48 protein-coding genes and 1 tRNA gene (2 of these 49 running past the window's edge) are annotated in these 57671 nt (G+C 71.7%); 20 read left to right on the top strand and 29 right to left on the bottom strand.

Features of this window, described 5'->3' with window-relative positions:
- Both OG381_RS19480 and OG381_RS19485 read left to right on the top strand, forming a co-directional pair.
- Positions 1-248, top strand: partial view of a PTS transporter subunit EIIC gene (locus OG381_RS19480; RefSeq protein ID WP_327717356.1) — the 3' portion only. 1048 nt of this gene lie to the left of the window's left edge; only the last 248 of its 1296 coding nucleotides appear in the window; the start codon falls outside the window, past its left edge; the stop codon is at positions 246-248.
- Positions 249-359: 111 nt separating this feature from the next.
- Positions 360-1607 carry a PTS transporter subunit EIIC gene (locus tag OG381_RS19485; protein ID WP_327717357.1) on the top strand — a complete coding sequence of 416 codons (1248 nt, stop codon included), beginning with the start codon at positions 360-362 and terminating at the stop codon, positions 1605-1607.
- A gap of 75 nt (positions 1608-1682) precedes the next feature.
- On the opposite strand, the gene OG381_RS19490 is transcribed toward OG381_RS19485, so the two are convergent.
- Positions 1683-2435 (bottom strand): MBL fold metallo-hydrolase, encoded by a 753-nt coding sequence (locus OG381_RS19490; protein WP_327717358.1) that lies wholly within the window; start codon positions 2433-2435, stop codon positions 1683-1685.
- A gap of 247 nt (positions 2436-2682) precedes the next feature.
- Between OG381_RS19490 and OG381_RS19495 the strand changes: the two genes are divergently transcribed.
- Complete coding sequence (locus OG381_RS19495) at positions 2683-3138, top strand: type II toxin-antitoxin system PemK/MazF family toxin (RefSeq protein ID WP_327717359.1); 456 nt, start codon at positions 2683-2685, stop codon at positions 3136-3138.
- A 24-nt stretch (positions 3139-3162) separates the two neighbouring features.
- Here the strand turns inward: OG381_RS19495 and OG381_RS19500 are convergent, their stop codons facing one another.
- The 8 genes from OG381_RS19500 to clpS all read right to left on the bottom strand — a co-directional run bounded on the left by OG381_RS19500 (position 3163) and on the right by clpS (position 9111).
- Positions 3163-4113, bottom strand: coding sequence for a PLP-dependent cysteine synthase family protein (locus OG381_RS19500; RefSeq protein WP_307030096.1), 951 nt, complete (start codon positions 4111-4113; stop codon positions 3163-3165).
- A 5-nt stretch (positions 4114-4118) separates the two neighbouring features.
- Complete coding sequence (locus OG381_RS19505) at positions 4119-4397, bottom strand: MoaD/ThiS family protein (protein ID WP_327717360.1); 279 nt, start codon at positions 4395-4397, stop codon at positions 4119-4121.
- A gap of 113 nt (positions 4398-4510) precedes the next feature.
- The gene (locus OG381_RS19510; protein WP_310736469.1) at positions 4511-4606 is read right to left on the bottom strand and encodes a putative leader peptide; all 96 of its coding nucleotides are present in this window, start codon (positions 4604-4606) and stop codon (positions 4511-4513) included.
- Between the two features lie 102 nt (positions 4607-4708).
- A complete protein-coding gene (locus tag OG381_RS19515) occupies positions 4709-5731 on the bottom strand; it encodes a LacI family DNA-binding transcriptional regulator (protein ID WP_327717361.1) in 1023 nt (340 codons plus the stop codon).
- A 40-nt stretch (positions 5732-5771) separates the two neighbouring features.
- Positions 5772-6194 carry a M67 family metallopeptidase gene (locus OG381_RS19520; protein ID WP_327717362.1) on the bottom strand — a complete coding sequence of 141 codons (423 nt, stop codon included), beginning with the start codon at positions 6192-6194 and terminating at the stop codon, positions 5772-5774.
- 217 nt (positions 6195-6411) lie between these two features.
- Positions 6412-7842 carry an amino acid permease gene (locus OG381_RS19525; protein WP_327717363.1) on the bottom strand — a complete coding sequence of 477 codons (1431 nt, stop codon included), beginning with the start codon at positions 7840-7842 and terminating at the stop codon, positions 6412-6414.
- Positions 7843-8176: 334 nt separating this feature from the next.
- Complete coding sequence (locus tag OG381_RS19530) at positions 8177-8779, bottom strand: DUF2017 domain-containing protein (protein WP_327717364.1); 603 nt, start codon at positions 8777-8779, stop codon at positions 8177-8179.
- 14 nt (positions 8780-8793) lie between these two features.
- Positions 8794-9111 carry an ATP-dependent Clp protease adapter ClpS gene (gene clpS, locus OG381_RS19535; protein ID WP_142152253.1) on the bottom strand — a complete coding sequence of 106 codons (318 nt, stop codon included), beginning with the start codon at positions 9109-9111 and terminating at the stop codon, positions 8794-8796.
- Between the two features lie 57 nt (positions 9112-9168).
- Between clpS and OG381_RS19540 the strand changes: the two genes are divergently transcribed.
- Both OG381_RS19540 and OG381_RS19545 read left to right on the top strand, forming a co-directional pair.
- Positions 9169-10515 carry a nicotinate phosphoribosyltransferase gene (locus OG381_RS19540; protein WP_327717365.1) on the top strand — a complete coding sequence of 449 codons (1347 nt, stop codon included), beginning with the start codon at positions 9169-9171 and terminating at the stop codon, positions 10513-10515.
- Positions 10516-10590: 75 nt separating this feature from the next.
- The gene (locus OG381_RS19545) at positions 10591-11184 is read left to right on the top strand and encodes an isochorismatase family protein (protein ID WP_307030084.1); all 594 of its coding nucleotides are present in this window, start codon (positions 10591-10593) and stop codon (positions 11182-11184) included.
- 18 nt (positions 11185-11202) lie between these two features.
- On the opposite strand, the gene OG381_RS19550 is transcribed toward OG381_RS19545, so the two are convergent.
- Both OG381_RS19550 and OG381_RS19555 read right to left on the bottom strand, forming a co-directional pair.
- The gene (locus OG381_RS19550; RefSeq protein ID WP_327717366.1) at positions 11203-11553 is read right to left on the bottom strand and encodes a hypothetical protein; all 351 of its coding nucleotides are present in this window, start codon (positions 11551-11553) and stop codon (positions 11203-11205) included.
- A 121-nt stretch (positions 11554-11674) separates the two neighbouring features.
- Positions 11675-14011 (bottom strand): immune inhibitor A domain-containing protein, encoded by a 2337-nt coding sequence (locus OG381_RS19555; protein ID WP_327717367.1) that lies wholly within the window; start codon positions 14009-14011, stop codon positions 11675-11677.
- Between the two features lie 345 nt (positions 14012-14356).
- Here OG381_RS19555 and OG381_RS19560 point away from each other — a divergent pair, with 345 nt between their 5' ends.
- On the top strand, positions 14357-14647 hold the full coding sequence (locus OG381_RS19560) for a hypothetical protein (RefSeq protein ID WP_307030078.1): 291 nt from the start codon (positions 14357-14359) through the stop codon (positions 14645-14647).
- Between the two features lie 21 nt (positions 14648-14668).
- On the opposite strand, the gene OG381_RS19565 is transcribed toward OG381_RS19560, so the two are convergent.
- Together OG381_RS19565 and OG381_RS19570 are read right to left on the bottom strand one after the other, a co-directional pair.
- Positions 14669-15349, bottom strand: a complete 681-nt coding sequence (locus OG381_RS19565; RefSeq protein WP_327717368.1) for an RDD family protein — start codon at positions 15347-15349, stop codon at positions 14669-14671.
- A gap of 89 nt (positions 15350-15438) precedes the next feature.
- Positions 15439-17136, bottom strand: a complete 1698-nt coding sequence (locus OG381_RS19570; RefSeq protein ID WP_327717369.1) for an RDD family protein — start codon at positions 17134-17136, stop codon at positions 15439-15441.
- A gap of 212 nt (positions 17137-17348) precedes the next feature.
- On the opposite strand from OG381_RS19570, the gene OG381_RS19575 reads away from it, so the two are divergent.
- A complete protein-coding gene (locus OG381_RS19575) occupies positions 17349-17822 on the top strand; it encodes an SsgA family sporulation/cell division regulator (protein WP_327717370.1) in 474 nt (157 codons plus the stop codon).
- Positions 17823-17835: 13 nt separating this feature from the next.
- Here OG381_RS19575 and OG381_RS19580 read toward each other — a convergent pair whose 3' ends face one another.
- Positions 17836-19242 (bottom strand): FAD-binding oxidoreductase, encoded by a 1407-nt coding sequence (locus OG381_RS19580; RefSeq protein ID WP_327717371.1) that lies wholly within the window; start codon positions 19240-19242, stop codon positions 17836-17838.
- Between the two features lie 92 nt (positions 19243-19334).
- Between OG381_RS19580 and OG381_RS19585 the strand changes: the two genes are divergently transcribed.
- Positions 19335-20780 (top strand): tetratricopeptide repeat protein, encoded by a 1446-nt coding sequence (locus tag OG381_RS19585; RefSeq protein ID WP_327717372.1) that lies wholly within the window; start codon positions 19335-19337, stop codon positions 20778-20780.
- On the opposite strand, the gene nthA is transcribed toward OG381_RS19585, so the two are convergent.
- From nthA to hppD, 5 genes are all read right to left on the bottom strand, one after another.
- Positions 20777-21361, bottom strand: coding sequence for a nitrile hydratase subunit alpha (nthA, locus tag OG381_RS19590; RefSeq protein ID WP_327717373.1), 585 nt, complete (start codon positions 21359-21361; stop codon positions 20777-20779). The genes OG381_RS19585 and nthA overlap by 4 nt on opposite strands.
- Complete coding sequence (locus OG381_RS19595; protein WP_327717374.1) at positions 21351-21638, bottom strand: SH3-like domain-containing protein; 288 nt, start codon at positions 21636-21638, stop codon at positions 21351-21353. The genes nthA and OG381_RS19595 overlap by 11 nt, the downstream gene beginning before the upstream one ends.
- Positions 21631-21912, bottom strand: a complete 282-nt coding sequence (locus OG381_RS19600; RefSeq protein ID WP_327717375.1) for a hypothetical protein — start codon at positions 21910-21912, stop codon at positions 21631-21633. Before OG381_RS19600 ends, OG381_RS19595 begins: the two co-directional genes overlap by 8 nt.
- A 20-nt stretch (positions 21913-21932) precedes the next feature.
- Entirely contained in the window at positions 21933-22790 is an 858-nt protein-coding gene (locus tag OG381_RS19605) for a phage baseplate protein (RefSeq protein ID WP_327717376.1), read from the bottom strand.
- A 117-nt stretch (positions 22791-22907) separates the two neighbouring features.
- Entirely contained in the window at positions 22908-24053 is a 1146-nt protein-coding gene (gene hppD / locus OG381_RS19610; RefSeq protein ID WP_327717377.1) for a 4-hydroxyphenylpyruvate dioxygenase, read from the bottom strand.
- 127 nt (positions 24054-24180) lie between these two features.
- Between hppD and OG381_RS19615 the strand changes: the two genes are divergently transcribed.
- From OG381_RS19615 to OG381_RS19635, 5 genes are all read left to right on the top strand, one after another.
- Positions 24181-24660 carry an Lrp/AsnC family transcriptional regulator gene (locus OG381_RS19615; protein ID WP_327717378.1) on the top strand — a complete coding sequence of 160 codons (480 nt, stop codon included), beginning with the start codon at positions 24181-24183 and terminating at the stop codon, positions 24658-24660.
- An 18-nt stretch (positions 24661-24678) separates the two neighbouring features.
- Positions 24679-25326 (top strand): ABC transporter permease, encoded by a 648-nt coding sequence (locus OG381_RS19620; RefSeq protein ID WP_327717379.1) that lies wholly within the window; start codon positions 24679-24681, stop codon positions 25324-25326.
- Positions 25319-26551 carry a betaine/proline/choline family ABC transporter ATP-binding protein gene (locus OG381_RS19625; RefSeq protein WP_327717380.1) on the top strand — a complete coding sequence of 411 codons (1233 nt, stop codon included), beginning with the start codon at positions 25319-25321 and terminating at the stop codon, positions 26549-26551. The genes OG381_RS19620 and OG381_RS19625 overlap by 8 nt, the downstream gene beginning before the upstream one ends.
- Positions 26548-27357 carry an ABC transporter permease gene (locus OG381_RS19630; RefSeq protein ID WP_443061914.1) on the top strand — a complete coding sequence of 270 codons (810 nt, stop codon included), beginning with the start codon at positions 26548-26550 and terminating at the stop codon, positions 27355-27357. The genes OG381_RS19625 and OG381_RS19630 overlap by 4 nt, the downstream gene beginning before the upstream one ends.
- Positions 27358-27431: 74 nt before the next feature.
- The gene (locus OG381_RS19635; protein WP_327722508.1) at positions 27432-28319 is read left to right on the top strand and encodes a glycine betaine ABC transporter substrate-binding protein; all 888 of its coding nucleotides are present in this window, start codon (positions 27432-27434) and stop codon (positions 28317-28319) included.
- Positions 28320-28335: 16 nt separating this feature from the next.
- On the opposite strand, the gene OG381_RS19640 is transcribed toward OG381_RS19635, so the two are convergent.
- From OG381_RS19640 to OG381_RS19655, 4 genes are all read right to left on the bottom strand, one after another.
- Positions 28336-29127, bottom strand: coding sequence for a YlbL family protein (locus OG381_RS19640; protein WP_327717381.1), 792 nt, complete (start codon positions 29125-29127; stop codon positions 28336-28338).
- Between the two features lie 794 nt (positions 29128-29921).
- Positions 29922-30563 (bottom strand): IclR family transcriptional regulator, encoded by a 642-nt coding sequence (locus OG381_RS19645; protein ID WP_046259016.1) that lies wholly within the window; start codon positions 30561-30563, stop codon positions 29922-29924.
- 352 nt (positions 30564-30915) lie between these two features.
- Positions 30916-32706: a DEAD/DEAH box helicase gene (locus OG381_RS19650; RefSeq protein ID WP_307030046.1), complete on the bottom strand. Its 1791-nt coding sequence runs from the start codon at positions 32704-32706 to the stop codon at positions 30916-30918.
- Between the two features lie 161 nt (positions 32707-32867).
- Entirely contained in the window at positions 32868-33788 is a 921-nt protein-coding gene (locus OG381_RS19655) for a LuxR C-terminal-related transcriptional regulator (protein WP_327717382.1), read from the bottom strand.
- Positions 33789-34020: 232 nt separating this feature from the next.
- Between OG381_RS19655 and OG381_RS19660 the strand changes: the two genes are divergently transcribed.
- From OG381_RS19660 to OG381_RS19685, 6 genes are all read left to right on the top strand, one after another.
- Positions 34021-35340: an MFS transporter gene (locus tag OG381_RS19660; protein WP_327717383.1), complete on the top strand. Its 1320-nt coding sequence runs from the start codon at positions 34021-34023 to the stop codon at positions 35338-35340.
- Between the two features lie 96 nt (positions 35341-35436).
- Positions 35437-39264 (top strand): beta-ketoacyl synthase N-terminal-like domain-containing protein, encoded by a 3828-nt coding sequence (locus OG381_RS19665; protein ID WP_327722509.1) that lies wholly within the window; start codon positions 35437-35439, stop codon positions 39262-39264.
- On the top strand, positions 39261-46145 hold the full coding sequence (locus tag OG381_RS19670; RefSeq protein ID WP_327717384.1) for a MupA/Atu3671 family FMN-dependent luciferase-like monooxygenase: 6885 nt from the start codon (positions 39261-39263) through the stop codon (positions 46143-46145). The genes OG381_RS19665 and OG381_RS19670 overlap by 4 nt, the downstream gene beginning before the upstream one ends.
- A 4-nt stretch (positions 46146-46149) precedes the next feature.
- The gene (locus OG381_RS19675) at positions 46150-47442 is read left to right on the top strand and encodes a M18 family aminopeptidase (RefSeq protein ID WP_327717385.1); all 1293 of its coding nucleotides are present in this window, start codon (positions 46150-46152) and stop codon (positions 47440-47442) included.
- Positions 47443-47483: 41 nt separating this feature from the next.
- Positions 47484-48224 (top strand): thioesterase II family protein, encoded by a 741-nt coding sequence (locus OG381_RS19680; protein WP_327717386.1) that lies wholly within the window; start codon positions 47484-47486, stop codon positions 48222-48224.
- Between the two features lie 23 nt (positions 48225-48247).
- Complete coding sequence (locus tag OG381_RS19685; protein ID WP_327717387.1) at positions 48248-50575, top strand: non-ribosomal peptide synthetase; 2328 nt, start codon at positions 48248-48250, stop codon at positions 50573-50575.
- A 9-nt stretch (positions 50576-50584) separates the two neighbouring features.
- On the opposite strand, the gene OG381_RS19690 is transcribed toward OG381_RS19685, so the two are convergent.
- Positions 50585-52042, bottom strand: a complete 1458-nt coding sequence (locus tag OG381_RS19690) for an MFS transporter (protein WP_327717388.1) — start codon at positions 52040-52042, stop codon at positions 50585-50587.
- Between the two features lie 215 nt (positions 52043-52257).
- On the opposite strand from OG381_RS19690, the gene OG381_RS19695 reads away from it, so the two are divergent.
- A tRNA-Cys gene (locus tag OG381_RS19695) sits at positions 52258-52332 on the top strand.
- Between the two features lie 81 nt (positions 52333-52413).
- On the opposite strand, the gene OG381_RS19700 is transcribed toward OG381_RS19695, so the two are convergent.
- The 5 genes from OG381_RS19700 to OG381_RS19720 all read right to left on the bottom strand — a co-directional run.
- Entirely contained in the window at positions 52414-53577 is a 1164-nt protein-coding gene (locus OG381_RS19700; protein ID WP_327717389.1) for an SUKH-4 family immunity protein, read from the bottom strand.
- Positions 53578-53755: 178 nt separating this feature from the next.
- The gene (locus tag OG381_RS19705) at positions 53756-54286 is read right to left on the bottom strand and encodes an AAA family ATPase (protein ID WP_327717390.1); all 531 of its coding nucleotides are present in this window, start codon (positions 54284-54286) and stop codon (positions 53756-53758) included.
- Positions 54286-54408 carry a hypothetical protein gene (locus OG381_RS19710; protein ID WP_327717391.1) on the bottom strand — a complete coding sequence of 41 codons (123 nt, stop codon included), beginning with the start codon at positions 54406-54408 and terminating at the stop codon, positions 54286-54288. Before OG381_RS19710 ends, OG381_RS19705 begins: the two co-directional genes overlap by 1 nt.
- Complete coding sequence (locus tag OG381_RS19715; protein WP_327717392.1) at positions 54405-56714, bottom strand: xanthine dehydrogenase family protein molybdopterin-binding subunit; 2310 nt, start codon at positions 56712-56714, stop codon at positions 54405-54407. Before OG381_RS19715 ends, OG381_RS19710 begins: the two co-directional genes overlap by 4 nt.
- Positions 56711-57671 carry the 3' portion of a 2Fe-2S iron-sulfur cluster-binding protein gene (locus tag OG381_RS19720; protein WP_327717393.1) on the bottom strand. 620 nt of this gene lie beyond the right edge of the window, so only the last 961 of its 1581 coding nucleotides appear in the window; the start codon falls outside the window, past its right edge — the gene reads right to left on this strand; the stop codon is at positions 56711-56713. The genes OG381_RS19715 and OG381_RS19720 overlap by 4 nt, the downstream gene beginning before the upstream one ends.

Raw genomic sequence — 57671 nt, forward strand, 5'->3', positions numbered from 1 at the left:
TGCTGACGGGTGTGTCGATGGCGGTGACGTGGGGGCTCGGGGTGCACGACGGGTTCAGTTTCTCGGCCGGGTTGATCGACTACATCATCAACTGGAATCTGGCGACGAAACCGTGGGCGATCATTCCGATCGGTCTGTGCTTCGCCGTCGTCTATTACGTGATCTTCCGTTTCGCGATCACGAAGTTCGATCTGAAAACTCCGGGCAGGGAGCCGGAGGACGAGGTCGAGGACGTCACGAAGGTCTGACCGTACGTAGCCCTCCGGTTGCGGAATTGACGGGTTCCTTATATCGGCCTCCATCGTGTACAACAGGTCTACACCACTGAGTGGTGTAGACCACCACCCGATGGAGGACGTATGAGCACCGCCACCGACACGGCGGCCCCCGCGAAGAAGCGGGGATCCGGTCTTTTCCAGGGCCTGCAGAAGGTCGGCCGCAGCCTGCAGCTTCCGATCGCCGTGTTGCCGGCGGCGGGCATCCTGCTGCGTCTGGGCCAGGCGGACGTGCAGGACAAGCTGAACCTGCCCGACAAGGTCACGGCGGTCTTCGCCACGGCCGGTGGCGCGATCTTCGACAACCTGCCGATGCTGTTCTGTATCGGTGTCGCGATCGGCTTCGCCAAGAAGTCGGACGGCTCCACCGCGCTGGCCGCGCTGGTCGGGTTCCTGGTCTACAGCAATGTCCTGAAGGCCTTCCCGGTGACGGAGGCCAAGGTGCAGGCGGGCGCGGACATAGCCGCGACCTACAACAACCCGGGTGTCCTCGGCGGCATCCTCATGGGTCTGCTGTCCGCGGTGCTGTGGCAGCGCTACCACCGCAAGCAACTGGTGGACTGGCTCGGCTTCTTCAACGGCCGCCGGCTCGTCCCGATCATCATGGCCTTCGTCGGTACCGCGATGGGCGTCTTCTTCGGTCTGGTCTGGGAGCCGATCGGTGAGGTCATCTCCGACGCGGGTGAGTGGATCACCGGCCTGGGCTCGGTGGGTGCCGGTCTGTTCGGCCTGATCAACCGTGCGCTGATCCCGATCGGCATGCACCAGTTCGTCAACACCGTCTCCTGGTTCCAGATCGGTGACTTCACCGACTCCGCGGGTGCCGTGGTGCACGGTGACCTGAACCGCTTCTTCGCGGGTGACCCGACCGCCGGTCAGTTCATGTCGGGCTTCTTCCCGATCATGATGTTCGGTCTGCCGGCCGCCGCGATCGCGATCGCGCACTCCGCTCGTCCCGAGCGCCGCAAGGCCGTGATGGGCATGATGGTCTCGCTCGCCCTGACCTCCTTCGTGACCGGTGTGACCGAGCCGATCGAGTTCTCGTTCATGTTCATCGCCCCGGTGCTGTACGTGATCCACGCGGTGCTCACGGCCATCTCCATGGCGATCACCTGGGCGCTCGGTGTCCACGCGGGCTTCACGTTCTCCGCGGGCGCCATCGACTACGGCCTCAACTGGAACCTGGCTACCAAGCCCTGGCTGATCATCCCGATCGGCCTGGTCTTCGCCGCGGTCTACTACACCGTCTTCCGCTTCGCCATCACCAAGTGGAATCTCCCCACCCCGGGCCGCGAGCCCGAGGAGGAGGTCGAGGACCTCACCAAGGCGTGAGTTCCGACCGCCGTACGGCATGACGAAGGCCCCGGGACCGGGAAGGTTCCGGGGCCTTCGTGCGTGTACGGGGGCTCAGATGTCGTACGACACCCTCGGCGTCGCCAGCTCCACCGGACCGTCGTAGACCGCGCGGGCGTCGGTGAGGTTGACCTGCGGGTCGGTCCACGGGGGGATGTGGGTGAGGACCAGGCGGCGGGCGCCTGCCCGGGCCGCCGTCTCACCCGCCTCGCGGCCGTTGAGATGCAGGTCGGGGATGTCCTCCTTGCCGTGGGTGAACGCGGCCTCGCACAGGAACAGGTCGGTGTCCCGGGCGAGTTCGTCCAGCACGGGGGTGATACCGGTGTCGCCGGAGTACGTGAGCGACTTGCCGCCGTGCTCGACGCGGATGCCGTACGCCTCCACGGGATGCGCCACGCGCTCGGTGTGCACGGTGAAGGGGCCGACCTCGAAGGTGGACGGCTTGACCGTGTGGAAGTCGAAGACCTCGCTCATGGAGGAGGCGGTCGGGGTGTCCGCGTAGGCGGTGGTCAGCCGGTGTTCCGTGCCCTCGGGTCCGTAGACCGGGATCGGATCGCAGCGGCCGCCGTCGTGGCGGTAGTAGCGTGCGACGAAGTACGCGCACATGTCGATGCAGTGGTCGGCGTGCAGATGGCTGAGGAAGATCGCGTCGAGGTCGTAGAGACCGCAGTGGCGCTGCAGCTCGCCAAGGGCACCGTTGCCCATGTCGAGAAGCAGCCGGAAGCCGTCGGCCTCTACGAGGTAGCTCGAGCAGGCCGATTCCGCGGACGGGAACGACCCCGAGCAGCCGACGACGGTGAGCTTCATAAAGCAGAAACCTCCGCTGGCGGTAATCCAGGAGATCCAGGAATCCAGGAATCCAGAAGATCGGGAAAGAGGGACTCGGGGGGCGTGCGGTCCGTCGAGCGTAAGGCGCAAAACCCCTTGTCGCTCCTCCGCCAAGGGCTGTTGTGGGCGAACTCACCTGTGCTGTCACCGGTTCGGCTGGACCAGGGGCGCGTAAGGCTCAGCAGAAGGCGCGCAATGCGGATCGCGCGCCGGTAACGTCGTCCGTATGGACACGTCCTGGTGGCTGGCGCTCGCGGCGGTGGTACTGCTGGCGCTGGTCGCCACGCTCGTGGACGGGTGGGGACGGGGGCGCAGACCGCAGGGTCGCAGGGCGCGGCCGCCGGGGCGACCCGGGCCGCGGACCGGCAGCGCGCGGCCGCGGCCCGCGGAGATCTGGTGGGCGAACGTGCCCTTCGAGGACGGGCCGGGGGCGAAGGACCGGCCGTGTCTGGTGCTCGCGGTGCGCGGGAGGCGGGCGGTCGTCGCGAAGATCACCAGCAAGTACCACGACGAGCGGGCCGGGGTGATCCCGTTGCCCCCGGGTTCGGTGGGCGATGCGCACGGGCGCGCCAGCTTCCTGGAGACGGACGAGCTGCGCGAGGTGGCGGTGTGGGACTTCCGGCGGCGGGTGGGTGTGGTGGACCCGGTCCTGTGGGACCAGGTCCGTCACCTGGCGACGTAAAGCAGAGAGGGCCGTGACGAGGGGTTACGCCCAGAGCTGGCCCTGCAGCGTCTCGATCGCTTCCTCCGTCGTCGCCGCCGTGTAGACCCCCGTCGACAGGTACTTCCAGCCGCCGTCCGCGACGACGAACACGATGTCCGCGCTCTCCCCCGCCTTCAGCGCCTTGTGGCCGACGCCGATCGCGGCGTGCAGGGCGGCGCCCGTGGAGACGCCCGCGAAGATGCCCTCCTGCTGGAGGAGTTCACGGGTGCGGGTGACCGCGTCCGCGGAGCCGACCGAGAAACGGGTCGTCAGGACCGAGGCGTCGTAGAGCTCGGGCACGAAGCCCTCGTCGAGGTTGCGCAGGCCGTACACGAGGTCGTCGTAGCGCGGCTCGGCGGCGACGATCTTGACGTCCGGCTTGTGCTCGCGCAGGTAGCGGCCGACGCCCATCAGGGTGCCGGTGGTGCCGAGGCCCGCCACGAAGTGGGTGATGGAGGGGAGGTCGGTGAGGATCTCCGGGCCGGTCGTGGCGTAGTGGGCGCCCGCGTTGTCCGGGTTGCCGTACTGATAGAGCATCACCCAGTCGGGATGCTCGGCGGACAGTTCCTTGGCGACGCGTACGGCCGTGTTGGAGCCGCCCGCGGCGGGCGACGGGATGATCTCCGCGCCCCACATGCCGAGCAGCTCCCGACGCTCCTGCGAGGTGTTCTCGGGCATGACGCAGACCATGCGGTAGCCCTTGAGCTTGGCGGCCATGGCCAGGGAGATGCCGGTGTTGCCGCTGGTGGGCTCCAGGATGGTGCAGCCCGGGGTGAGGCGGCCGTCCTTCTCCGCCTGCTCGATCATGTGCAGGGCCGGGCGGTCCTTGACCGAGCCGGTGGGGTTGCGGTCCTCCAGCTTGGCCCAGACACGGACGTCGTCGGACGGCGACAGCCGCGGCAGGCGCACCAGAGGGGTGTTGCCCACCGCGGCCAGCGGGGAGTCGTAGCGCATCGGGATCAGGCCATGCCGCCGGCGACGGCCGGCAGGATCGTGACGTTGTCGCCGTCCGACAGCTTCGTGGTGATGCCGTCGAGGAAGCGGACGTCCTCGTCGTTGAGGTAGACGTTGACGAAGCGGCGCAGCTCGCCGCCGTCCACGATGCGGGCCTGGACGCCCGGGTGCCGGGTCTCGAGGTCGGCGAAGAGCTCGGCGAGGGTGTCCCCGTTGCCCTCCACCGACTTCTGGCCGTCGGTGTAGGTGCGGAGGATGGTGGGGATGCGGACCTCGATGGCCATGGTTGCGGGCTCCTGTCGGAAGTGTCTGGTCGGTGGGCGCGCGGCAGCGCATTTCAGCAGGTGGTGCGGGTGAGGCGCCGCGGCTCACGGCCGTTCGGCGGCAGGGGGCAGCGTCAACAGATGGCGCTGGCGAGCCTGCACAGGTCGACGTGCAGCCGCGCCACGAGCAGCATGCCCGGCGTCTTTTCGCTCACGTCGTCAAAAACCATGGGCTCATCGTATCGATTCCCGTCCCGGGTCCCGGAATGTGATCCCACATTGCGGACGGATTGCGGCCGGGGAGTGAGATGGAGCTGTTCGGGCCGTCCTGCTCAGGCGGACGCGCGCAGGACGAGCCGGGTGGGTACGACGACCGAGGGCAGGTCCGAGGGACGGTCGAACAGCAGCCGGGCCATCAGGCGCCCCATCTCCCCCACGTCCTGGTGGACCGTGGTCAGCGGCGGGTCGGTCGCCTCGGCGATCTCGGCGAGGTCGTCGAACCCTACGACGGCCACGTCCTCGGGGACGCGGCGCCCCCGGGCGCGCAGGGCCTCCAGGGCTCCCAGGGCCATCAGGTCCGAGGCGACGAAGACGGCGTCCAGGTCAGGGCGGCGGTCGAGCAGCGCGGCCATGGCGTCGGTGCCGCCCTGGCGGGTGTAGTCGGCGCGTTCGACCAGCTCCGGCGGGGCGTCGGGGAGGACGTCGCGGTAGCCGGCGAGGCGTTCGGCGGCGGAGTGCTCCTGGTCGTGGGGGCCGGTGACGGTCGCGATGTGACGGCGGCCCAGGGAGACGAGGTGCCGGACGGCCTGCCGGGCTCCGCCCCGGTTGTCGCCGTCGACATAGGCGTGGGCGCGCACGGTGTCACCGTCGAGCAGGAGGGGGCGGCCGCCGAAGACGGCGGGGATGTCGAGGCGGCCGATCATCTCGTGCAGCCGGCCGCCGGGGTGCAGGGAGAACAGGACGGCCGCGTCGACGTGGCCGCCGCCGAGGTAGTCGGCCACGCGCGCGTGGTCGTCCGGCTCGTCCAGGAAGAGCAGGACGGCCTGGGCGCCGTGCAGGGCGAGTTCCTTACGGATGCCGCGCAGGAGGCGGTCGAAGTAGGGGTCGAGGAAGAGCCGGCCGTCCGGCTGGTCCGCGACCACGGCGACGGCGTTCGTGCGGTGGGTGACCAGTTGCCGGGCGGCCTGGTTGGGGACGTAGCCCAGCTCGGCGATGACCTGCCGGACCTGTTCGACGACCTCGGCGCGCACCTTGGGCTCACCGTTGATCACCCGCGAGACGGTGGATCTCGACACCCCCGACCGACGTGCGACGTCTTTGATCGTGGGGCGCTGTCCGTGGATCCGTCGCGTCAACACCGTCTCCGATAGGGCGAGTTGGTCGGGCGTACAGTGATCAGTATGCCTCGACGACCGTGACCTCTTCCTCCGTGATCTCGCCGTCCACGATCCGGTACGAGCGGAACTGGAAGTCGCCGAGGCCGTCGGTGTCCGCGGTGGAGACCAGGACGTAGTGCGCGCCGGGCTCGTTGGCGTAGCTCACGTCGGTGCGGGACGGGTAGGCCTCGGTGGCGGTGTGGGAGTGGTAGATGACCACCGGCTCCTCGTCGCGGTCGTCCATCTCGCGGTAGAGCTTGAGGAGGTCGCCGGAGTCGAACTCGTAGAACGTGGGCGACATGGCCGCGTTCAGCATCGGGATGAAGCGCTCGGGACGGTCCGAGCCGGCCGGCCCCGCGACGACGCCGCACGCCTCGTCGGGGTGGTCCTTGCGCGCGTGCGCGACGATCTGGTCGACGAGGGCCTGGGTGATGGTCAGCATGCTGGCCAGGATAAGCAGACGGGCCGCCCCGTACCGACGGGTGGTACGGGACGGCCCATATACCGGACGCCTGGGCGGCGGGCGCGGGGAGCACCACGAGAGCTCCCGACACCGGTGCGTCCTGGACAAGCGGTTCAGCAACCTACCCAGGGGCGCGGGGAACTGCGCGACCAGCCACAACGGCGCAGCAGTCAACCCACAACCCTTGGCCCAGCGCCTATCCGACGTTCTCGAACTCCGGCTCGCGCCGCTCGGCGATCTCCGGGTTACGCGCCTTGAGTACGGCCCAGCCGATCCCGAGCGCGACGGCCCAGCCCGCCATCACGTACAGACACACCCGGGACTCGGAGTCGTACGCGATCAGCCCGGTCACGAAGAGCAGGAACACGATGGCGACGTACGAGCCCTTGGAGCCGCCCGGCGCCGGGAAGGACGACGCCGGCAGGCGCCCCGCCTCGACCGCACGGCGGTACCGCACATGGCTGATCAGGATCATCAGCCACGTCCAGATGCCCGCGGCGGTGGCGACGGAGACGACGTAGCTGAAGGCCTTCTCCGGAACGATGTAGTTCAGGACCACGCCGATGCCCATGAAGAGCACCGACACCGTGATGGCCAGCGCCGGCGTCTTCGTGACGGACAGCTTGTTGAAGGCCTTGGGGGCCTCGCCGCTGTCCGCGAGGGTGCGCAGCATGCGGCCCGTGGAGTACATGCCGGAGTTGCAGGAGGACAGGGCCGCGGTCAGCACGACGAAGTTGACGATGCCCGCGCCCGCCGGGATGCCGATCATGGCGAAGGCCTTCACGAAGGGGCTGACGCCGGGCGCGAACTCGGTCCACTTGACCACGCAGAGGATGACGGTGAGGGCGCCGACGTAGAAGAGCCCGATGCGCCAGGGCAGGGTGTTGATCGCCTTGGGGAGGGTCTTCTCGGGGTTCTCCGACTCACCGGCGGTGACGCCGACCAGCTCGACGGCGAGGTAGGCGAACATGACGCCCTGGAGGGTCATCAGGGAGGAGCCGATGCCCTTGGGGAAGAAGCCGTCGAAGGCCCAGAGGTTGGAGACGGCGGCCGTGTCGCCGGCGGCGCTGAAGCCGAAGGTGAGGACGCCGAGGCCGATCACGATCATGCCGATGAGAGCGGTGACCTTGATCATCGAGAACCAGAACTCGATCTCGCCGAACAGCTTCACCGAGATCAGGTTGGCCACGAACAGCACGACCAGGAAGCCGAGCGCCGAGGCCCACTGCGGGACGTCCGGGAACCAGTAGTGGATGTAGATCGCGGCGGCGGTCAGTTCCGCCATGCCGGTGACGACCCACAGCAGCCAGTACGTCCAGCCGGTGAAGTAGCCGAAGAACGGGCCGAGGAATTCCCGGGAGTACTCCGCGAACGAGCCCGAGACGGGGCGGTAGAGCAGGAGTTCACCGAGCGCGCGCATGATGAAGAAGATGATGACGCCGGCGACGGCGTACATCAGGATGAGACTGGGGCCCGCCTTGGCGATGTTCGCCCCGGCGTTGAGGAAGAGACCGACGCCGATGGCGCCGCCGATCGCGATCATCTGGACCTGGCGACTGCCGAGGCCACGCTCGTAACCCTCTTCGGAGGTGTGCTCCGAGCCTTTGTCGACCTGAGCGGAGGTCATGTGTGGTGCGCCTTTCTCCATACCGAACCGGGCCTCTCGTCGGCCTCGGATCGGTTCTCGATCCCCCCGGATACTGGAGTTTTCTGCCTGGCCGGTGGTTACCGGCTCGGTGGCGCACCCGAGCGAACATACGGGTGGTGTTCGTCGGGCGGTCGTGAAGATTTATCACGGCCGCAATATTGATCACCTGTGCGAGATGTGGCGCAGAGCACAGGAAGAAGCGGACAAACAAATACCGGAGCGGGCATACGTCATCAGCACGGTGACGTGATCGTTATCCGGATTTGAGCGTCCGCTGAGCGAACACAAAAAGGTCACAAACTACGTCAGAAGGTCACGGAAGCAGTGTCGTGACGAGGGTTTCCTGGAGCCCGCCCAGCCACAGGTACGCCATCACCATCGGCTTACGGGGGTCCTCGTCCGGCAGCCGGTAGAGGAGGTCGGTGTCCTCCTCGTCGGTGATCTCCAGCCGGGAGCCGATCGCGAGGCGCAGGTCGTTGAGGGCGCCGAGCCACTGGCGCGACTCCTCCGGCGCCAGCTTGAGCACCGCCCCGCCGTCGCCCACCGGGCTCAGCGCGTCCAGGGAGCGGATCACCGCGAGGGCGCTGTCCCGCTTGCCGGCCCGCAGGTCGTTCTCGGTGTAGCGGCGAAACTCCGAGGAGTACGCCTTCTGCTCCTCGGCCTGCTCAGGCCCGGGTGTGCCCTCGGGGTCGCTGTAGGCGTCCGGGAACAGGCGTCTGAGCACCGGGTCGGAGGGCGGCTCGCTGGGGCCGTCGTTGAAGAGTTCGGCGAGCGGGTCGTCGGGGGCGTCCTCGGCGGGCCCCGGCCCGATGAGCTCCAGGAGCTGGACGGCCAGCGAGCGGATGATGGAGATCTCGACGTCGTCGAGCGCGACGGCCGCGCCGCCGCCGGGGAGCGGTTCGAAGTGTCCAGGCATGAAGGTGAGTTCAGCTACTTCCGGTCCTGCTGGAGGGTGGCCCACAGACCGTAGCCGTGCATTGCCTGCACGTCGCGCTCCATCTCCTCGCGGGATCCGCTGGAGACGACCGCCCGGCCCTTGTGGTGAACATCGAGCATGAGCTTGGTGGCCTTGTCCTTCGAGTACCCGAAGTACGTCTGGAACACATACGTCACGTAGCTCATGAGGTTGACCGGGTCGTTGTGGACGATGGTGACCCAGGGGACGTCCGGCTCGGGTACGGCGAAGACCTCTTCCGCCGACTCGGTGCGTTCGATCTCTACGGGAGCGGGTGACGTCACATGGCCCATGCTGCCACGCATCACCGAAATCGTCACACCGACGAGAAGGGAGTACCATCTCATCGCATGAACACAGCGGACCTTGGGCTGCCGGTGGACGTTCCCTCGACGGCGCTCTTCACGGATCAGTACGAGCTCACGATGGTGCAGGCCGCGCTGAAGGCCGGTACCGCCGAGCGGCACAGCGTCTTCGAGGTCTTCACCCGGCGGCTGCCGGACGGGCGCCGGTACGGCGTCGTCGCGGGCACCGGGCGGGTCCTGGACGCCGTCGAGAACTTCCGTTTCGACGCGGACGTGCTGCGCTTCCTGGGTGAACGGGACATCGTCGACGCGCAGACCCTGGACTGGCTCGGCTCGTACCGGTTCTCCGGTGACATCTGGGGCTATCCGGAGGGCGAGGTGTACTTCCCGGGCTCGCCGATCATGCGGGTCGAGGGCTCCTTCGCCGAGTGCGTGCTCCTGGAGACCGTGATCCTCTCGATCCTCAACCACGACTCCGCGATCGCCGCGGCCGCCTCCCGGATGGCCTCGGCCGCCGGGGGCCGCCCGCTGATCGAGATGGGCGCCCGCCGCACCCACGAGCTCGCCGCCGTCGCCGCCTCCCGCGCCGCCTACCTCGGCGGCTTCGCCTCCACCTCCGACCTCGCCGCCGGCTTCCGCTACAACATCCCGACCGTCGGCACCTCCGCCCACGCCTTCACCCTCCTGCACGACCACGAGCGCGACGCCTTCCGGGCCCAGGTGAACTCGCTGGGCCGGGGCACCACACTGCTCGTGGACACCTACGACGTGGCGGAAGCCGTCCGTACGGCCGTGGAGGTGGCCGGACCGGAGCTGGGCGCGGTCCGTATCGACTCGGGCGACCTGCTCCTCGTGGCCCACCGGGTGCGGCAGCAGCTCGACGAGCTGGGCGCCCGGGACACGAAGATCATCGTGACCTCGGACCTCGACGAGTACGCCATCGCCTCGCTCGCGGCGGCTCCCGTGGACGCGTACGGCGTCGGCACGCAGCTGGTGACCGGCTCCGGACACCCGACCGCCTCGATGGTCTACAAGCTGGTCGCCCGCGCCGAGTCCGCCGACCCGAAGGCGCCGCTGGTGCCGGTCGCGAAGAAGTCCTCCGGCGGCAAGACCTCCGTCGGCGGCCGCAAGTGGGCGGCCCGGCGACTGGACGCGGACGGGATCGCGGAGACCGAGGTGGTCGGCACCGGGGCCGTCCCGGCCGACCTCGTGGACCGCCAGCTCCTCGTCGAGCTGGTCAAGAGCGGCGACGTCGTGGCGCGCGAGTCGCTGGACGTCGTACGGGACCGGCACACGGCCGCGCGGGACGGGCTGCCGCTGTCGGCGACCCAGCTGTCGCGCGGGGAACCGGTCATTCCGACGGAGTACGTGCACGGGCGCTCGGGTAGCTAAAGCTGGTGCGCCCTCCCGCAGCGCCGTCGAAGTCTCTAGGCTCGTAAGTTCACTCTTAGTCGAAGGACACCCACCATGCGCCGCGCCTTGATCGTCGTCGACGTACAGAACGACTTCTGCGAGGGGGGCAGTCTCGCGGTGGCCGGGGGTGCCGATGTGGCCGCCGCCGTCACCGAGCTGATCGGACAGGCCGCCGGCGGCTCCGGCTACCAGCACGTGGTGGCCACCCGCGACCACCACATCGCGCCCGGCGGACACTTCGCCGACAACCCCGACTACGCCCACTCCTGGCCCGCGCACTGCGTCGCCGGCACCGAGGGCGTCGGCTTCCACCCGAACTTCGCCCCCGCCGTCGCCTCCGGCGCGATCGACGCCGTCTTCGACAAGGGGGCGTACTCGGCGGCCTACAGCGGCTTCGAGGGCGCCGACGAGAACGGCGTCACGCTGGCCGACTGGCTGCGGGCGCGGGAGGTCGTCGAGGTGGACGTGGTCGGCATCGCCACGGACCACTGCGTACGGGCCACCGCGCTGGACGCGGTGCGGGAGGGTTTCCGCACGCAGGTGCTCCTCGACCTCACCGCGGGAGTGGCCGAGGAGACCACCGACCGGGCGCTGGAGGAGCTGCGCCGGGCCGGGGTGGAACTCTCGGGGAAGCCGGTCGTCGCGTAGGCGTCCGGCGTCCGGTGGCTAGGCCGGCGCCGTCGGCCTCCTGATCAGCGCCCTGATCGGGTGCCACAGCTCCTGGGGCAGCTCCGGTCCCGGCACCGCCGCGACAGCGTTGTCAGGGGCCGTACGCCATATCAGGCCGTCCGGATGGTGCAGGACGGCCGTCACCTCGTCCGGGGTCGGCGGGGCCGCGTTGCCCCGCAGGTAGACCGCCCGCAGGCCCAGATTGCGCAGCCTGGTCAGGGCTCGTGCGCGGTTGCGGGCGTGGACGAGGACACGGACGCAGCCCGTGCCGTCGGTGGCGGGTCTGGGCAGGTTCAGCGCCACCACCACGCTGCCTGTCGGCAGCTTGCAGAAACCTCCTGCGGCCATGCAGTCACACCCCCGTGTGCACCGGTGTCAATAAGAAAGCCATCAGGACGCACCTAAACACGATCGGCGGCGACCCGCCAGGGGTCACCGCCGATTCGCTTCTGACCTGCGCAAATGCCGACTACTTCACCGCGCGACCCACTTCGAGCGAGATCGTCGAGCCGTTCTTGGCCTCCTTGACAATCTTGATCTTGGTGTTGGTGTCAGTGAGCTTCACGCCCGCGAACGGGGTCGTCGCGTCGTAGTACGTGCTGGTGTGATCGTTGAAGACCGACACCCCCTTCGACGACGGGATCCTCTTCGCGACGTCCGCGTTGTGCAGCGTGATGCCGTCCGTGCGGAACAGGCTGAAGGGCGAGTCGTACGCCTGGATGCGGCTGCGCATCGCGGTGCCGTCGGACCACTTCAGCGCCGTCGGGTGCGAGTCGACCGGCAGCAGCAGACCGACGCCGGGGTGCTCGCTGGTGTTGTTGTCCACCTGGGAGGTGTCCCACTTCCAGATCAACAGACCGTTCTGGTACGGGAAGTGCTCCACCCAGCTCGGACGGGTCGTGGAGAAGCCGAAGTTGTACGGGCCGACCTTCAACGTCCGGTCGTACGACACGTACTGGCGGTTCTCGGCGATGTAGTACTGCGCGAAGTCGTCCGTGACGGTCGCGCCGACACGGGTGAAGCCGCTCGCCGTCCAGGCCGCGTCCGCGGTCTCGGCGTCGTCGGCGAACAGGGCGGCACCGTCGGCCGTCACGGTGATCCGGTCCGCCGCGAAGCCCTTGCCGGCCACGCCGCCGTCGGTCGAGTAGCGGAAGCGCAGGCCGATCTTCTGGCCCGCGTAGGCGTCGAGCGGGAAGGACAGCTTCTTGTACGTCTCCGAGAAGCCGGTGAGCGTCGGCTGGCCGCTGGCGTCGCGCGGGAGGGCCGCGCCGTCCGCGGTGCCGTCGATCGCCTTCCAGGTGGTGCCGCCGTCGGTGGAGACCTCGGTGTAGACGAAGTCGAAGCTCGCCTCGGTGGCCCACCAGCCGTCCAGGCTCAGTGTCGCCGCGGACTTGCCGGTGAGGTCGACGGAACGGGTCAGCGTGTTCCGCAGGCTGTTGCCGCTGCCGCTCCACCACTGGGTGGCGCCCTGGGCGGGGGCCACGATCTCGGTGGTGACCGCCTTCTCGGGCAGCTCGACGACGAGCGCCTGCTTGTTCTTGGTGTTGTACTCGGCGACACCGAGCTTGTGCTTGGACTTGGTCGCGGCCTTCGCCACGTCGTAGTCCAGCCAGCCCAGTTGCAGCTTGTCCCAGGCGGTCATGTCACCGGGCATGTCCCCGATGGTGTCCTTGCCGGTGCCGAGCCAGGAACCGGAGGACATCAGGGTCCAGAAACCGGTGGAGTTCTCGCCGCCGGAGGTGTCGTAGTGGTCCGGCAGACCGAGGTCGTGGCCGTACTCGTGGGCGAAGACGCCGAGTCCGCCGTTCTCCGGCTGGATGGTGTAGTCGCCGACCCAGATGCCGGTGTCGCCGATCTGGGTGCCGCCGAGCAGGTTGCCCGAAGGGCCGGTGGCGCCGGAGTCGGTACCGAACGCGTACCAGCGGTGGGCCCAGATGGCGTCCTCGCCCTGGGCGCCGCCGCCCGCGGACTCGTCCTCGCCGGCGTGCACGATCTGGAAGTGGTCGATGTAGCCGTCGGACTCGTTGAAGTCGCCGTCGCCGTCGAAGTCGTAGCGGTCCCACTGGTCGAACTCGGCGATGTCCGCCTTGATCTCGGCCTCGGTGCGCCCCGCCGCCTTCTGCTGGGCGACCCATGCCGTGACGCCGTCCTGGACCGCGTTCCACGCGCAGGTGTCACAGGAGTTGGAGCCGTAACGGGCCTCGTTGTAGGGGACCTTGACCCAGTCGGTGACCTCGCCCTCGACCGAGTAGCGGCCCGAGGACTGCTTCTCGTAGTAGGTCTTCATCGACGCGGTGCCGTCGCCGAAGTAGAGGTCCTCGAAGTGGGCCTTGTTGTAATCCGGCTGCCAGGCCGTGCTGTTGTCCTGGGCACGGTCCGGCTGGGCTATCTCGTTGTGCGCGGGGCCGGGCGTGCCGCCGTAGCGGGGGTCCGTCCGATCGCCGAACTCGACGAGGATCGTGAAGATCTTGTCGGTCTGCTCGCGGCCCAGTTCGACGTACTTGCTGTCGCCCTTGCGGCTCTTGAGCTCGACGACCTGGGAGCCGTCACGGTTCTTGACCGTGGCGGCGCCGGATATGACCTGCTTCAGCGCCTCTTCGCGCTGCGCCTCCTGGGTCCGGGAGAGCGGGCCGTCGAAGTCGTGCTCCTGTGTGGTCTTCGCCGGCTGCGGATCGGTGCGGTGCGCCGCGGCCGGTGTCGCGGTGGTGTCGGCCTGCGCGACGGCGAAGGTCGAGATGGTCGCCGTCGCGGCGGCCAGTGCGACGGTGGTCGCGGCTGCTCTGAACGTCCAGGGTCTGCTGGGCACCTGAGTCTTCCTCCCCTAGTCAAGTGACGGCATTTGACTAGAGGTTCAGAAGAAAAGACAGACCTTGACTTGAACAGGACAACTGCACTATGCGGACCTGACGTCCGCTTTACGAACACCTCGAGAACATCCCGAGCCGCCCTCGACCGGCGCTCGCGCGTGTCCACTTCGTGGACGCCATGACTCCGTGCGCCCCCCATGCACCGGTACTGTTGGTTAGGTCACGCTTACCGTTCGTTCCGCTCGGGCATGCACGCGATTAGAGTCATTCGGCGGAACGCCCCAAAACGGCGGAAAGCCAGGCCGACACCCCCGTGGACCCCCACTTCCGAGGACACGATTGCCATGCCTCGTCCGACTGCCGCACAGCTCGCCTACGGTTCGTTCACCGTGATCTTCTCGACGCTCGCCATGCTGCTGCTGTCACAGACGAGTTCGGGTCTGGGGATCGCGGTCATCACCGTCGCGGCGCTCGCCCTCGGGCTGCTCGTCGCCATGACGGTTCCCATCCCCAAGGCCCGCGTGGTCGCGGTGCGCAAGCCCGCCACCGAGACAGCGGAGACGGCACAGACGCCCGTACCGGCGTCGGTCACCGTCCTGGCGACCGAGCCGGTGCACGAGCGCGCCGCCTCCTGATGAACCGACGGTCCCCGGTGGTCAGTTGGTGCTGACCACCACCGTCTTCGCCGCCTTGTCGTGCAGGCCCTGCTTGTAGGGCTTGTCGAAGAAGCTCCAGCCGCCCGCGATGGCGGTCCAGACACAGGCGCAGCAGAACGCGAACGGGATCCACAGCACCGCCGAACGCGTCAGCGTGGTCTGCACGGAGGGCGTGGAGCCGTTCTCGAGGTTCGCCACCCGCATCCCGAGCCACCTCTTACCGAGCGTCTGGCCGGAGCGGCTGATCATGACGGTGTCGTACGCGATGTAGAGCACGGCCGTGATGAGCGACTGCGTGAAGGACTTGCCGTACTCGACCTTGTCGGGGTCCACGTCGTACTCGTTGACGTTGAAGCCCCAGGTGAGCAGCCAGACGACGATCGCGACGAGGATCATGTCGATGATCCGGGCGAGCGTGCGCTTGCCGCTGTCGGCGAGCGGGGGCATGCCGGCGAGCGGGTCGTTCGGGTACGAGCCGCCGCCGTACGGGTCACCGCCGCCGTAGGGGCTGCCGCCTCCGTACGGCGGGGGCTGACTGCCGTACGGCGGGCCCGCGTCCCCTGACGGTGGGGGCTGACTGCCGTACGGGGAACCCTCGTCGCCCGACGACGGGGGCTGCTTCCTGAACGGGTCGTCTTCCGGCGGCTGCTGGCCGGAGCCGGGGGGCGGTTCGCTGCTCATGGCCCGAGTCGACCGCGATCCCCACGGCTCCGCATCCGGCGAGCGGCCGTCCGGGGTACGGAATCCGGTGGCCCTGGTGCCGTACGGGACTATCCCGCTACGAACGTATGTGCGGCCTTGTCGTGCCAGCACTGGCGCCACGGCTTGTCGAACAGGCCCCAGACGACGCCCACGACACCGATCGCGAGCAGACCGGGGACGCTGTAGACGAGCCAGCGGCGCAGGGCCGCGCCGAACGTCGGGGGCTCGCCGCCCTCGATGTCCCGCACCTCCAGTCCGAGCAGCTTCTTGCCGAGGGTGCGGCCCCACTTGGCGGTGGGCAGCGCCTCGTAGAGGACGCCGAAGACGAGGAGGACGGCGAGGACGATGCCGAGGTAGGCGGAGGTCGTGCCGTCCAGGAGCCAGACGGTGACGGTCTCGCCGGAGAGCTTGGCCGCGTCGATCTTCTCGTTGACGTGGTCCAGCGCCCGGGTGCCGAGCGGGACGGCGGCCGCGCCGGTGACGCCGACGAGGACGACCGTGTCCAGCAGCCGGGCGGTCAGCCGCTTGCCGAGGCCCGCGGGGCGGGCGGAGGCCTGTCGCCGGGCGGCGGCCTGGAAGACGTCCTCCACGGGCGGCTTCCAGGGCGCGACGGGCTGGTCCTCGCCGGTAGGAGCGGCGAGACGGTGCACCTGCTGGGCCCAGGAGGCCTGGCCGCCGCCGACGCCGCCGGCCATGGGGGTGGACTGCTGGGGGACGGCGGCGGCCGGGGCCTGCGGAGCCGCCTGCTGCGGGCCGGAGGGACCGGCGGAGGCCGCCTGTCCGACGGCGCCCTGGACACCGGCCTGCGCGGGGGCGACGCGGTCGGCGGCTGCCTTGCCCGCGCCGAAGCCGGGGCCGGCCGCGGGCTGGGCACCGAAGCCGCCCGCCGCACCGTCGGACCGTGCGCCGCCCGTGCCTCCGCCCTGCGCCCCACCCTGCTGAGGCGTGCGCGGGGCGAGCGCCCGGAAGGTCATGGTCCCCTCGTCGGCGACGGGGCCACCGGGAGCGGGAACACCGGGAGTTGCGCCACCGGAGGAGCCCGCACCACCGAAGGCGGGGCCTCCGGAAGCACCGGGCCCGGAGGCGGAGGGGCCCTGGGCGCTTGGCGCACCCGGGCCGCCCGAGCCGGGACCGCTGAAGGCGGGGCCGCCGGGAGCACCGGGGCCGGAGGCGGAGGGACCGTGAGGGCTTGGCGCACCCGGGCCACCCGAGCCCGGGGCGCTGAAGGCCGGGCCACCGGAGGCGCCCGGCGCGGGGCCGCCCTGCGGTGCCGTGCCCGGGGCGGACGGGGCCGCTCCCCCGGGGGTCGGCCTGCGGAAGACGAACGTGTTGCCCGAGGCCGGCCGGTCGGACTCGGCGGGCGGGATCGTCGCCGTGCCGTCGCCGCTCGTCGTGTCCGACGGGACGCGGGGGTCGGTGCCCGCCTCTGCGCCCCAGGAGACCCGGCGGTCCTGGTCGCCGCCGAAGCCGGACTGACGGGAGCGGTCGGCGCCCCAGGCGGACGCGGGTTCGGGACGGCTGCCGTGCTGGGCGTCGGACGGGTGGGACGCGGGCGGCGGGTCCTCGTCGAAGAAGTGCGGGCCCGTCTCCTCCACCGGCGCGGCGGCCGGGGACGCCGGGGCCTCGCCGTCCGACGGGGCCGGCCGGCTCGTGCCCGGCACCCAGGCGGCACCGTTCCAGAACCGGACATATCCAGGAATGGACGGGTCCGGGTAATACCCTTCGCGGGGCCTGTCGTCACCGGGGGCCGGGGTTGGGGCGCTCATGTCCGTCGTCCCGTATCTGCTCGGGGGTGAATATGGGGGGCTCCACATCTATCAGACCGGCTGCGCCCCCACCGCCAGTCCCACCGGACCCACCCCTTTTGGGCAACGTCCTGAACCCCCGGGAAAAAAGTTTTCCGAACCCGCGTAATGGTTCCGGCCGCACCGCCTCTCTCCACTCGTACGAGACAGAGAACGAGAGGGGAACACGCGACATGCACACCGTGGTAGAGCGCGAGCTGGAGCTCAAGCTCATTCTGTCGCCCGAGCGCAGCATCCCGGTCCCGGCCCGGCTCAGCTATCGCTCCGACGACCCGTACGCCGTCCACGTCGCCTTCCACATCGGCTCCGACCACCCGGTGCACTGGACGTTCGCCCGCGAGCTCCTGGTGGAGGGGGTGTTCCGGCCGTGCGGGCACGGGGACGTGCGGGTGTGGCCGACGAAGGTGGACGGCCGCAGTGTCGTCCTGATGGCGCTGAGCTCGCCCGACGGGGACGCCCTCCTGGAGGCGCCCGCGGCCCAGGTGTCGGCCTGGCTGGAGCGGACGCTGCGGGTGGTGCCCCCGGGGTCTGAGGGCGAGCAGCTCGGTCTCGACGAGGCCCTGGCGGACCTGCTCGCCCCGACGCCCGCCGACGACCTGTGGCTGCGCGACCCGTGGCCGAGCGACGAGTCGAAGGACGGGGAGTGATCGCGTACGGACGTCAGAAGAGCTTGCCGGGGTTCAGGATCCCCAGCGGATCGAAGACCTGCTTGATCTGCCGCTGCATCTCCACGCCCACCGGGCCGATCTCGCGCGCCAGCCACTCCTTCTTCAGGACGCCCACGCCGTGTTCGCCGGTGATCGTGCCGCCGAGTTCCAGGCCGAGGGCCATGATCTCGTCGAAGGACTCGCGGGCGCGCCGGGACTCGTCGGGGTCGGACGCGTCGAAGCAGACGGTGGGGTGGGTGTTGCCGTCGCCGGCGTGCGCGACGACGCCGATGGTGAGCTGGTACTTCTCGGCGATCCGCTCGGTCCCTTCGAGCATCGCGCCGAGCCGGGAGCGGGGCACGCACACGTCGTCGATCATCGTGGTGCCCTTGACGGCTTCGAGGGCGGTGAGCGACAGGCGGCGGGCTTGGAGGAGGAGTTCGGACTCGGCGGCGTCGTCTGCGGGTACGACCTGTGTGGCGCCGGCCGCCTCGCACAGCGCGCCGAGGGCGGCGAGGTCGGCGGCCGGGTCGGTGGTGTCGAAGGCGGCGAGCAGCAGGGCCTCGGTGCTCTCCGGGAGTCCCATGTGGGCGAGGTCGTTGACGGCCTTGACCGTCGTACGGTCCATCAGTTCGAGGAGGGACGGCACATGCCCGCCCTCCATGATCCGGCACACCGCGTCGCAGGCGGCCGCGCCGGACGCGAACTCGGCGGCCAGCACCAGCTGCTCGGGCGGCTGCGGGCGCAGGGCCAGGGTCGCCCCGACGACGATGCCGAGGGAGCCTTCCGAGCCGACGAACAGGCGGGTCAGGTCGTATCCGGCGACGCCCTTGGCGGTCCGGCGGCCGGTGGACATCAGGCGGCCGTCCGCCAGGACCACGTCCAGACCGAGGACGTACTCCGCCGTCACCCCGTACTTCACACAGCACAGTCCGCCGGAGGCGGTGCCGATGTTGCCGCCGATGGTGCACATCTCCCAGCTGGAGGGGTCCGGCGGGTAGTAGAGGCCGTGCTCGTTGACCGCGCGGGAGAGGGTGGCGTTGATGACGCCGGGCTCGACCACCGCGATGCGGTCGACGGGGTTGATCTCGAGGATGCGGTCCATCTTCGTCAGGGACAGCACGATGCAGCCGTCGGTGGCGTTGGCGCCGCCGGACAGGCCCGTGCGGGCGCCCTGCGGGACGACGGGGACGCGCAGCTCGGTGGCGGTGCGCATGACGTGCCGCACCTGCTCGACCGTGCGGGGCAGGACGACCACGGCGGGGGCGCCGGCCGGGCAGAAGCTGGCCATGTCGTTGGCGTAGGAGGCCGTGACGTCCGGGTCGGTCAGGACGGCCTCGGCGGGCAGACCGCTCAGGAGACGGTCGGCCAGGTTCCCTGTCTGTTCGTCGCGAGGCGCTTCGATACGGCTCATGATCACAGCGTCGCACCTGGGTCCATCGGTGTGAACCCCGTCTGCGGCAACCGTCGCCTGACCGGGTGTGGTCGTCGTATTGACGCACAGTGATCGCCATGGAGAACCATGAGGAGGCGGCCCCCCGGCGTTCGCGTGTCGCGGGGCGGGTGGTGATCGCGGCCGTCGCCGGGTGTCTGGTGCTGGGCGGGACGCTGATGGTGCTGCCCTTGCGGCCGCCGGGCCCGAAGGCGCCCGCGCCGCCCGCTCCGGGGGCGCAGGCACGGGCGGCGGTCAGCACGGGGGTGGCGGCCGCGCTGCCGGACCTCGCGGCTCTGATCGGTGAGCGGGAGACGCATCTGCGGCGGCATCCGCGGGACGCCGAGTCGTGGGCGGTGCTCGGGGCGGCTTATGTCGAGCAGGGGCGGCGGACGGCGGAACCGGCGTACTACCCGAAGGCGGACAACGCGCTGCGTACGTCGCTGAGGGTGCGGGCCGAGGGGAACGCCGAGGCGCTCGGCGGGCTAGCCGCGCTGGCGAACGCACGGCGGGACTTCCGGGCCGCGAAGAAGTGGGGCGAGGCCGCGCTGAAGCTGGATCCGAAGCGCTGGACGACGTATCCGCCGCTGCTCGACGCCTACACCGGGCTCGGCGACTGGAAGGCGACGGAGCGGACTCTGGAGCGGCTCCAGGGGCTGCGCGGCGGACCGGCCGTGATGGCGCGGGCCGGGGCCGTGTACCGGGACCGGGGCTGGCGCGAGGACGCGATGGCGCAGCTCTCCGACGCGGCGGCGGGCGCCGAGGCCCCCGCGGAACGGGCCGCGTATCTGGAGCGGGTGGGGCAGCTGGCCTGGGAGCGCGGTGACCGTGAGCCGGCGCTGCGGCACTTCCAGGAGGCGGTGCGCATCGACCCCGACCAGCGGGCCGCGCAGGCCGGGCAGGGGCGGGTGCTGGCGGCGCTGGGGCGGACCTCGGAGGCGCTGAGCGCGTACCGGATGGCGCTGGCCAAGCAGCCGCATCCGCAGTACGCCCTGGAACTGGGCGAGTTGCACGAGTCGCTGGGGCTGCGGCAGGCGGCCCAGGTCCAGTACGACCTGTTGCGGGCGCGGGTGCGCGGTGCCGCGGCGGGCGGGGCCGACGAGGAGCTGGTGCTGGGGGTGTTCGAGGCGGACCACGGGGATCCACAGGCGGCCGTACAGCGGTTGCGGGCGGAGTGGCGGCGCCAGCCCGGGATCGCGGTGGCCGACGCGCTGGGGTGGGCGCTGCACCGGGCCGGTCAGGACGAGGAGGCGCTGCGGTACGCGGTGCGGGCGACGGACACGGTGCACGGGGGCGGGGTGCGCAGTGCGCTGCACGCGTATCACCGGGGCATGATCGAGCGGGACTTGGAGAAGTACGGGCCGGCCCGGCGGCACCTCCAGGAGGCGCTGCGGATCAACCCGTACTTCTCGCCGCTGCTGGTGCGGACGGCCCGGGAGGCGTTGACGGCGTTGGGTGAGCCGTCGGTCGAGGAGCTGCCGGTGATGGACGCGAAGGCGGAGACGGACACGGAGTCGGAGTCCTAGACCGCGGCGGTGCCGATCAAGGCGTTGCGCGTGACCAGCGCCGCCAGTTCGTCCTCCCCGAGCCCGTCGGTCGCCTCGGGTCTGCGGGGCAGCACCATGTAGCGGGACTCGGCGCTGGAGTCCCACACCGTGATGTCCGTGGAGTCGGGCAGTTCGAGTCCGAACTCCCGCAGCACCTGGCGGGGTTCACGGACCACGCGGGAGCGGTAGGCCTCGGACTTGTACCAGCTCGGGGACGGGCCGAGGAGGCGCAGCGGGTAGCAGGAGCAGAGGGTGCAGACGATCACGTTGTGGGTGCTCGCCGTGTTCTCGACGACGCGCAGCCGCTGGTAGGAGCCGTCCATGTAGCCCAACTCCCGTACGGCGGCGGTCCCGTCGGCCAGCAGTCGCGCCTTGTACGCCTCGTCGGTCCAGGCGCGGGCGACGACCTTCGCCCCGTTCGCCGGTGAGGACGCGGCGAGGAAGGCGTCGATCGCCTCGTCCACCTTCTCGCCGGTGATCACGCCCTTCTCCTCCAGCAGGGTCTCCAGCCGGCGGACCCGGCGGGCGATCGTCGCGTCGGCGTGGTGGTCACCGCTCATCGGCGCGGTCCTCCTCCAGATAGCTTTCCCACAGATCCAGTACGACGTGATGGTCGCCCTCGCCCCACAGGTCACGGGCCTGGAAGCGGACGGCGTAGATCTGCTCGACCGGCGCGTCGCCGCGCCCCTGTGCGCTGATGTCGGGGAGTTCGTCGGGGCCCTCCGGCTCGACGATCACGCCCCGCTTGCCGCGCGCGTACCGGGGCAGCCGGGTGTGGTGCGGCGGGTCGTGCGGGAAGGTGCGCACCCGGGTGCCGGGCGGGAAGCGGTCAGTCATCCAGCTCACCCGGCCCGAGCACACCCTTGCGTTCCAGGAGCGCGCAGATCGCGGTGAACCAGCGTTCGTAGTACGACGCCGCCAGGTACTCCGCGGGCGGCATCGACTCGATCGCGTCGCGGAACTCGTTGGTGTTGAAGAGCCCTTGACCGCGCAGGGTGTTGAAGAGGCCGACGACCCGCGCCTCCCAGTCCGCGTGGAAGGGCTCGGTGTCGTCGGTGGTGTCGAGGGGGCCGAAGCCCTGGGTGCCGCCGACGTCGTTGATCCTGGCCATGCGGCCAGCGTACGTGCGCCCTACTGCTTCGGCTTCTTGTAGTACAGGGAGAACCTGCGTTCCCCGACCGTCCCGGAGGCGAGGCCCAGATACAGCCGCGTGCCGCCCTTGCGGCGGACGGCGACGCCCTCGGGCTCGCGGTAGGTGAGGGAGCGGCCGGCCTCGGTGCGCAGCCGCTGGACCAGCTCGCCGGTGGTGATGTCGACGCTGGAGAGGTAGGCGTTGCCGTGCTCGGCGGGCGGGTTGGTCTCGGCGTCGTAGGCCGTCCCGGCGAGCTGGTAGATGTGGTCGCGGTGCAGGGCGTAGCCCTGGAAGGGGATCGTCCTGTCGGGGTGCGCGGCGGGCTGGGCGATGTCGGCGACGGGGTGGTCGTACTCGCGGGCGACGAAGGCGTCGAGGTCCCAGATCCGGTAGCGCGGCTTGCCCTTGACGCGGTAGCGGACGGCGATGCGCTGCGAGGCCATGCAGACCGAGGGCTGGTTGTTGGTGGACCCGGGTATCGGCTTGCGTATCTTGACGTCCTCGCCAGTGCGGGTGGCGCCGTTCTTGAACTGGAAGCGGGTGACGCCCTGGCCGTAGCCGCCCTTGGCGTCGGCCTCGGTCCAGATCCAGACCTTGCCGTCGGCGGCGTTCTGCACACCCATGCTGACGCCGTGCCCGAAGCCCTGGAGGTTCATGCTGCCGAGCAGTTTGCCGTCGTGGTCGAGCTTGTTGAGGCACAGATTGCCCGCGCCGATGCCGCCGCGGCGCACCTGGAGGACGTACAGGTGCTGGTGCACCTCGTCGAAGGCGAAGGACTGCAGGACCGTGCCCTCCTTGAGGGCCTTCTCCTTCAGCCAGCGGGTCGCCGGTACGTCGAGGTCGATGCGGTCGGTCACGATCGGTGTCCCCAGGGTCCTGCGGACGCCCCGATGGCGTCCACAGGACCAGAGAGTGTCAACTCCCGTTCACTGGTTTCAAGGTTCTGCGAAAGCGCTTGTGGATTTACCTGAGATTCACAGGTTTCCGCGTCGCTCCTGCTCCCGCTCGATCGCCTCGAAGAGGGCCTTGAAGTTGCCCTTGCCGAAGCCCATCGAGCCGTGCCGCTCGATGAGTTCGAAGAACACGGTCGGCTTGTCCTGGACCGGCTTGGTGAAGATCTGGAGCAGGTAGCCGTCCTCGTCGCGGTCGGCGAGGATCTTCAGTTCGCGCAGGGTGTCGACGGGCACGCGGGTGTCGCCGACCCATTCGCCGAGGGTGTCGTAGTAGGAGTCCGGGGTGTCGAGGAACTGGACTCCGGCCGCCCGCATGGTCCGTACGGTCTCGACGATGTCGTTGGTGTTGAGCGCGATGTGCTGGACGCCCGCACCGCCGTAGAACTCCAGGTACTCGTCGATCTGGGACTTCTTCTTGGCGATGGCGGGCTCGTTGATCGGGAACTTGACCTTGAGGGTGCCGTCCGCGACGACCTTCGACATCAGCGCGCTGTACTCGGTGGCGATGTCGTCGCCCACGAACTCCTTCATGTTCGTGAAGCCCATGACCTTGTTGTAGAAGCCGACCCACTCGTTCATCCGGCCGAGCTCGACGTTGCCGACGCAGTGGTCGATGGCCTGGAAGGTGCGGTGGGCGGGCGGCTGGACGAGCGGGGCCGCCGCGGTGTAGCCGGGGAGGTAGGGGCCGTCGTAGCCGGAGCGCTCGACGAGGGTGTGGCGGGTCTCGCCGTACGTGGCGATCGCGGCCAGTACGACGGTGCCGTGCTCGTCCTTCAGCTCGTACGGCTCGGCGACCGAGCGGGCGCCGTGCTCCAGCGCGTAGGCGTACGCGGCGCGGGCGTCCGGGACCTCGATGGCGAGGTCGATCACGCCGTCGCCGTGCTCGGCGACGTGCTGGGCGAGGAAGTGGCCCCAGGTGGTGGCGGGCTTGATCACCGAGGTGAGCACGAAGCGGGCGGAGCCGTTCTCCAGGACGTAGCTCGCGGTCTCGCGGCTGCCGTTCTCCGGTCCGGAGTAGGCGACCAGCTTCATGCCGAAGGCGGTGGAGTAGTAGTGCGCCGCCTGCTTGGCGTTGCCCACGGCGAAGACGACCGCGTCCATTCCCTTGACCGGGAAGGGATCGGCCTGCCGGGCGGTGTCGGGAGTGTGGTGAGTGGTCTGCGTCATAGCGGCAGCCTTCTCCGTGGCGGCAAGGTGCGCAATAGTTTGCGTTTCTGGTGTGCAATATGACCAGTGCCGGGCCGGTTCCGGCGGGCTCTCTGTACAGGATGACCACCGGGAAGGGGCGGCACTCGTGGGGATCGACGGACTGGACGGGCGGATCATCGTGCTGCTGGCGCGGGAGCCGCGGATCGGGGTGCTGGAGATGTCCCGGCGGCTGGGGGTGGCGCGCGGGACCGTGCAGGCGCGGCTGGACCGGCTTCAGTCGAATGGCGTCATCCGGGGATTCGGGCCGCAGGTGGATCCGGCCGCGCTCGGCTATCCGGTGACCGCGTTCGCCACGCTGGAGATCCGGCAGGGGCAAGGGGCGGACGTACGGGCGCACTTGGCGGGCGTGCCGGAGGTCCTGGAGCTGCACACCACGACCGGCAGCGGGGACATGCTGTGCCGTCTCGTGGCCAGGTCGAACGCCGATCTCCAGCGGGTGATCGACCTGGTTGTCGGTTTTGATGGCATTGTCCGGGCCGCCACGGCGATCGTCATGGAGAACCCCGTTCCGCTGCGGATCATCCCGCTGGTGGAGCAGGCGGCCGAGGACCAGGAGAGGACCTAGCTGCCATGGGGTGACCGCGTGACGTTCTGGGAGTACCTGGGCAACCGCCATCAGCAGCTGCTCACGGACGCCTACCAGCACGCGAGCGCCGTGTTCCAGTGCATGGTCGTGGCAACCGTGATCGGGGTCCTGATCGGTGTGGTCACCTATCGCAGCGACTGGGCCGGCAACCTCGCCACGACGGCCACCTCGACCCTCCTGACCATCCCGTCGCTGGCCATGATCGGTCTGCTCATCCCGATGGTCGGCCTGGGTGTGCCGCCCACGGTGATCGCGCTGACCCTGTACGGCCTGCTGCCGATCGTGCGCAACGCGATCGTCGGCCTGCGCGGCGTCGACCCGTCACTGGTGGACGCGGCGACGGGCATCGGGATGTCCCGGCTGACGCGGCTCGTGCGGGTCGAGCTGCCGCTGGCCTGGCCGCCGATCCTGACCGGCATCCGGGTCTCCACGCAGATGCTGATGGGCATCGCCGCCATCGCCGCCTACGCCTCCGGGCCCGGCCTCGGCAACGAGATCTTCCGCGGCATCGCCTCCCTGGGCAGCAAGAACGCCCTCAACCAGGTGCTCGCGGGCACGCTCGGGATCATCGTCCTGGCCCTGCTGTTCGACGCCGCGTACGTCCTGATCGGACGGCTGACCATTCCCAGGGGGATCCGTGTCTGACACCTCCGGCGCCTCCATCGAGCTGGAGAACCTGACCAAGAGGTATCCCGGCAGTCCACAGCCTGCCGTCGACAACGTCACCATGGAGATCAAGGCGGGCGAGATCGTCATCTTCGTCGGCCCCTCCGGCTGCGGTAAGTCGACCACCCTCAAGATGATCAACCGGCTGATCGAGCCGACCGGCGGCCGGATCCGCATCGGCGGCGAGGACGTCACCGACATCGATCCGGTGAAGCTGCGCCGCAAGGTGGGCTACGCGATCCAGTCGGCCGGTCTGTTCCCGCACATGACGGTCGCGCAGAACATCGCGCTGGTGCCGAAGATGGTCGGCTGGGGCAAGGCCCGGATCAAGGACCGTATCGAGGAGCTCCTGGACCTCGTGGGGCTCGACCCCGGCGAGTTCCACGACCGCTACCCCCGTCAGCTCTCCGGCGGTCAGCAGCAACGCGTGGGCGTCGCACGGGCGTTGGCGGCGGACCCGCCCGTCCTGCTGATGGACGAGCCGTTCGGCGCGGTCGACCCGATCACCCGTGACCATCTCCAGGACGAGCTGATCAGACTCCAGCACGAGCTGCACAAGACGATCGTCTTCGTCACGCACGACTTCGACGAGGCGATCAAACTCGGCGACCGGATCGCCGTACTGCGCGAACGCTCGCACATCGCGCAGTTCGACACCCCGGAGGCGATCCTCACCAACCCGGCGGACGACTTCGTGTCCGGGTTCGTCGGGGCCGGGGCGGCTCTCAAGCGGCTCAACCTCACCCGCGTACGGGACGTGGAGATCACCGACTATCCGACGGTCACCGTCGACGACCCGCTCCAGGACATCTTCAACCGGCTCCGGGTCAGCGGTACGAACGAGATCCTGCTGCTCGACAAGCGGGGGCGCCCCTACAAGTGGCTCAGGCGCGGGGACCTGATGCGGGCGAAGGGCTCGCTGGCCCGGGCCGGGACGCTGGTGCACGACACGGTGACCCGGGACGCGACCCTGCGGGACGCCCTGGAAGCCGTGCTCACCGACAACGCGGGACGGGTCGCGGTCACCGGGCGGCGCGGTGAGTACACCGGCGTCGTGGACATGGAGACGCTCATGAACTCCGTGCACGAGCTGCTGGAGGCCGACCGTCTGGACGCCGTGGAGCACCAGCACCAGCTGGAGGAGGCACGCGCCCGCCAGACGCACGCCGAGCAGGAGGGCGACGGAGGGGAGAAGAAGGCGTGAGCATCCCCGAGCTGGAGGAGGACGCGCCGACGGAGCGGGAGGCGCCGCCACCGCCGGTCACCGCCCGGCGGCGGGTCACCTGGCAGAAGCTGACCTTTCTGCCCGCCGTGCTGGTGGCGGTGCTGCTGGCGACCTGGCTGTGGTTCCAGCAGGCGGACCTGGACCCGATCTCCGAGAACGCCCTGTCGAACGGGCAGGTCTCCAAGGCCCTTTGGCAGCAGGTGCAGCTGACGGTGATCTCGACGTTCTTCGTGCTGATCATCGCGATCCCGCTGGGCATCCTGCTGACCCGCGGGATGTTCCGCCCGGCGACCCCGGTGGCGATGGCGTTCGCCAACATGGGGCAGGCGACACCGGCGATCGGTCTGCTGGCGCTGCTGGTGATCTGGCTGGGCACGGGCATGAGGGCGGCACTGATCGGCATGATCATCTACGCCGTGCTGCCCGTGCTCGCGAACACCGTCGCGGGCCTGAAGGCCAACGACCCGACCCTGCTGGAGGCGGCGCGGGGCATCGGCATGTCCCCGCTGGGGGTGCTCACCCGCGTCGAACTGCCGCTGGCGGTCCCGCTGATCCTGGCGGGCGTCCGGACGGCGCTGGTGCTGAACGTCGGGACCGCGACACTGGCGACCTTCGGCGGTGGAGGAGGTCTGGGCGTCCTGATCACGACCGGCATCACCACCCAGCGCATGCCGGTGCTGATGCTGGGATCGATCCTCACGGTCTCCCTCGCCCTGCTGGTGGACTGGCTGGCGACCCTTGCCGAACTGCTCCTCAGACCACGCGGGCTGGAGGTGGGGACGTGAAGCGCGCGGGTGTACTGGCGACGGCGGGCGTACTGGTCCTGGCCTCCGCCTGCGGCCTCACCAGCGGCTCACCGATGGTCGACGACGTCGAGCCCGGCTCCATCGGCAGGGGTCTGCCCCTCGAGGGCGCCGACCTCACCGTCACGTCCAAGGAGTTCACCGAGCAGCTGATCCTCGGCGCGATCATGGGGATCGCGTTCCAGGCGGCCGGGGCGGATGTCCTGGACCGGACGGGCATCCAGGGCTCGATCGGGGCCCGGGAGGCGGTCAAGTCCGGTGACGCGGACGGGATGTACGAGTACACGGGCACCGCCTGGATCACGTACCAGGGCAACAGCGAGCCCATCGACGACCCGCGGGAGCAGTGGGAGGCGGTACGCAAGGCGGACCTGAGCAACGGGCTGACCTGGCTGGCACCGGCGTCCCTCAACAACACGTACGCGCTCGCGATGAACCAGGCCAACTTCGAGAAGTACGGCACGAAGACGCTGTCGGACGTGGCGGCGCTGTCGAAGTCGGACCCCGGGGCCGTGACCCTGTGTGTGGAGGGCGAGTTCGCCAACCGCGCGGACGGGCTGCCGGGCATGGAGAAGGCGTACGGGATGAGCGTCCCGGCGAAGAACATCACCCAGATGGACACCGGGATCATCTACACCCAGGTGCAGAAGGGCAGTTGCACCTACGGCGAGGTCTTCACCACCGACGGCCGCATCAAGTCCATGAACCTCGCGGTGATGGCCGACGACAGGAAGTTCTTCCCCAACTACAACGCGGCGCCCGCGATCAACTCCGCGGCGCTGAAGAAGTGGCCGGCGATCGCGGAGGTCCTCGACCCGGTCACGAGGAAGCTGGACAACACGGTCGCGCGGGAGCTGAACGCCAAGGTGGACGTGGACGGGCAGGATCCGCACCAGGTCGCGCTGGACTGGATGGAGGAGGAGGGGTTCGTGAAGGAGAAGTAGGGCCGCCGGACGGGCTCTAGCAGCTCGGCACGGAGCCCTTCCCCGTCTCCAGCGCCACCAGCGCGCTGATCGCGCCCTTCAGCGTGGTCACCGGAACGAGCCGCAGCCCCTTCGGCAGCTCCGCCTCCGCGTCCGAGCACTCGTCCTCGGGGACCAGGAACACCGTCGCCCCGTCCCGCCTCGCGGCCTGCGTCTTCAGGGGCACGCCCCCGACCGCGCCCACCGTGCCGTCCGCCTCGATCGTGCCGGTCCCGGCGATGGTGCGGCCACCGGTGAGGTCGCCGCCGCTGCCGTCGCCGTCCAGCTTGTCGACGATGCCCAGGGAGAACAGCAGGCCCGCGCTGGGGCCGCCGACGTCCGCCAGCTTCAGCGAGACCTTGATGTCGTCGTCCTTCAGGTCCAGGTAGTTCAGCGCCGCCTGCGTCGCCGCGTCCTGGGACTCCTTCATCTGCGCGGTGTTGTGCCGCTCGATCTCCTTGGTGGACTGCCCGCTCGGATAGACCGAGTCGCGCGGCATGACCGCCCGGTCCGTGTCGAACCACGCGTCGAGCACATCGCCGAGCGAGACCCGGGTGTCCGGATTCGTCGCCTCGATGGTCGTCATCCGGAGCTGTCCGCTGGTGTCCCGGGTCGGCGCGCCCGAGATCGTGATCACCGGGGTGCCCTTGTTCTCGCCGAGGACGTTCGCCGTCATACCGGGCTGTGCCAGCGAGAACGGCAGCGGTGCGAAGGCCGCCGTGGCGAGCAGGGCCACGACGGGCAGGGCACAGACGGTTACGGCCTGGGGGCGTGTGAGGCGAGAGAGCACGGGATCAATCTAACGCGACGACCACTTCCGGCCGGGTCCCGGGACCGCGCCCGCGGTGAGCGCGGCGCACCCCGTGGCAGAGCTGTTCCCCGACGGGGTGGGTCCTGACCGCCCGGCGCGACGAGACAGGGCATCCACTGCCCGCAGCGCGGGGACCTGCACGCGGTGCCGCGCGCCCTCACCGTCTACCGGCAGCCGCGCCCCGTGGCCGCCCTGCGCGACGAGACAGGGCATCCACTGCCCGCAGCGCGGAGACCTGCACACGGTGCCGCGCACCCTCGCCGTCTGCCCGCGGCCGTGCTCCGTGGCCGCCCTGCGCGACGAGACAGGGCATCCACTGCCCGCAGCGCGGAGACCTGCACACGGTGCCGCGCACCCTCACCGTCTGCCCGCGGCCGTGCTCCGTGGCCGCCCTGCGCGACAAGACGGGGCCTCCACTGCCCACAGCGCGGGTCCCGCACACGGTGCCGCGCACCCTCACCGTCTGCCCGCGGCCGTGCTCCGTGGCCGCCCGGCGCGACACCGTGCACCAGCCGCCCGGGGGCGCCGCCTGTTGGTCCTGGACGACGTGGTCGACGCTGATCAGTCGGCAGCCGGAATGCGGATCCTCCCCGGGGCGGGCGAAGCTCGCAGCGCCTCCGTCAGCGAATCAACGCCCATTCCGACCGCGACGCGGACATCCATGCCGACCGCGACGCTGAACGCGTGCCGAGGTGGTGCCCACGCCGAGCGGCGTGAGCCGGCCAACCCCCGTCGTCCGCGCCGCCGTCATGGCCGGCTGATCCGGTGAACGGTCAGCGCAATGCCTCCGCGACCTCCTTCGCCGCGTCCACGACCCGTGGCCCCACGCGTTCCGGCACCGCGTCGGCCAGCATCACGACTCCGACGCTGCCCTCGACGCCCGTGACGCCGAGCAGTGGTGCGGCGGCGCCGCTCGCGCCCGCCTCCAGTTCCCCGTGGGTCAGGGTGTACCCGGGGTCCCGGAGCGGCTGGGTGCGGGCGGAGAGGATGGCTCGGCCCGCGGCCCCGCGGTCCAGTGGGTGACGGAATCCGGCCCGGTACGCCACGTGGTAGTCCGTCCACGTCGGCTCGACCACGGCGACGGCGAGCGCCTCCGCCCCGTCGACCAGGGTGAGATGGGCGGTGGCTCCTATGTCCTCGGCCAGGGAGCGCAGGGCCGGCAGTGCCGCCTCGCGCACGAGTGGGTGCACCTGACGGCCAAGGCGCAGCACTCCGAGCCCGACCCGGGCACGTCCGCCCAGGTCACGGCGGACGAGGGCATGTTGTTCCAGCGTGGCGAGCAACCGGTACACCACGGTCCGGTTGACGCCCAGTTTGTTGGATAGCTCGGTGACGGTCAGCCCGTGGTCCGTATCGGCCAACAGCTTGAGGACACGTAGTCCTCGGTCGAGCGTCTGAGAGGTCTCCGCGGTCACGACGCCCACTCCTCCAGTGGTGAGGTCGGCGGCCCTGTCGCGGGAATGCGTCAACGAGTCCCGTCGGTGACGCGCTTCAGAGGCCGCCGATCGGCCGGCGGCCCGGAGCGGTTTCCGGACCGCGTCGCTTCACGGCTGCGCTCCGCGGCGGCGCTGCCACGGGGCGTGTGCGTAGCGGGACTGTAGCGATGCCGGTTCGCTGAGCGGAAGGCTCCGTCCAGAATCCGGGCAGTGGCAGGTACGGAGGACTCCGGTTTGTCCAGATACGTACAGCGCGCGATGGCCGAAGCACGCCCCGCCGTGCCCGGTGTGTGCCCTCGCCGTGCCCGGGGTCACCCCACCGGGCCCGGGGTCACTTCATCCGGGTCGCCCACTCCTGCACCTTGGCGATCCGCTGCCGCAGCTGCCCGGCCGTCGCCTCGGCGCTCGGCGGTCCCCCGCACACCCGCCGCAGCTCGGTGTGGATGACGCCGTGCGGCTTGCCGCTCTGGTGGACGTACGCGCTGACCATGGTGTTGAGCTGCTTGCGGAGCTCCATCATCTCCTTGTGCGAGACGACGGGCCGGCGCTCGGCGGGCAGTTCGAGCAGGTCCGCCTCGGAGTCCGGCTTCTTGCGGCTGTGCGCGATCTGCCGGGCCTGCCGCTTCTGGAGCAGCAGCTGCACCTGGTCGGGTTCGAGGAGCCCGGGGATACCGAGGTAGTCCTGCTCCTCCTCGCTGCCGGGGTGGGCCTGCATGCCGAACTCGGCGCCGTCGTACAGCACCCGGTCGAAGACGGCCTCGGACTCCAGCGCCTCGAAGGAGAACTGCTCCTGCTCGCCGGTGTCCTCGTCCTGCTCCTTGTTCGCCTCCTCCATCTCCTTCTCGGACTCGGCGTACGGGTCCTCCTCGCCCTCCTTCTTCGGCTTGTCGAGGGCGTGGTCCCGTTCCACCTCCATCTCGTTGGCGAAGGTGAGCAGGTCGGGGACGGTCGGCAGGAAGACGGAGGCGGTCTCGCCGCGGCGCCGGGAACGCACGAAGCGGCCGACGGCCTGGGCGAAGAAGAGGGGTGTGGAGATGGTGGTGGCGTAGACGCCCACCGCCAGCCGCGGGACGTCGACACCTTCGGACACCATGCGGACGGCGACCATCCAGCGGTCGTTGCTCGCGCTGAAGTCGTCGATGCGCTTGGACGCGGCGGCCTCGTCGGAGAGCACGAGGGTCGCCTTGCTCCCGGTGATCTCCCGGATCAGCTTGGCGTAGGCGCGGGCGGAGTCCTGGTCGGAGGCGATGACGAGGGCACCGGCGTCCGGGATGGCCTTGCGGACCTCGGTGAGCCGCTGGTCGGCGGCGCGCAGCACGCTCGGCATCCACTCGCCGCGCGGATCCAGCGCCGTACGCCAGGCCTGGCTGATCGCGTCCTTGGTCATGGGCTCGCCGAGCCGGGCGGCGATCTCGTCGCCCGCCTTGGTGCGCCAGCGCATGTTGCCGCTGTAGCTCAGGAAGATGACCGGCCGCACGACGTGGTCGGCGAGCGCGTTGCCGTAGCCGTAGGTGTAGTCGGCGGCGGACCGCCGGATGCCGGCGTTGTCCTCCTCGTACGTCACGAAGGGGATGGGGTTGGTGTCCGAGCGGAAGGGCGTGCCGGTGAGCGCGAGCCGGCGGGTGGCCGGCTCGAAGGCCTCCAGGCACGCCTCGCCCCAGGACTTGGAGTCACCGGCGTGGTGGATCTCGTCGAGGATGACGAGCGTCTTGCGCTGCTCGACGCGGTTGCGGTGCAGCATGGGCCGCACGCCGACACCGGCGTACGTCACGGCGACCCCGTGGTAGTCCTTGCCGAGCGGGCCCGCGCTGTACTCCGGGTCCAGCTTGATCCCTATCCGCGCGGCCGCTTCCGCCCACTGCTTCTTCAGGTGCTCGGTCGGCGCGACCACGGTCACCTGCTGCACGACGTGGTGGTGCAGCAGCCAGGAGGCGAGGGTCAGCGCGAAGGTGGTCTTGCCGGCGCCGGGGGTGGCGACGGCGAGGAAGTCGCGCGGCTGCTCCTGGACGTACTTCTCCATCGCACCCTGCTGCCAGGCGCGCAGCTTGCTGGCGGTGCCCCAGGGGGCGCGGCCGGGGAAGGCGGGAGAGAGGTGGTGGGAGGAGGCGGCGGTGGTAGTCACGGTCTCCGTACAGGGGTCGAGCGGCTCGGCTGGCGGGTGCGGACGGGTCGGCTACGTATGACAACCGGGCCACCCTACCGGCGGCCCGGCGGGGTCAACGTGCGGACAGGCCCGGGTCCCCCGTGGGTGGGACCGAGGTCACACAGGCACCCCGCGCACCGTCACCGGCCGTCGTCCTCCAGCAGACCCGACGTGGCCACCAGGTACCCGAGCTGGGCCCTGCTCCCGCTGCCCAGCCGTAAGGACACCTTCCTGATGTGCTCCGCCACGCTTCGGCGGCTCATGCCGAGGCGGCGGGCGATGGAGTCGTCGGTCTCGCCGGCGACGACCGCCCGCAGGATCGTCTGCTGGAGGTCGGAGACGACGGCGGGATTGCGGCGCTCGGCGGGGTCCGCCGGGTGCACGGGGGTGGAGCGTTCCCAGGTCTGCTCGAAGACGCGGGCCAGGTAGCGGACCAGGGCGGGCTCCCGGATCTGCAGGGCGCCGTCCGCGCTGTCCCGCGACAGCGCCACGAAGGCGACCGAGCGGTCACAGACGATCAGCCGTTCGACGACCTCGGCCAGGGTGCGCACCTCGGCCCCCGCCTCGGTGACCCGCTCGATGTACGCCATGGTCGGCCGGTGCGCGTGCACGGTGTGCTGGTACAGCGTGCGCTGGCGGACCCCGCGCCGCAGCGCCCGCAGATCCCGGCCGAGCGCCTCGCGCAGGGTCGCCTCCGCGCGGCCGCCGCCCGGCTGGGCGGTGAGCAGCTCGTGCCGGCAGTCCCCCACCGCCGCCTCCAGGGCCGCGCTGATCACCGCCTTCTCGGTCAGCCGGACCAGGGCGGGCAGGGCCGAGCGCTGCTCGCGCGCGTACAGCGACTCAAAGGCGGTGAGCCGTGCGGACGCCGACCGCAGCGCCCGGCGCTGCTCGGCCAGCCGGTCCTCCATCGTGGACAGCACGGCGAACCGCGCGGCGTCCGGCGCCACCGGCAGACACCAACCGGGCAGGTCCGCGTCGGCGACGACGAGTCCGAGCTCCGTCAGACAGCGCGGCACCTCGTCGGCCGGCACCCGTCCCTCGCGCAGCGCGGTGCGGTACACCTCCAGCGCTCGCGGGCAAGGGCGGGTCGGACGCGTTTCCTGGCAATCACACGTGCGTGGGTCGAAATGATCACGCTTCACAAGTGTGCAGATTACATTCGTGCGCCCTGGTCCCACGGGCCGAACTCCGCACCATCTGACTAGTGTTCGACAGGTTCTGTTCGACGGGTTCCGCCCCTGCGGCCGCCCTGCCCGCACCTCGCCCTGTTGCCGTCCGCGAAGGAAGTCGAGCATGCCGGAACCCGTCACGGCCTCGGTGCGGGAACGCCGGTACCGCGTCCTGGTCGCGGGCTACGCCCTGTCGTCGTACGGCAGTTATCTCAACGTCGTCGCGCTCAATCTGTACGTCTACGCCGTCACCGACCGCGCGCTCGCCGTCGGCGCCTTCATGGCCGTACGGCTCGCCGCGGGGATCGTCGCGGGGCTGCTGGCCGCGCCGATCCTGGCCCGGTGGTCGGCGCGGTCCGTCATGTTCTGGGTGAACGTGGTGCAGGCGGCGGTGCTGGCGGTCCTGGTGGCGGCGCCCGACACACTGCGGACCCCGGTGCTGTTCGTGGTCTCGGCGGTGGGCGGGATCACCGGCACGGTCTTCCTGGTCGCGCTGCGCGGCTCGGTCATCCCGGAGATGGTGGCCGAGGAGCGCCGCACCTGGGCCAACTCGCTGATGGTGAGCGGGCGTTCGCTGGCGATGGTGGCCGGGTTCGCGTCGGCCGGTGTGGTCGTCTCCCTGCTCGGCTACACAGCGGCCTTCCTGCTGGACATGGCCACGTTCCTGGTGTGCGCGGTGGCGGTGGCCCAACTGCCCGTCACCCGGCGGCAGAAGACGGACGCCGAGGAGGAGGCGGCGGACGCGGCGGAGCCGGCGAGTGCGGCCGGGGCCGGGAAGAAGCGCCGCCGGCTGCCCGCCGCGGTGGCGGTCCTGGCCGGCGCGCCCGTGCTCGGCCTGATGGTGCTGCTGCGGGGCGTCGACGCGCTCGGCTCGTCCTCCCACAACGCGGCGCTGCCCGTGTACTCGACGGAACTGGACACCGACAGCCCGGCCACGTTCGTCAGCGTGTTCTGGTGTGTGTGGGCGTTCGGCAACATCGTGGCCCAGCAGGTGATCCAGCGCCTGCCGCGGCGCTCGGAACAGGCCCTGGGCGCCCTGGGCTTCGGGCTCGGCACCATCGTGATGTCCGGCGCCTTCATCCTCGCCTTCGCCGGGCTGCCCTGGACCGCGACCGTGCTGATCGCACTCGTCGCGGGGGCCGCCGACGGACTGACCGAGGTGTCCTACACCCAGCATCTGCAAGCCCTGCCGGAGCGCCTGCGCACCCCGGCCTTCGGGCTGTCGGCGACCGTGGAGAGCTTCGGCTTCGGCGCCGGGATGATCGCGGTCGGCGCCGCGCTCGACGTGTTCTCGCCGCTGTCGGTCGTCGCGGTCGCACACGGTGTGGCCATCGTGATCGCCGTGCTCTTCGTGGCCCTGGTGCTGCGCCGCCGTTCGACGGCACCGGCCGGCACCGCGGCGGAGGGCAAGGGCACGGGGGCGGAGGCACGCGCGGAGGTGTGAGGCGGACCCGGACGTCGAACCGCCGAGGTCGAACCATCGAGCCGGAGCAGAAGGGGGAGAAGGGTGCCGGACGACCGACGCGTGGCGGTCATCGGGATGGCGCTGAGGTTCCCGGGAGCGGGGACCGCCGAGCAGTACTGGCGTGACATCGAGGCGGGCGTCTCACACGTACGACGGTTCAGCCGGGCCGAGTTACGGTCCGCGGGAGCCTCCGAGGACCTCCTCGACGACCCGGACCTCGTCGGCGCCAGTGCGCTGCTGGACGGGGTCGGCGGCTTCGACGCCGCGTTCTTCGGGATGACCGGGCGCGAGGCGGAGGTGACCGACCCGCAGCAGCGGCTGCTCCTGGAGTGCTGCCACCACGCCCTGGAGGACGGCGGCTACGCCGGCTCCGACGCCCGTATCGGGGTGTACGGCAGCGTCGGCTACCGGCTGTACTCGCTGCACAGCTATCTCGCCAACAACCTCGCCGACGTGCCGGGCGACGACTGGATCGCCCAGAAGCAGGCCCAGGTCGGCAACTATCCCGACTTCGCCGCCAACCGGGCCGCCTTCCGCCTCGGGCTGCGCGGCCCCGCGGTCAATGTCGCCACCGCCTGCTCCAGCGCCCTCGTCTCGGTCCATCTGGCCTGCCAGGCGCTGCTGGCGGGCGATGCCGAGCTGATGCTGGTGGCTTCGGCGGCCCTGCACTTCCCGCAGATCACCGGGCACCGGCACGTCAAGGGCTCCACGATCTCCCGGAGCGGCACGGTACGGGCCTTCGACGCGGACGCCGACGGCACGGTCGGCGGCAACGGGGTCGCGGCGGTCCTGCTGAAGCCGCTGGCCCGGGCGCTGGCCGACGGCGACACCGTGCACGCCGTCATCCTCGGCTCCGCCGTCACCAACGACGGTGACGGCAAAGGGGGGTTCGCCGCGCCCGGCGTCGCCGGCCAGCGGGACGCGGTACTCGGCGCGCTGACGCGGGCGGGCGTACGGGCCGACTCCCTCGGCTATCTGGAGGCGCACGGCACCGGCACGTTCAAGGGCGACCCGATCGAGTTCGCCGCGCTCACCGAGGCGTTCCGAGCCCACACGGACGGCACGGGCTTCTGCGCGCTGGGCTCCACCAAGCCCGCGATCGGCCACCTCGACAGCGCGGCGGGTCTGGCGGGGCTGATCAAGGCGATCCTGGTGCTACGGCACGGGGTGATACCGCCCCTGGTGAACTTCACCCGCGCCAATCCCCTCCTCGCCCTGGAAACCAGCCCGTTCGTCGTACCGACCCGGGCGACACCGTGGCCGAACACCGGAATCCGGCGGGCCGGGGTGCACTCCATCGGCATGGGCGGGACGAACGCCCACGTGATCGTGGAGGAGGCACCGGGGAGGGAGCCGGGGCGTGTGTCCGGGGGCGCGTCGGGGAGGGCGCCGGGGGTCTTGTCCGGAGGCGCGTCGGGGAGGGCGCCGGGGGCCTTGTCCGGAGGCGGGGCGGGAGGCGTGGCCCGGGGCATGCGGGGAGGCGTGGGCGCGGGGGTGCCGGGAGGCGTGGCCACGGAAGTGCCGCGAGACGTGGCCACGGAAGTGCCGCGAGACGTGGCCACGGAAGTGCCGGGAGACGTGGCCACGGGCATGCCGGGAGACGAGTCCGGGAGCGCGCCAGAAGGTGGGTCCGGGCGGGGCGCGGAAGAGGTTCGCGGTGGGCGGGACGTGCCCGCGCTGCTGCCGCTGTCGGCGCGGACGCCGGAGGCGCTGGCCGCGTATGCGCGGGCCTTCCGGGACGAGTTGGTCCGGCGCCCGGATCTCGCCCCCGCCGATCTGCTGACGACGACCGCGCTCGGCCGGCGCCATCTGCCCCACCGGCTGGTCGTCACCGCGCCCTTCGTCGAGGGACTGGACGCGTTCCTCGCCGAAACGCAGGGCGCCCTGAACGGGACGGCCGACCGGACCGCCGCCCCCGCCATCCGCGCCGACGTGCCAGGCGCCTTCACCGCAACCGCCGACCAGCCCCTCTCCCCCACCATCCGCGCCGACGTGCCAGGCGCCTTCACCGGGACGGTCGACCGGTCCGTCTCCCCAGCCTTCCTCTTCAGCGGCCAGGGCGCCGGCGGCCCCGGCATGGCCGCCGCGCTCGCCGCCCGCTTCCCGGTCGTCGCCGAGGTGCTGCGGGAGTGCGCGCGGGTCTACGACGAGGAGACGGGCCAGAAGGACTTCCTCGCCCGGATCACCGACGCGGGGAGGCCGTCGAGCGGGCGCGAGGGCACCCGGGCCGCCGACGCGTCGCTTATCGCTCACGGACCGGTCAGCTCCGACCCACTGAGCACCGCCGACCGCCCGATCGTCTCCGCCGGGCCGAGCACCGCCGACCGGCCGGACACCGCCGACGAACCCAGCGCCTCCGCCGGATCGAGGACCCCCGCCGGGCCAGGCCAAGGCGGTCCCACCGACTCGGGCGCGGAAGAGGCGCGGCGTCCCGGTCGTCCCGGCCCGGTGGCCGAAGACCCTCACCGGGCCGCCCGAACCCGCGGTCCGATCTCCGCACCCCCCACCCCCTGGGACACCGCCTTCGCGCAACCCGCGATCTTCGCCCTGCAGGTCGCCCAGCTCCGGCTCTGGCGGAGCTGGGGAGTGCGGCCCGGGTCGGTCGCCGGGCACAGTGTCGGGGAGTACGCGGCGCTGTGTGCCGCCGGGGCGCTGTCCCTGGCGGACGGCATGCGGCTGCTGTGCCGGCGCGGCCGGCTGATGCAGGACACGGCGCCCGGCGCGATGCTCGCCGTCTTCGCCGAGCGGGACCGGGTCCGGGAACTCGCCGCCGAGGTAGGGCGCGTGGAGCTCGCCGTGTCCAACGGGCCCGAGCACCAGGTGCTGGCCGGCCCGCCCGACGCCGTCGCCGAAGCGCACCGCCGACTGACCGAGCAGGGCCTGACCGGCGTACCGCTTCCCGTGGACCGCGCCTTCCACAGCGCTCTCCTCGACCCGGTCCTCGACGAGCTGCGCGCGGCCGCCGAGAAGGCCGAACTGCGGCCCGTGGAGATCGAGTTCGTCAGTGGTCTGGACGGTGCCGTCCATCCCCCGGGCTGGCTGCCCGACGCCGGCCACCTCGTCCGCCAGGCCCGGCACACCGCCGACTTCCACGCCGTACTGCGCACCCTGGCCCCCGTGGACGCCCTGCTGGAACTCGGTCCGGACGCCACCCTGACCCGGCTGGCCCGGCGGGCGGTCCCGGACACCCTCTGCGTGCCCACGGGCGGCACCCCGGACGAGGTGTGGCGGGCCGCGGCCCGGCTGCACTGCGCCGGGGCGCCCCTCGACTGGGCCGCCCTGCTCGAAGGGTGCGGGGGCCGGCGTATCCCGCTGCCCACCTACCCCTTTGAGCACCGGTCGTACTGGATCGGCCCACCACCGCCGCCCACCACGGCCGTACCCGCGCACGAACCCGCGAGAGAACCCGATGGGGAGAACGACGTGACCGACCAGGCTGTACTCAAGCGTGTACTCGAACTGACCGCGCAGCACCTGGGATACGACCAGGACGGGCTGCGCGCCGGGGAGACCTACGTGGGGCTGGGCGCGGACTCCCTGCAACTGATCGGCATGCTGCGGCAGTTGGAGGGCGAGTTCGGGGTACGGCTGGCCGTGCGGGAGCTGCTGGAGGACGCGGGGTCGCCGGAGTTGACGGCGCGGCTCATCGCGGAGCGCGTGGCACGGCCGGCGCCGGAGCCACGGGCCGAGATCATCGACGTACGGCAGACACCGGAGCCACGGAAGGCGGCACCCCAGGCACCCGAGACACCCCAGGCACCCGGGCCCGCCGAGTACGCCAGTCGCGGCGAAGTCGCCGAACTGCGGCGGCAGATCGACCTGCTGGCCGAGACGCAGGCATCGTTGATCACCCAGCTCTCCGAGGCCGTCGCCCTGCTCACCGCCGAGCGGGCCACCCGATGAGCCCGGGCACGGCGGCGGACCGGGCCGCGGCACTGTCCCGCCGACTGGACGAGCAGCTCGCACGGGCACGGCAGGCCGCAGCGGATCCCGCACCCCCGGCACCCGCCGTCCACGGCCCCCGCGTCACCCTCCCCCACGACTCCGGCATGGCCGGCGCGGGCGCCACCGACACCCAGCGCACGCACGCCGCGGGCCTCGCCCGGCGGCTCTCGGAACGCACCCGGACCTCCAAGGAGCTGGCGCAGTCACGGCGTTCGGTGCTCGCGGACAGCCGGGCCGTGGTCGGGTTCCGGCGTTCGACGAAGGAGACGCTGTACCCGCTCGCGGCCCGTGACGCACGCGGCGCGCACCTGACGGACGTCGACGGGAACACGTACACCGACATCACGATGGGTTTCGGGTCCCTGCTCCTCGGCCATGAGCCGGATTGTGTGACCGAGGCCGTGCGCGCACACCTGGACGGCGGGCTGCGGTTCGGTCCGCGTCCGGTCGAGGCGGGTGAGGTCGCCCAGTTGCTCGCCGAGTTCACCGGTATGGAACGCGTCGCGTTCGCGGCCTCCGGCACCGAGGCCAACTCCGCCGCGATCCGGCTCGCCCGCGCCGCCACCGGACGCGACCGGATCGTCATGTTCCGCGGCTCCTACCACGGTCACATCGACACCGTGCTCGGCCGCCCCGGACCGGGCGACGGCGCCGTCCCCGTCTCCCGCGGCATCCCCGACAGCGCCGTCGCGGAGCTGATCGTCCTGGAGTACGGCAGCCAGGAGGCCCTCACCACCATCGACGCGCTCGGCGACCGTGTCGCCGCGGTCCTCGTCGAGCCCGTGCAGTGCCGCAACCCCGCTCTGCGCCCGGTCGCCTTCCTGCGCGAGCTACGCGAGCTGACCCGGCGGCGCGGCATCGTGCTGCTCTTCGACGAGATGCTCACCGGCCTGCGCCCGCATCCGCGCGGCGCCCAGCACCACTTCGGGGTCGTGCCCGACCTCGCCACCTACGGAAAGGCGCTCGGCAGCGGCTTCCCCGTCGGGGCGATCGCGGGGCGGGCCGACATCATGGACGGCGTCGACGGCGGATTCTGGCGGTACGGCGACGAGAGCCGCCCCACCGCCGAGACCACCTTCTTCGGCGGGACCTACCTTCAGCACCCGCTGTCCATGGCGGCGGCCAAGGCGGTCCTCACCCATCTCGCCGCCGAGGGGCCCGGACTCCAGGAGCGGCTCAACGCCCGCACGGACGCCCTCGCCGACGACCTCAACCGGTTCTTCACCGACGAGGAATTCCCCCTGGAACTCGCCCACTTCGGGTCGATGTTCCGTTTCGTCCACCGCGCGGACATGGAACTGCTCTACCAGCACCTGCTGTTGCGCGGCATCTACGTCTGGGAGTGGCGCAGCTTCTATCTCTCCACCGCCCACACCGACACCGACACCGAGCGGGTCGCGGACGCGGTGAAGGGGTCCCTGCGGGAGCTGCGGGACGCGGGCTTCTTCCCGACGACCCGGCGCACCGCCGCCCGGGCACGGGCCGAACACCGCCCCAGACGGCCCGACTTCGGGGTGTACTTCTTCGGCGACTACCCCGACGCCGACAGCACCTCCGCCTACGAACGGCTCGTCGACACCGCCCGCTTCGCCGACGAACGCGGCTTCAGCTCCCTGTGGCTGCCCGAGCGGCACTTCCACTCCTTCGGCGGGCTCTTCCCCAACCCGGCGGTCCTGGCCGCCTCGCTGGCCCGCGAGACCAGCCGGATCCGGCTCAACGCCGGGTCGGTCGTACTGCCGCTGCACGATCCAGTGCGGGTCGCGGAGGAGTGGTCGGTCGTCGACAACCTCTCCGGCGGCCGGGTCGGCCTCGGCTGCGCCACCGGCTGGCACGCCCAGGACTTCGCACTCCATCCGGACCGTTTCGAGCGCCGCAAGGAGATCGCCTTCGCCCACCTCGAGGACGTGACGACGCTGTGGCGCGGCGGTGCGGTACGGCGCGTCACCGGCGAGGGCGAGCCCGTCGACGTGAGGATCCATCCCCGTCCGGTCCAGGAGCTGCCACCGATGTTCCTCGCCACCTCCGGGCGGCGTGCCTCGTACGAGGAGGCCGGGCGGCGCGGACTCGGGATCGTCACCAACCTGATGGGGCAGACCGTCGCCGAACTCGCCGACAACATCCGCCACTTCCGCAAGGCCCGCGAACAGCACGGCCTCGACCCCGACACCGGCCGGGTCACCGTCCTGCTCCACACCTACCTCGGCACGGACCACGCTTCGGCCCGCGCGGAGGCGCTGGAGCCGATGAGCCGCTATCTGCGTTCCTCCCTCCAGATGCGCTCGGCGGCGAGCGCGGTGGGCGCCGGGCCCGAGGACGTGGCGACGGCGAGCGAGGACGACCTCGACTACCTCTTCCGCCGCGCCTACGACCGCTACTGCGACGAACGCGCCCTCATCGGCACCCCCGACAGCTGCGCCCCCCTGGTGCAAACCCTGCACGAGGCCGGCGTCGACGAAATCGCCGCCCTGGTGGACTTCGGCATGCCGACGGACCGGATGCGGGCGGGCCTGGATCATTTGGACACGTTGCGGCGACGGATGTTGGGGGCGGTGCCGGGGGGCGCGGGGGCGGAGGGGGCGGTGGCGCCGGGCACGAGGGGGGAGGAGACAGTGCCGCCGGGCGCGGGGGCGGAGGAGGCGGTGCCGCCGGGCCGGAGCGCGCAGAAGGCTGTGCCACCGAGCGCAAGCGCGGCGGTGGCGGTGCCGCCGGGCCGGAGGGCGGGAGGGGCTGTCCTGCCGGACGCGGACACAGTGGAAGCTATGCCGCCGAGCCGCGGCACCGACAAGGCTGTGCCATCGAGCGCGGGTACGACGGTGGCGGTACCGCCAGACGTGAGGACGGCAGAGGCAGTCCTACCGGACACGGGCACGGGCACGGGCACGGTGGAGGCTGTGCCGCCGGGCGCTGGCGCGGCGGTGACGGTGCCGCCAGACGTGGGGGCGGGAGAGGCAGTCCTGCCGGACGCGGGCACGGTGGAGGAAGCGGTGCAGCCGGTCCGGAGCGCGCAGAAGGCTGTGCCACCGAGCGCGGGCACGACGGAGTCGGTGCCGCCAGACGTGAGGGCGGGAGAGGCAGTCCTGCCGGACGCGGGCACGGTGGAGGAAGCGGTGCAGCCGGTCCGGAGCGCGCAGAAGGCTGTGCCACCGAGCGCGGGCACGACGGAGTCGGTGCCGCCAGACGTGAGGGCGGGAGAGGCAGTCCTGCCGGACGCGGGCACGGTGGAGGAAGCGGTGCAGCCGGTCCGGAGCGCGCAGAAGGCTGTGCCACCGAGCGCGGGCACGACGGAGTCGGTGCCGCCAGACGTGAGGGCGGGAGAGGCAGTCCTGCCGGGCCGGCGCACGCTGGAGGCTTTGCCGCCGAGCCGAAGCACGGACAAGACAGTGCCGCCAGACGTGAGGACGGCAGAGGCAGTCCTGCCAGGCGCAGGCACAGTGGAAGCTTTGCCGCCGAGCCGGAGCACCGACAAGGCTGTGCCGCCAGGCGTGGACGCGGCGGACTCAATGCCCCCGGGGGCAGGCACGGCTGTGGCTGTGCCGCCAGGCGGGTGCACAGTGGACGTGGTCGGCCGTGACTCCGCGAGTGCGCACCGCCGGGGCTCCACCGATGGCCCTGGTGGGCCTCTGGGCGGTGGCCCGCTGGCCACGGTCCGGCGGGGCCCCGCGACCGACGCACAGCGTCGGCTCTGGCTCGCCGCGCGGCTGATCGCCGATCCGGCCGCGTACAACGAGATCCAGGCCGTGCGGCTGCGCGGCCCCCTTTCCGAGCGGGCGCTGCGCACGGCCGTGTCGGGGCTTGTCGAGCGGCACGCGGGTCTGCGGACGGTCTTTCGCGCGGCGGGCGACACGGTCGAGCAGGTCATACGGCCCGACCTCCGACCGGAGTTGACGGTCACCGACGTCGACGGGCTGGAGGCGGTGGCCGCCGTTCTGCGGGAGGAGAGCGGACGGCCGTACGACCTCGCCGAGGGCCCCCTGTTCACACCCCGGCTGCTGCGCCTCGCGGCGGACGACCACGTACTGGTCCTCGGCCTGCACCACATCATCACGGACGCCCACTCGGCGGGGCTGCTCGCCGCGGACCTGGAGGAGCTGTACCGCGCGTCGGTGGAGGACCGGGCCCCGGTGTTCGCGGCACCGGCGGGAACCACCCTGGACGAGCCGCGGACCGCTCACGGCCCTGCCCACCTGGATGAACCGGCGTCCGCCACACCCACCGGAACCGCCCCGATCGGGCCACGGTCCGCCCACGCCCCTGCCCACCCGCACAAACCACAGCCCGGCCACCACCCCACCACCCCGGACCAGCCACACCTACCGGCCTCGGAGCACCGAGAACCGGCGTCCGTCACACCCACCGTCACCACCCCGACCGGTCCCCGGGCCGCTCACACCCCTCCCCACCCGGACGAACCACAGCCCGGCCCCCACCCCACCACCCCGGACGGACCGTCGACCGGCTATGACCCCGCCGACCTGGACTGGTGGCTCGGGTATCTCGACCCCCTGCCTCCCGCCCCCGCCCTGCCCACGGACCGGCCGCGTGGGCGGCGGGTCGCCGGGCGGGGGGCGGCCGAGGAGGTTTTCTGGGGTGCGGGTCGGGCCGGGCGGTTGCGGGAGTGGAGCGGGCGGCAGGGTGTGACGCTGTTCTCGACGTTGCTCACCGCCTGGCAGCTCGGGCTGCGGGAACGGTCCGGGCAGGACGAGTTCGTGGTCGGATCCACCTTCGGGAGGCGCCGCCCCGGCACCGAGCACACCGTCGGCTTCCATGTCGCCGTACTCCCGCTGAAGGCGTCGCTCACCGACACGACCGGCCTGCGGGACGCCGTACGGGCCACGCGGGATGCCCTGTTCGCCGCCGACGCGCACCAACACGTCGACGTGGACGCCCTGTTGGCCGCCGTCAACCCCGACCCGGGTCATCCGCGCCCGCTGGTGACGGTGTCGGCGGATCTGGACAGCGCACCCCTGTCCCGGCTCCGGCTGCCCGGACTCACCACGGAACAGATCCCCGGCGGCACCGAATCGGCCCCGCTGGAACTGGCGTTGGCGACCCTGGACACCCGCGACGGACTGCGGCTGCGGATCCGCTACGACGCCGATCTGTACGACGCGTCGACCGTACGGGGGCTGCTGGCCGACCTGGACCGGGTGCTGGAGGCCATGGCGGACGGTCGGGCCGTGACGGTGGCGGACACCAAAACCGCCGCCGCCCCGGCAGCGAGCCAACCGGAAGCATCCGACCCGCGCGAGACCGAAACCCTGCGAACCCTGTGGTCCTCCGTCCTCGGTACCGACGACGTCTCCGACACCGCCGACTTCTTCGACCTGGGCGGCAGTTCGATCGCCGCGATCCGGTTGCACAACCGGGTCCGGGACGCCCTCGGCGTCGAGTTCTCGCTGGCGGACTTCTTCGCCGAACCGACCCTCGGCGCGCTGATCCGGTCGCTGACGGGGAGCGGGACCGCCGAAGTCACCGGCGTCGCCGAGGACGTCGTGGACCGTGCCCCCGTCACCGACCAGCAGGCCCGGATGCTGGCCGCCCAGCCCGCCCTGCCCCGGCCGCAGGTCTACAACGTGCCGACGCGCATCCGCCTCACCGGCCCCGTCGACACGGACGCCCTGCGCACGGCCCTGACCGAACTGGTGCGGCGCCACCACTCACTGCGCACCCGATACGCCCAGGACGGTGAGGGCGCCTGGTGGCAGGAGGTCGTGGACGTCGCCCCGCCGCCGCTGCGGATCGTGGACTACAGCCGGCTCCCCGCCGAACGGGCCGCGCAGCGCGCGGACCAGGCCTGCCGGGCGGCGGCCGACGAGCCCTTCGACCTGACCCGCCCGGCCCTTCCCCGGCTGCGGCTGCTGCGGGTCGCGCCGGACGAGTGGGTGCTGATGTTCGTGGTGCACCACATCTGCACCGACGGCTGGTCCCACGGCGTACTCCTCGGCGAGCTGGCCGCCCTCTACACCGCCGCCGCGACCGGCACCGCCCCCGCCCTGCCCCCGCCCTCGGCCCAGCCCGCCGACCACGCCCGCCGTCAGCTCGCACGCCGGGGCGGGACCGAACGGACCCGGCGGGCCGCGCACTTCGTCGACCACCTCACCGGCGTACCCACCCGTCTGGAGGTGCCCACGGACCGGCCCCGCTCCGGACACCTCAGCGGCGACGGCGACACCGTCCGCGCCCACGCCCCGGCCGAACTGCGGGGCAGGGTGGAGAGGTTCGCCGCGGCGCACCGGGTGACGCCGTTCGCCGTGGCGGCCGCCGCGCTCGGCGTCACCGTGGCCCGGCTCTCCGGCGTGCGGGACCTGCTGGTGGGGGTGCCGTACGCCAACCGGGACGGCAGCGACACCGAGACGCTGGTGTCGCTGGTCTCCACGAACATGCCGGTCCGGATACGGGTCGAGCCCGAGGAGACCTGCGCCGAACTGGTCGCCCGCACCGGCGCGGAGACGCTGGCCGCCATGGCGAACGTGCTGCCGACGGCCGAGGTGTGGCAGGCGCTGCGGGAGGCGGGCGTACGCGAGGTGCCCGAGGTGGTGTCGTGTCTGCTGGTCTTCCAGAACACCGACGACGTGGAGATCGAGATCCCCGGACTCGGGGTGGAGGTGGACGACGTGGCGCCGCCGGCGGCGCGCACGGAGCTGACGTTCGGGCTGACGCCGCGGCGCGATCCGGCGCTGGGCTACCGGGCGTATGTCGAATACTCGGCGGACCTGTGGGACAGGAAGTCGGCGGAGCGGATCCTCGGCTCCTACCTGTCCGCCCTCGACGACCTGTGCGCCGAACCCGGCCGTACGGTCGGCGAGTTGCTCGCCCCCACCACCTCCGGAGAGGCATAAGCGCATGACCAAGGCCATCGATCCCCTGCACAACGAGGACCTGCTCGCCTTCCTGGAAGCCGCCTCCTCGCCCTACCACGCGGTGGCGCAGGCCGTGCAGCGCCTGGAGAAGGCCGGCTTCGAGGAACTGCGGGAGACCGAGGAGTGGACCGGTCACAGCGGTGGCCGGTTCGTCGTACGGGGCGGCGCGCTGCTCGCCTGGTACGTCCCCGAGGGGGCGCCCGCGCACACACCGTTCCGGATCATCGGCGCGCACACCGACTCCCCCAACCTGCGGGTCAAGCCGACCCCGGACACCGGCTCGGCCGGCTGGCGCCAGGTCGCCGTGGAGATCTACGGCGGGGTCCCGCTGAACACCTGGCTCGACCGCGACCTCGGAGTCTCCGGCCGGGTGACCCTGCGCGACGGCACCGCGAAGCTGGTCAAGATCGACGAACCCCTGTTGCGGGTACCGCAGTTGGCGATCCACCTCGACCGTACGGTGAACGAGGGCCTGTCCCTCGACCGGCAGCGCCAGCTCCAGCCGGTGTGGGCGCTGGGCCGGCCGGAGCCGGGTGCGCTGCTGCGCCGGATCGCGGCCGACGCCGGGCTCGACCCGGCCGAGGTGCTCGGCTGGGACCTGATGCTGCACGATGTGCAGAAGCCCGGACTGCTGGGCGCCGACCGCGAGTTCCTGGTCTCGGCGCGGCTGGACAACCTCGTCTCCGTGCACGCGGGCGCCGCCACGCTGGCCACCGTCGCACAGTCCTGGCCGGGGGCCGCCGAACGCATCCCGGTCCTCGCCGCGTTCGACCACGAGGAGGTCGGCTCCGGCTCCGAGACCGGGGCGCAGGGCCCCCTCCTGGAACGCGTCCTGGGCCGGGTGGTGACCGCGCGGGGCGGGGGCGCCGAGGACTGGGCGCGGGCACTGGCGGGCACGATCTGCGTCTCCTCCGACATGTCGCACGCGGTGCACCCCAACTACAGCGAGCGGCACGACCCGGACAACCATCCGCTGCCCAACGGCGGCCCGGTGATCAAGGTCAACGTCAATCAGCGGTACGCCACCGACGGCACCGGCTATGCCGCGTTCGCCGCCGCCGCGGACCGGGCCGAGGTGCCCTGGCAGCGGTTCGTGTCCAACAACGCCATGCCCTGCGGTACGTCGATCGGGCCGATCACCGCGGCCCGGCTGGGCGTGACGACGGTGGACGTGGGCGTGCCCGGACTGTCCATGCACTCCTCGCGCGAGCTGTGCGGGGCGGACGACCCCGGGTATCTGGCCCGGGCGCTGGCGGAGTTCGTCTCGGCGGGCTGAGCCGACCGACAAGAGGGGGGCAGAAGGTGTCTTCGAGGAATGTGACCCTGGCGGGGGCCGACCCCGAGCGGGCCGCACTGCGGGTGCTGATCGTGCCGCACGCCGGGGCGGGCGGGGCGAGCGGGCAGCCGTTCGCCGCGCACGCGCCGGACGACTGGCTGGTGGCGACGGCCCGGCTGCCCGGCCGCGAGTCCCGCGTCCGGGAGACCGGGCGTGATCTCGACGCCCTCACCGCGGACGTCACCGCCACGATCCGGGACCTGCCGGGCTCGGCACCCCTGCTCGTGCTCGGCGTGTGCTCGGGCGCCGTGATCGCGCTGGAGGCGCTGCGACGTTTGGGCTCCGCAGGTGTCGCGGGCCTCGTCGTGGTGTCCCAGTGGGCGGTGAACGAGAAGCCCGACCCCGGCCGCCGTCTCCTGCGCGACGTCGACCCCGGCCGTGACCGTGCCGAAGTCCTGGACATCCTGCGGGACTTCGGCGGCGTACCGGACGCACTCGCCGCGAACGAGGAGATGCTCGGCCTGCTGCTGCCGGCGATCGTGGCGGACATCAGGGCCGTTGAGGACTACGTCTGCGAACCCTTCGACCCCGGCGTCCCCCTCCTGACCGTCTTCGGCGACGAGGACGAACTCTGCTCGGAGGAGCGCACCGACGCCTGGTCCCTCTTCGGCCCCCACACCCGCACGGTCTGGCTACCGGGCCACCACCTGCTCCTGGTGGACGAACCGCAGGCCCTGGCAACGGCCGTGGCGGAGAACCTGGACCACTGGGGTCTCGTGTGACGCGGGTGACGAGTACGGCGGACATGGCTGGTATGGCGGCGGATACGGCTGGTACGGCGGACAAGGCAGGTTCGGCAGGCGCGACGGACACGACGGTCGCGACAGGTGCGACGGGCACGGCGAGCTCGGCGGCCGCGGCCAGCACCGCGAGTTCGCGCGGCACGGCGGACTCGGGCGGCACGGCGAGTTCGGCGGGCACGACGGACACGGCGGGCACGGCGGGCACGGCGGGCACGGCGGGCACGGCGGGCACGGCGGGCACGGCGGGCACGGCGGGCACGGCGGACGCGGCGGGCACGGCGGGCACGGCGGACGCGGCGGGCACGGCGGGCACGGCGGGCACGGCGGACGCGGCGGACACGACGGTCGCGGCAAGTGCAATGGGCACGGCGGGTTCGGTGGGTCCGGTGGGCTCGGCGAACGCAGCCGACACGACGGGCACGGGCGGCACGGCGGGCTCGGGCGGCACGGCGGGCTCGGGCGGCACGGCGGGCTCGGGCGGCGCGGCGAGCACAACGGGCTCGGCGGACCCCGCGGGCGCGGCGGGCAGCCTGGATGTCGCTGGTGCCGCCCACCGGATCGATGCGTTGCTGCTGGAGCGTCTGGGGCGGGACCCGGGGCGGACCGCCCTGGTCTGTGCCGACGGGGCCGTGGTGAGTGCTGGGGAGTTGCGGGAGCGGGTGCTGGTGGTGGCGGCCGCGCTGGGGGCCCGGGGGCTGGGGCCCGGCGACCGGGTCGCGGTCTATCACGAGCGGTCGGTCGAGTTCGTGGCGGCGGTGCTGGGCGTGGCCTGCGCGGGGGCGGCACACGTGGCGTTCGACGTGGCCGATCCGCCCGCCCGCACGCTCGGCATGCTGGAGGACTGCGCGCCGCGCGCGGTGCTGACGAGCCGGGCCCTGCGCGACCGCCTCGACGGCTGTGCGGTCCCGCTGCTGACGGACGACGAGTACCGCACCGGACAGCCGGCCCCGACACCGGTGGCCGGCTCCCCGGACGACCCCGTCGCGCTGATCTTCACGTCCGGCTCGACCGGCCGCCCCAAGGCGTCCCTGATCAGCCACCGCGCCCTGGTCTCCCGGATGAACGCGCTGCAGACCACGCACCCCATGACCGGCGACGACCGGCTCGTCCACCACACCACGTGCACCTTCGACATGTATCTCGCGGAGATCTACTGGCCGTTGCTCTCCGGCGCCACGCTCGTGCTCTCCGCCCCCGGCGGACAGCGCGACGCCGACCATCTGGCGGCGCTGATCCGCGACCACGGCGTCACGACGATGTACTTCGGGGTGTCGCTGCTGGAACTGTTCCTGCTGGCCCGCGACGAGACCGAGCGCTACGACGGTCTGCGCCAGGTCCTGACCGGCGGCGAACCGCTCCCCGCCGACCTGGTGCACCGCTTCCACGCCCGTTCCACGGCCTCCCTGACCAACCTCTACGGCCCGAGCGAGTGCACGATCCACTGCACCGCCTGGCCGTGCCCGCGCGACCCCGCCCTCGACACGGTCCTCATCGGCTCCGCCGTCCCCGACACCGAGCTGTGGGTCCTCGACGAGGACGGCCGTCCGGTGCCCGAGGGCGAACCCGGCGAGCTGCACATCGGCGGCGCGGGCCTGGCCCTCGGCTATCTCAACCGCCCCGAACTGACCGCGGAACGCTTCCTCGAGTCGCCCCCCGTGGCACCGGGCCGGCGGCTCTACCGCTCCGGCGACCTCGTACGGGCCCGGCCCGGCGGCGCCTTGGAGTTCCTCGGCAGGGTCGACCGGCAGGTGAAGATCCGCGGTGTCCGTGTCGAGCTCGGTGAGATCGAGTCGACGGCCCGGCGTTGCGCGGGGGTGCGGCAGGCGGTCGTGGTGGCACACGGCGCGGGCCTGGAGAAGGCGCTGGCCGCGTTCGTGGTGCCCGAGGTGCCGTCCGCGCCGGCCGCCGAGCTGACGGCGTCGGTCCGCGAGGCCCTGCGCGGCTGGCTTCCGCCCACGATGGTCCCGGCGACGGTCGACCTCCTGGACGCCCTCCCGTTCACGCCGAACGGCAAGGTGGACCGCCTGCTGCTGGAGTCCCGGGCGGCACGCGCCACACCGTCGCGCCCGGCGCCCGCAACGGACGCGGGGGCCGGGGAGCTCGGCGTCGAGGAGCTGGTGGCCGCCGTCTGGTGCGAGGCCCTCGGGCTGGACTCCGTGAAGCCCGACGACGACTTCTTCGACCTGGGCGGGAACTCGTACAAGGTGGTCGAGACCGTCACCCGGCTCAGGGAGCGGCTGGGCGCGGAGATCCCGCTGGCGGCCCTGCTGGAGGAGCCGACCGTGCGCGGGTTCGCCGAGGAGATACGGCGGGTCACGGGGCGTGCGTGACGGTCGGGCTCAGGGTGTGGTCGGCCGTTCCCTGAGCCGGGTCGTCACCCATGCCCCGACCAGGGCCACCGCCGCCATCGGCAGGAACACCGCGGCGAACGCGGCCGGATGGGAGCCGGTGGCCTCCGTCGCCGTATGGCTCACCGTGCCGCCGCCCAGGGCCGCGAACGCGGCGCCGCCCGTCGCCAGCAGGACGACGTTGGACAGGGCGTCGGAGATCTGCAGGGAGGCGGAGTTGGTGCCCGCCTGGTCCGGGGCGGAGAGCTGGAGCAGCAGCACACTCGTGGAGGCGATCACCAGGCCCATGCCGAAACAGCCGAGCCCCCACACCACGGCCAGCGTCCAGACGGGCACCGCGTCGATCAGCACGCTCGGCGCGGCGGCGATCGAGGCGGCGACCAGGAGCATGCCCAGCGTCATCAGGCGCTGGCGGTGGGGCTCGACCCGTGGCCGTGACTGCACCCACGAGCCCAGCGCCCAGGTGAGGCCGCCCGCGGCGAGGGAGAACCCGGCGAGTGTCGGGGACAGGCCCCGCTGGGTGACCAGCATCAGCGGTACGAAGGACTCGGCGGCGATGAAGGAGCCCGCGGCGACACCGCGCAGCAGTACCACGGAGGGCAGTCCGCGCACCGCCCGGTAGGTGCCGCGCGGGAGCAGCCCGAGCACGGCCGGCACCAGCAGCGCGGCTCCGATGATGCCGGGGACGAGGGAGAGCCAGCGGAGGTCCTGGGCGGCGTACTGGAGGAGTCCGGCGCCGAGGGAGACGGCGAGGGCGAGCCGGATGCGGCGGCGGTCGAAGGCGGCGCTCCCGTCGGATCCCTCCATGGGCCCCGAGGCCCTGCGCCGGATCTGTGGGAGGGCGAGGGCCAGCGGGAACACGACCAGCACCGGAATGCCGACGAACACCCAGCGCCACCCGAGGTGTTCGGTCACCGCGCCCGAGGCGAGCGGCCCGACGATCGACGGCACGATCCAGCCCGCCGCGAAGGCCGCCATGATCGCCGGCCGCAGCCGCTCGGGATAGGCCCGCCCGACGACGACGTAGAGGGCGACGATCACCAGGCCGCCGCCCAGCCCCTGCACGGCCCGCCCGAGGATGAACAGCCACATGGTGCCCGCGGTCCCGGACAGCATCAGCCCCGCGGCGAACGCTCCGATCCCGCCGGTCAACGCTCCGAGCGGGCCGCGCCGGTCGGACCACTGTCCGGCGAGCACCATCCCGAACAGGCTCGTCGTGAAGTACCCGGAGAACGCGAACGCGTAGAGCGAGACCCCGTCCAGCTCCCGCGCCGCGACCGGCATCGCCGTCCCCACGGCGGTCGCCTCGAACGCGATCAGCAGCACCACGGACACGATCCCGATACTGAGCGCCCGGTACGGCCGGCCCAGCACCCCCTCCTCGACGACAGTGGCCAGGTCGGGGGCGGTGTCCGCGGCATCGGTGCCGCGCGGTTCGAGGGCTGTCATGGTCGCCATCGTAAGGGTCACACCTGGTCTTGGCCCCTGTCCGGAGACGGTCCGACGCCAGGACCTTGGTCGTACGACCACCGACGGACTCCCCCGTTCATGAACGGCGTGTGGCAGTCCCGTTGCAGCCCCCGCGATTCCCTTGAGCCCCTCCCCGACGCCCCCGTACGGTCGTACCACCGAGTTCGGCACGGAGCACCACACTCCACCGACCCGGCCGTGTGCCCGAGTGGTTCAGGGACTCGCCTGCAAAGCGAGTTACGTGGGTTCGATTCCCGCCACGGCCTCCACCTGCCTGATCAGGCAGAACTCAAGGGCGGCACTCCGGAAGGGGTGTCGCCCTTCTCGGTGTTCCCCGTCGTCCCCACTCTTCAGCCGGCGCTGAGTACGCCGCCCGCCTCGTCCTGGAACGCCTCGGTCCAGTAGTGCCAGCCGACGTCCGTGAGGGTGATGGCCGGGTCGACGGAGGACAGGACCTGGACCATGGTGGCCGCCAGCTGGGCGTACGGGCCCTCGGACAGTCCGTGGTCCAGGTCCTCGTCGATCGCGCGCTCGCGGTGCAGCAGCCAGAGTGTGAACGCGAGGGTGGAGACGTCGGTGTTGAGGGGGTGGAGCCGGGCCTCGGGCTCGCTCCAGCGCAGGACCGCGCCCGTTCTGCCGTCGAGGACCAGGCTGTTGTCCTCGACGAGATGGCCGAGGCGGATCAAGTGGTCGGACCCGTCGGGGAGTTCCGCTCCGGGGGTGTCGGCGTGGTGCTCGGCGAGGGTCGGCAGTGGGACGTCCGTGTCCAGCTGGAAGAGGACCGCGTCCTCGGGCAGGCCGGTGTCGCGCAGGAAGCGGCGGGTCGGTTCGTGGGTGAGCGTGGCGGGGAAGTCGACGTCCTCGAAGCGCCAGACGCCGCCCTGCCCGAACTCCTGGTCCAGGAGCCGGGCCGGAAGGTCCAGGACCGACCCGGACGGTGTGCCCGGGCCCGCGACGAGGGACAGCGGGCGGATCAGCGCCGCCATCCGCCAGTACGGCGACACCTCACCGTCCGCGCCCTCCTCGAAGACCGCGAGCAGCTGACGCGAGGCCTCCGCCGCCACCTGCGGTCCGAAGCGTCCGGCGTAGGAGGCGAACTGTCCGCGCAGCTCGGCCAGTTCCTCCGCCGCCGAAGCGAACCGGACGAGCTTCTCCAGCGAGGGGGCCAGCGGGCGGCGCTCCATGAGTTCCGGGGTGTCGTACCAGAAGTCGGTCGTGGACACCTCGCCCGTGGCGCCGTCGAGCAGGACCGGTTCCGTCTCTTGGCCCTCGATGTCGAGCAGTCCGCCGATGACCAGCTGGTCCCGCAGCTCCTCGGCCAGCCGCCCCTCGGGGTCGCCGGTCGCGTCGGTCACCGTCCGCAGGCCCTCGCGCTCAAGCTCCGTGAAGCTCAGCAGGCCGATCTCGGAAGGCAGTCCGGGCCCCGCCAGCCAGCGGCGCGTCGAGGCGTGCGTGACGAAGCGTTCGAGGTCGTCGTCGGTCAGTGTGATCACCGCGGTGGCGGTCGTGCTCATCGTTCCCCCGTGCGTGCAAGTTCGCAGTCCCAGGCAGTCCCGGGGCAGTTCGCAGGCAGTTCGCAGGCAGTTCCCCGAGCAGGGCCGGACGGGCCGAGCAGTGCAGGTCCCGCCGCCGTTCCCCACTGACAGGAACACTACGCGGCACCACTGACAACGCCCCTTGGCTCAGAAGACGTCAGGCGACCCTCGCGCGTTGCCTCTCCGCCACGATCGCCTCCACCGTCTCCCCCACCGACAGCTCCGAGGTGTCCAGCCACAGGCCGATCCGCGGTGTCTCGGCCCGCAGCACGTGGTCCAGTTCCGTGACCGACCAGTGCGCCCCGTACCCCGTCTTGCCCCGCCCGGCCTCCCGGGCGGCCACGGTCTCGGGGCCCGGCGCGAGGACGACGACGTACAGCGGGCGGGTGCGGATCAGGCGTACGTACGCGGCCAGTTCCTCCCCCAGCACCACGTCCTGCACCACCGCCGTGAACCCGGCCTCGGCATACGCGTCCGCCGTCGCCGCCGACAGCCGGTACCGCAACCGGAGCTGGGACTCGCCCTCGCCGCCGGGGCCGCCGTCGTAGTCCTGGCGTCCGGAGACGATCATCCGCCGGAAGAGGTCCCCGCGGACGTGCGCGGCCCGCGGCAGCCTCTCCGCCAGTGCCTGGGCGACCGTCGACTTGCCGGACGCCATCACGCCGGTCACGAGGACCACCCCGGGCATCACGTCAGGTACACGCCGCCCAGCACGACCACGATCGCCGCCAGCGCGAACACCAGGATCCACACCAGCAGCTTGCCCACGCTGGGCGGAGGCTCGTAGCGCTGGGGATCCTGCGCGCTCACTGCGTCGTCACCACCGCGGCCTGCGGCCGGATCGGCAGCCGGTTCACCGGGCGCCCGGTGGCGGCCCTTACGGCGGAGGCGATGGCCGCCGGCGAGGTCACCACCGGCACCGCGCTGACCGCTTTCGCGCCGAAGGGGGCGACCACGTCCCGCTCCTCGACCAGCTTCACGATCCGGATGTCCGGGGCGTCCAGGGCCGTCGGCAGCGCGTAGCCCGTGAGGTCGGGGTGGCGGATCAGCCCGCGCGCGGTGCGCAGGTTCTCCGTCAGCGCTATGCCCACGCCCTGGGTGACACCCGCCTCGATGCGCGCGGCGAGCTGGGCCGGGTTCAGGATCCGTCCCACGTCCTGGGCGACGGCGAGTTCGACGACCCGGACCGAGCCGAGTTCGATGTCGACGTCCACCACCGCGCGGATGGCGCAGAAGGCCATGCCCACGAAGGCGTCGCCCTGGCCGGACTCGTTCAGGGGCTCCGTGGGGTGCGGGCGGCACTGTGCCGTCGCCCACAGTTCCTTGCCCTCCATGGCCTCGGTGACGGTGGTCGACAGGACGCCGTCGTACGAGGTGATCTTGCCGTCGGTGATCTGGAGCAGTTCGGTGGACATCCCGAACTTGTGCGCCAGCGGCTGGAGCAGTTGCGTGCGGACCATCTTCGCGGCCCGTTCCACCGCGCCGCCCGAGACCCAGGTGTGCCGGCCCCGGCAGCCCGGGCCCGCCGGGGGCTGGTCGGTGTCCACGGGCGCGACGTGCACCTCGTCGATGCCGAGGGTCTCCTGGACGATCTGGCGGGCCAGCGTCGTGAAGCCCTGGCCGGACTCGACGGCGGCGCACAGGACCGTGGCCACGCCGTCGTGGACCTTCACGGTGGCGGTGGAGACCTCGTCGGCGCCCTCCGCCCCGAGCATGTGCACCATGCCGAGGCCGTAGCCCACGCCGCGTCGGACGGCGCCCGGCTCGCCCGCGCCCTCGGGGCCGCCGGGCAGCAGCCAGTCGTCCTCGGGGGTGTCCTTGGGCAGCGCGGGCAGCGGGAAGTCGCGTACGGCCTGGAGGAGTTCGGCGACCGGTGCCGGGCAGGTCACCGTCTGGCCGGTCGGGAGCACGTCGCCGGTGGCGAGCGCGTTGCGCAGGCGCAGTTCCGCCGGGTCGACGCCGAGCTTCTTGGCCAGCTTGTCCATCTGCGCCTCGTAGGCGGCGCAGACCTGCATGGCGCCCTCGCCGCGTACATGGCCCGAGGGCGGGTTGTTGGTGCGTACGGCCCAGCCCTCGATGAAGGCGTTCGGGACGACGTACGGGCCGCAGGCGAAGCCCACGGCGGCCGCGAGGGCCTCGGCGGAGGTGTCGGCATAGGCGCCCGCGTCGAGCAGGATCTGTGCCTCGACCTTCACCAGCCGGCCCTCGGCATCCGCGTGGTGGCGGTATCTGAGGAGCGTCGGGTGGCGGTGCGCGTGGCCGAGGAAGGACTCCTCGCGCGTGGCGGTGAGTTTGACCGGGCAGCCGGTCTTGAGCGCCAGCAGGCCGAGCGGGAGCTGGACGCCCTGGTCCTCGCGGTCGGCGGTGGCGCCGGGGACACCGGTGACGACGACCTTGACGCGTTCGGGTTCCAGGCCGTAGCAGGCGGCGGCGGTGTCCCGGTCGGTGTGCGGGTCGGTGGAGGCCAGGTACAGCTCGACGCCGCCGTCGGGGCGCGGCACGGCGAGGCCGGCCTCGGCGCCGATGGGGGCCGGGTCCTGGCGGCCGATGCGGTACTGGCCCTCGACGACGATCTCGCCGCTCACGGACGGGTCGCCGTGGTGCAGCGGGATGTGCCGGATCAGATTGCCGTCGGCGTGCAGCGGCTCGGCCTCGAAGGCCTGCTCCGGGTCGGTCACCGGGTCGAGGACCTCGTACTCGACGATGACGGCCGCCGCGGCCATCCGCGCGGTGTCGGGGTGGTCGGCGGCGACGGCCGCGATGGGCTCGCCGTGGTGCCGTACGACCTCGGAGGCGAAGACCGGGCGGTCGGCCTTGCCGCGGCCGTGGACCGGGCTGCCGGGCACGTCCTCGTGCGTGACGACGGCGCGTACGCCGGGCATGTCGCGCGCGTGGGACGTGTCGATGGACACGATGCGCGCGTGCGCGTGCGGGGAGCGCAGCACGGCCGCCCACAGCAGTCCCTCGGCCCACAGGTCGGCCGCGTAGGGGAAGGTGCCCTCGGTCTTGGCACGGGCGTCGGCGGTCGGCAGGGAGACGCCGATGCCGTGCGGGATCGGTTCGGGGGCGGGGGCTGCCTCCGCGGGGGTGGTCGCGGTGGCGGCTTCGTTGCTCACGCCTGGCCTCCGTCCTGTCCGTACGCCTGGTCATGGCGCGGCTCGAAGGCCGACGGGTTGACGCCGCCGGCTCCGGGGCCCGCCTGATGGGGGATACGTGCCTCGTCCGTGTCCGACTCAGATTCCGCCGCGGCGTGATGGGCCGCGCGCTCCGCGACGACCGCCTGGACGGCGTCCACGACGCCCCGGTAGCCGGAGCAGCGGCACAGGTTGCCGCACAGTGCCTGGCGGGTCTCCAGCTCGGACGGCGCCGGGTTGCCCTCCAGGAGGTCGTGCACGGTCATCGCCATGCCGGGCACGCAGAATCCGCACTGCACCGCGCCGCACTTGGCGAGCGCGCGCTGCACGTCGGAGGGGTGCCCGTCCTCGGCGAGGCCCTCGACGGTACGGACCTCGCTGCCGGCGGCGGTGACCGCGGGCACCAGGCAGGAGGCGACGAGGCGTCCGTCGACCTGGACGTTGCACGCCCCGCACTCGCCCTGCGAGCAGCCGTCCTTGGCGCCCGCGAGGCCGAGGCGTTCGCGCAGCACGTAGAGCAGCGACTCGCCGATCCAGGCGTCGGCGACGGGGCGTTCGACGCCGTTGACGCGCAGGACGTAGGAGGCGAGGGGGTGCTCGCCGGAGAGCACGGGGGCCTGCTCGTCCGGGGCGGCGGCGGAGTCGTCGGCCTCGGGGTCGGCGGCGTGCTCTTCCTCGGTCCGCGTCCCGGCGTCGTCGTCGGCGTCGGCCGGGGTGTGCTCCGCGTGCGGCTCGGTGGCCGCCTCAGGGCTCTCCACGGCCTCCGGGGCGCCTTCGGGCCCCTCGGCTGCCGCCGCGGCCTCACCGGGGCCTTGAGCGGGCTGTGAGGCGTCGGGGGCGGGGGTGTCCGCGGAGGGCTCGGCGGGGGCGGGTGCGGTGCTCGTCTCCACGGGTGCGTGGGTGTCCGGCACGGCGTGGTCCGGAGCGTCGGCGACCGCG

It is taken from the genome of Streptomyces sp. NBC_00490 (genome assembly GCF_036013645.1).
Classification (GTDB): Bacteria; Actinomycetota; Actinomycetes; order Streptomycetales; family Streptomycetaceae; genus Streptomyces; species Streptomyces canus_F.

Bases quoted from the DNA above. Each gene is read 5' to 3' on its own strand.
- OG381_RS19485 (WP_327717357.1), top strand. From the start codon at position 360: ATGAGCACCGCCACCGACACGGCGGCCCCCGCGAAGAAGCGGGGATCC.
- OG381_RS19490 (WP_327717358.1), bottom strand. From the start codon at position 2,435: ATGAAGCTCACCGTCGTCGGCTGCTCGGGGTCGTTCCCGTCCGCGGAA.
- OG381_RS19495 (WP_327717359.1), top strand. From the start codon at position 2,683: ATGGACACGTCCTGGTGGCTGGCGCTCGCGGCGGTGGTACTGCTGGCG.
- OG381_RS19500 (WP_307030096.1), bottom strand. From the start codon at position 4,113: ATGCGCTACGACTCCCCGCTGGCCGCGGTGGGCAACACCCCTCTGGTG.
- OG381_RS19505 (WP_327717360.1), bottom strand. From the start codon at position 4,397: ATGGCCATCGAGGTCCGCATCCCCACCATCCTCCGCACCTACACCGAC.
- OG381_RS19510 (WP_310736469.1), bottom strand. From the start codon at position 4,606: ATGGTTTTTGACGACGTGAGCGAAAAGACGCCGGGCATGCTGCTCGTG.
- OG381_RS19520 (WP_327717362.1), bottom strand. From the start codon at position 6,194: ATGCTGACCATCACCCAGGCCCTCGTCGACCAGATCGTCGCGCACGCG.
- OG381_RS19525 (WP_327717363.1), bottom strand. From the start codon at position 7,842: ATGACCTCCGCTCAGGTCGACAAAGGCTCGGAGCACACCTCCGAAGAG.
- OG381_RS19530 (WP_327717364.1), bottom strand. From the start codon at position 8,779: ATGCCTGGACACTTCGAACCGCTCCCCGGCGGCGGCGCGGCCGTCGCG.
- clpS (WP_142152253.1), bottom strand. From the start codon at position 9,111: ATGGGCCATGTGACGTCACCCGCTCCCGTAGAGATCGAACGCACCGAG.
- OG381_RS19540 (WP_327717365.1), top strand. From the start codon at position 9,169: ATGAACACAGCGGACCTTGGGCTGCCGGTGGACGTTCCCTCGACGGCG.
- OG381_RS19545 (WP_307030084.1), top strand. From the start codon at position 10,591: ATGCGCCGCGCCTTGATCGTCGTCGACGTACAGAACGACTTCTGCGAG.
- OG381_RS19550 (WP_327717366.1), bottom strand. From the start codon at position 11,553: ATGGCCGCAGGAGGTTTCTGCAAGCTGCCGACAGGCAGCGTGGTGGTG.
- OG381_RS19560 (WP_307030078.1), top strand. From the start codon at position 14,357: ATGCCTCGTCCGACTGCCGCACAGCTCGCCTACGGTTCGTTCACCGTG.
- OG381_RS19565 (WP_327717368.1), bottom strand. From the start codon at position 15,349: ATGAGCAGCGAACCGCCCCCCGGCTCCGGCCAGCAGCCGCCGGAAGAC.
- OG381_RS19570 (WP_327717369.1), bottom strand. From the start codon at position 17,136: ATGAGCGCCCCAACCCCGGCCCCCGGTGACGACAGGCCCCGCGAAGGG.
- OG381_RS19575 (WP_327717370.1), top strand. From the start codon at position 17,349: ATGCACACCGTGGTAGAGCGCGAGCTGGAGCTCAAGCTCATTCTGTCG.
- OG381_RS19585 (WP_327717372.1), top strand. From the start codon at position 19,335: ATGGAGAACCATGAGGAGGCGGCCCCCCGGCGTTCGCGTGTCGCGGGG.
- nthA (WP_327717373.1), bottom strand. From the start codon at position 21,361: ATGAGCGGTGACCACCACGCCGACGCGACGATCGCCCGCCGGGTCCGC.
- OG381_RS19595 (WP_327717374.1), bottom strand. From the start codon at position 21,638: ATGACTGACCGCTTCCCGCCCGGCACCCGGGTGCGCACCTTCCCGCAC.
- OG381_RS19600 (WP_327717375.1), bottom strand. From the start codon at position 21,912: ATGGCCAGGATCAACGACGTCGGCGGCACCCAGGGCTTCGGCCCCCTC.
- hppD (WP_327717377.1), bottom strand. From the start codon at position 24,053: ATGACGCAGACCACTCACCACACTCCCGACACCGCCCGGCAGGCCGAT.
- OG381_RS19635 (WP_327722508.1), top strand. From the start codon at position 27,432: ATGGTCGACGACGTCGAGCCCGGCTCCATCGGCAGGGGTCTGCCCCTC.
- OG381_RS19660 (WP_327717383.1), top strand. From the start codon at position 34,021: ATGCCGGAACCCGTCACGGCCTCGGTGCGGGAACGCCGGTACCGCGTC.
- OG381_RS19665 (WP_327722509.1), top strand. From the start codon at position 35,437: ATGGCGCTGAGGTTCCCGGGAGCGGGGACCGCCGAGCAGTACTGGCGT.
- OG381_RS19670 (WP_327717384.1), top strand. From the start codon at position 39,261: ATGAGCCCGGGCACGGCGGCGGACCGGGCCGCGGCACTGTCCCGCCGA.
- OG381_RS19675 (WP_327717385.1), top strand. From the start codon at position 46,150: ATGACCAAGGCCATCGATCCCCTGCACAACGAGGACCTGCTCGCCTTC.
- OG381_RS19685 (WP_327717387.1), top strand. From the start codon at position 48,248: ATGGCTGGTATGGCGGCGGATACGGCTGGTACGGCGGACAAGGCAGGT.
- OG381_RS19690 (WP_327717388.1), bottom strand. From the start codon at position 52,042: ATGACAGCCCTCGAACCGCGCGGCACCGATGCCGCGGACACCGCCCCC.
- OG381_RS19700 (WP_327717389.1), bottom strand. From the start codon at position 53,577: ATGAGCACGACCGCCACCGCGGTGATCACACTGACCGACGACGACCTC.
- OG381_RS19705 (WP_327717390.1), bottom strand. From the start codon at position 54,286: ATGCCCGGGGTGGTCCTCGTGACCGGCGTGATGGCGTCCGGCAAGTCG.